This window comes from Erwinia sp. PPS120 (genome assembly GCF_047918655.1).
Classification (GTDB): Bacteria; Pseudomonadota; Gammaproteobacteria; order Enterobacterales; family Enterobacteriaceae; genus Erwinia; species Erwinia tasmaniensis_A.
Window position 1 is genome coordinate 57081 of the sequence record NZ_JBLREF010000004.1, and the last position, 56647, is coordinate 113727.

Consider the following 56647-nt stretch of genomic DNA (forward strand, 5'->3'; position numbering starts at 1 on the left):
CCATCTTCATGCCGATGGCCGCTACGGCCAGCTGTTAACGCTGAGCAACCAGGATCGTGAGCATCAGGAACAGCCTTCCTACGTTACGATGGCGGGTAACGAAGTGTTCAAGGTGGCGGTTACCGAACTGGCGCATATTGTTGAAGAGACGCTCCAGGCCAACAATCTGGAACGGGAAGCCATTGACTGGCTGGTCCCCCATCAGGCAAATCTGCGTATTATCAATGCCACTGCCCGCAAGCTGGGCATGGGGATGGAAAAAGTGGTGGTGACGCTGGATCGTCACGGTAACACCTCTGCGGCCTCGGTCCCGACGGCGCTCGACGAAGCGGTGCGCGATGGTCGTATTCAGCGCGGCCAGCTGATCCTGCTGGAAGCCTTCGGCGGTGGATTCACCTGGGGCTCGGCGCTGGTTCGTTTTTGATTAACAGGAAATAACAATGACGCAATTTGCAATGGTTTTCCCCGGTCAGGGCTCACAGACCCCTGGCATGCTGGCTGAACTGGCGGCGGAAAATCCAATAGTTGAAAAAACTTTTGGCGAAGCTTCTGCGGCGCTGGGCTATGACCTGTGGGCGCTGGTGCAGAATGGGCCTGCTGAAGAACTGAACAAAACCTGGCAAACGCAGCCCGCGCTGCTGGCTGCATCTGTTGCTATTTTCCGCGTTTGGCAGGAAAAAGGCGGCAAGATGCCAGCAATGCTGGCGGGACACAGCCTGGGCGAGTATAGTGCGCTGGTTTGTGCGGGTGTGCTTGAGTTTACTGATGCTATCAGCCTGGTAGAACTGCGTGGAAAACTGATGCAGGAAGCGGTGCCGGAAGGCACGGGTGCCATGCAGGCCATTATTGGTCTGGACGATGCGTCCATCGCTAAAGCCTGCGAAGATTCTGCTCAGGGCCAGGTTGTTTCACCGGTTAATTACAACTCGCCAGGTCAGGTTGTGATCGCCGGGAATAAAGAAGCCGTTGAGCGTGCGGGTATCGCCTGCAAGGCCGCAGGCGCTAAACGCGCGCTGCCGCTGCCGGTCAGCGTACCTTCCCACTGTGCGCTAATGAAGCCCGCAGCGGACAAGCTGGCGACGGCGCTGGAAAAATTGACCTTCAACGCCCCGGTTATACCGGTCGTGAATAACGTTGATGTCAAATGCGAAACCTCGGCTGAGGCTATCCGCAGTGCGCTGGTTCGTCAGCTGTACAGCCCGGTTCGCTGGACCGGCTGTGTGGAATTTATAGCATCTCAGGGCGTGACGTCGCTGCTGGAAGTTGGACCGGGTAAGGTACTGACCGGCCTGACCAAGCGTATCGTTGATACCCTGACGGCGGCCCCGGTAAACGATCCGGTCAGCCTGTCCGCTGCGCTTTAACAGTTATACGAGGAAGATGATGAGCTTTGAAGGAAAAATTGCGCTGGTAACGGGCGCAAGTCGCGGAATTGGGCGCGCTATTGCTGAAACGCTGGCCGCACGGGGTGCAAAAGTGATCGGCACCGCCACCAGCCAGAGCGGCGCAGACGCAATCAGTGCTTATCTCGGCAGCAAGGGTAAAGGCCTGCAGCTGAACGTGACTGATACGGCTTCTATTGAGCAGGTGCTTGAAAATATTCGCGCCGAGTTTGGTGAAGTGGACATTTTAGTCAATAATGCAGGCATCACGCGCGACAATCTTCTGATGCGGATGAAGGATGATGAGTGGCAGGATATCGTGGAAACGAATCTGACTTCCGTTTTCCGCCTGTCAAAAGCGGTAATGCGCGCTATGATGAAGAAGCGCGCAGGCCGAATTATTACCATCGGTTCCGTTGTCGGAACGATGGGTAATGCGGGTCAGGCAAACTATGCAGCAGCAAAAGCAGGTTTGATTGGCTTTAGCAAATCACTGGCGCGTGAAATCGCGTCACGTGGTATTACCGTTAACGTTGTGGCTCCTGGTTTCATTGAAACCGACATGACGCGTACGTTGACCGAAGATCAGCGTACGGGCATTCTGGCGGAAGTGCCTGCGGGGCGCCTTGGCGACCCACAGGAAATCGCCAATGCCGTTGCATTTTTAGCCTCCGACGAGGCGGCGTACATCACTGGTGAAACGCTTCACGTCAACGGCGGAATGTATATGGTCTGATAATCACGAAATTATTTGCGTTATTTGCGGCGAATCCCGCAAAATAACGTAAAATCGTGGTTAGACCAGCCGGGATTTAGTTGCATCTTTTTCAACATTTTATACACTACGAAAACCATCGCGAAAGCGAGTTTTGATAGGAAATTTAATAGTATGAGCACTATCGAAGAACGCGTTAAGAAAATCATTGGCGAACAGCTTGGCGTTAAGCAGGAAGAAGTTGTAAATACTGCCTCTTTTGTAGAAGATCTGGGCGCTGATTCTCTTGATACCGTTGAGCTGGTTATGGCTCTGGAAGAAGAGTTTGATACCGAGATCCCGGATGAAGAAGCTGAGAAAATCACAACTGTTCAGGCTGCTATTGATTACATCAATGGTCACCAGGCTTAAGTGAGCATCTCCAGGCGGTCACTCGACCGCCTGAGTTTTATCTGAACGTCCCACATAGTGTCATTTTTTCCCTCCCTGGAGGACGAACGTGTCTAAGCGTCGTGTAGTTGTGACTGGTCTTGGCATGTTGTCTCCTGTCGGCAATACCGTAGAGTCTACCTGGAATGCTCTTGTTGCCGGTCAGAGTGGCATCAGCCCGATCGACCATTTTGATACTAGTGCCTACGCAACGCGTTTTGCTGGCTTAGTAAAGGATTTTAACTGTGAAGAGTTTATCTCGCGTAAGGACCAGCGCAAGATGGACGCCTTTATTCAATATGGAGTTGTCGCTGGCATTCAGGCCATGCAGGATTCTGGCCTGGTCATCACCGATGAAAACGCCGACCGTATTGGTGCCGCTATCGGCTCCGGTATTGGTGGTCTGGGTCTGATCGAAGAGAACCACACGTCTCTGGTCAACGGCGGTCCGCGTAAGATTAGCCCTTTCTTTGTCCCTTCTACGATTGTAAACATGATAGCCGGTCATCTGACTATTATGTATGGCATGAAAGGCCCCAGCATTGCGATTTCTACCGCCTGTACGACCGGTGTGCATAACATCGGGCAGGCAGCGCGTATCATTGCTTACAACGATGCCGATGTCATGCTGGCTGGCGGCGCAGAGAAGGGCAGCACCCCACTGGGGATTGGCGGCTTTGGCGCTGCCCGTGCGCTATCTACCCGTAATGAGGATCCTCAGGCGGCCAGCCGTCCGTGGGACAAAGATCGCGACGGCTTCGTGCTGGGCGATGGTGCGGGTATCGTGATGCTGGAAGAGTATGAGCATGCGAAAAAACGCGGCGCGAAAATTTATGCTGAGCTGGTGGGTTTTGGCATGAGTAGCGATGCTTATCATATGACTTCTCCACCTGAAAACGGTGCGGGCGCAGCACTGGCAATGGTCAATGCACTGAAAGACGCGCAGCTGACGCCAGAACAGATTGGCTATATCAATGCGCATGGCACGTCGACGCCGGCCGGTGATAAAGCAGAAACGCAGGCGGTTAAGAGCGTATTTGGCGCAGCAGCATCTACCGTGATGGTCAGCTCAACGAAATCGATGACCGGACATCTGTTAGGGGCAGCCGGTGCGGTTGAGTCAATCTACTCAATACTGGCGCTACGCGATCAGGTTATTCCACCCACCATTAACCTGGATAACCCGGATGAAGGCTGTGACCTTGACTTTGTGCCGCATATCGCACGTCAGGTGAGCGGACTGGAATACGCATTGTGCAACTCCTTCGGCTTTGGCGGAACGAACGGTTCGCTGATCTTCCGCCGGATCTAATCCCGCAATGTGGTACCTGAAGCCCCGCCCCAGCGGGGCTTTTTCATTTCTGACTGCCAGCGCATGCGAATTTTTTTATCTTTATACAATTTAGTCCTGGCGATTGGGTGAATCCAATCAGGCTTACAGGTAATCTTTACCGCTAAGTTATCGTCACAGGGGGGATGAATGGTCTGGATAAACGGCGAATCGCAAAACAGTCTTGCAGCAGCAGATCGAGCCGTGCATTTCGGCGATGGATGTTTTACGACGGCGCGTATCGTAGAGGGGCAGATCCTTGCGCTGGATGCCCATTTGCAGCGGCTCGCTGCAGGCTGTGAACGTCTGCGTATCGCGGCAGTTGACTGGGGGGCACTGCGCGCTGAAATGACCTACGCGGCATCGCAACGCAGCGAGGGCGTGCTGAAAACCATAATTTCACGCGGCTCAGGTGGGCGCGGCTACAGTGCTGCGGGCTGTGACAGCCCGACGCGGATCCTCTATCTGTCACCCTATCCTCAGCATTACGCCCGGCTGCGTGAAACAGGTGCCAGGCTGACGCTAAGTTCAGTACGTCTGGGACAAAATCCCCTGTTGGCTGGAATTAAACATCTGAATCGCCTGGAGCAGGTACTCATCCGTACAGAGCTTGAGCAGACCGAAGCCGACGAAGCCCTGGTGCTTGACACCGAAGGGCTGCTGGTGGAATGCTGTGCGGCAAATTTATTCTGGCGCAGGGGAGAGCAGGTTTACACGCCCGATCTGCGCGCGTCTGGCGTAGAGGGTATTCAACGTCAGTGGGTTATCCGTCAGCTAAAAGAGCAGGGGATTGCGCTGCATGAGGTCAGAATGCCGCCCGATACGCTTGCCGATGCGGATGAGGTGTTTATCACTAATGCGCTGATGCCCGTGGTGCCGGTCCGTCAGATCGACAGGTGGCACTACGCTTCCCGCCAGCTGTTCAATTTGATTACTGGCAGAAACGTTTAACATGGATATTTCATGACACCTACGCGAAAAATTATTACCGCACTGGCGCTGGCCGCTGTGGCTGCTGTGGCCGTTGGTTACTGGCAGGTACGTCACTACGCGGATTCCACGCTGCCTGTTCACAATGAAACGATATTCACCCTCCCGGCAGGCTCGGGCAGAGTGGTGCTGGAAGCCGAACTGAATAAACAGCACGTGATGGCCAGTACCTGGCGGTTTGGCTGGTTACTGAAGCTGGAGCCGGAGCTGGCAAAATTTAAGGCAGGTACCTATCGCTTCACGCCGGGGATGACCGTCCGCCAGATGCTGGCGCTGCTGGCCAGCGGCAAAGAAGCCCAGTTCCCGATACGTTTTGTTGAGGGGACGCGGATGCAGGAGTGGCTGGCCGCGCTACGTGCTGCGCCCTATATTAAGCATACGCTGGCCACTGACAGTCTGGCGGCGGTCGCCGCTGCCCTGGATCTTAAGGAGCAGGATGTTGAAGGCTGGTTCTATCCTGATACCTACTCTTATACCGCTAACACCACCGATGTTGCGCTGCTAAAGCGCGCCCATGAGCGGATGGATCGTCTGGTTGACCAACTGTGGCAGGATAAAGCAGACGGCCTGCCCTATAAGGATAAGAACGATCTGGTGACCATGGCCTCTATTGTTGAAAAAGAGACGGCGATAGGGCCGGAGCGCAGCCAGGTGGCATCGGTATTTATTAACCGTCTTCGGCTGGGAATGCGTCTGCAAACTGACCCGACGGTGATTTATGGTATGGGGGATCGCTATAAAGGCAGCCTGACGCGTAAAGATCTCGAAACGCCCAGCGACTGGAACACCTATATTATCCCCGGCATGCCGCCAGGGCCGATTGCGATGCCGGGCAAGCCCTCGCTGGAAGCGGCGGCGCATCCGCTGAAAACAGACTTCCTCTATTTTGTGGCGGATGGTAAAGGAGGGCATACCTTTACCACTAATCTCGCCAGTCATAATCGGGCGGTTCAGGCATGGCGTCTGGCCGTTAAGGAACAAAAATGAGCGGTAAGTTTATCGTTATTGAAGGGCTGGAGGGTGCAGGGAAAACCACCGCCCGGGATGTAGTGGTGGCCGGGCTAAGGCAGCAGGGCATCGCTGAGATTGTTTTTACCCGCGAACCGGGCGGAACGCCGCTGGCTGAAAAACTGCGCGATTTAATAAAGCTTGGCGTCGAAAATGAACGGATCACAGACCGGGCAGAGTTATTAATGCTCTATGCCGCCAGGGTTCAGCTGGTGGAGAATGTTATTAAACCCGCCCTTGCCCGTGGCGCATGGGTGGTGGGCGACCGGCACGATCTCTCCTCGCAGGCCTATCAGGGCGGCGGGCGCGGCATGGACAGCCAACTGATGGCGCAGTTGAAGAGCAGCGTGCTCGGTGATTTTGCCCCCGATTTGACGCTTTATCTGGACGTCACGCCTGAAATTGGCCTGCAACGCGCCCGGGCCAGGGGCGAGCTGGACCGTATTGAGCAGGAGTCACTCAACTTCTTTAGCCGCGTGCGAGAACGCTACCAGGCGCTGGCGGCCAGGGATGGGCGCATTACCACTATTGATGCCACGCAGCCGCTGGAGCAGGTTACCCAGGCCATACGCGCAGCGGTCGCGGGCTGGCTTAAGGCGCAGTTTTGATCTGGTATCCATGGCTGAATCAACCCTACCGGCAGCTGGTGAGTCAGCACCAGGCGGGCAGGGGGCATCACGCCCTGCTATTGCAGTCGCTTCCCGGTATGGGCGATGCCTCGCTGGTGTGGGGACTGAGCCGCTGGCTGATGTGCCAGCGGCGTGATGGGTTCAAAAGCTGTGGCGCCTGTCATGCCTGCCAGCTTATGCTGGCGCATACGCATCCCGACTGGTATCAGCTTACGCCTGAGAAAGGCAAGCAGTCGCTGGGTATTGATGCCATTCGTAGCGTGACGGAAAAACTTTATCATCATGCCCAGCAGGGAGGCGCGAAGGTGGTGTGGCTGCCCGATGCCTCGCAGCTGACCGAAGCGGCGGCGAATGCACTGTTAAAAACGCTGGAAGAGCCGCCCAAAAATACCTGGTTTCTGTTAAGCAGCCACCAGCCTGCGGATCTGCTGGCCACGCTGCGCAGCCGCTGCCAGAACTTCCATCTGGCCCCGCCGCCGGAGGAGCCCAGCCTGAGCTGGCTGCAAAAACAGGTTGCGGCGCCTCAGGAGGCCTGTATCACCGCCCTGCGCCTGAGCGGAGGTGCGCCGGGCGCGGCCCTGGCGCTGCTGGAGGAAAAGTGCTGGACAGCGCGTGAGGCGTTATGTCACGCACTGCCGGAGGCATTGCAGTCCGACGTGTTGCGGCTGCTGCCGGTGCTCAACCATGATGATGCGGCCAGGCGAATTGGCTGGCTGTGTGCGCTGCTGCTGGATGCCCTGAAGTGGCAGCAGGGCGGTGGGGCTTTTATTACCAATGCAGACCGCCAGCCGCTGGTTGCCGGTATGGCGTCACAGCTTCCCGGCAGCGCGCTGGATCTCAGCCTGCGGGAATGGATTATCTGTCGCGATCGGTTGCTGCATGTTTCAGCCGTTAATCGTGAACTGTTATTAACCGATCGGCTGTTGGGCTGGGAGCAGATGCTGCACACCCCTACGGTCGGGTAAACGACCCCAGAGAGTATGTATGTTTTTAGTTGATTCGCACTGCCACCTTGATGGCCTGGATTATGAAAAACTTCATCAGGATGTCTCCGATGTGCTGGCTAAGGCCGCCGCCCGTGACGTGAAGTTTATGCTGGCCGTTGCCACCACGCTGCCCGGCTATACGTCTATGAGGCAGCTGATTGGCAACCGCCCAAATGTGGCATTCTCCTGCGGGGTACACCCGCTTAACCAGGATGAAGCATGGGATTTTGCCGATCTTCGCAGGCTGGCCGCCGATCCTCGCGTGGTGGCGATGGGAGAAACCGGGCTGGACTACCACTACCAGCAGGAGACTAAGGCGCAGCAGCAGGCCTCTTTCCGCGAGCACATCCGCATTGGCCGCGATCTGAATAAGCCCGTGATCGTCCATACGCGCGCCGCGCGCGAGGATACCCTTTCCATCCTGAAAGAGGAGCAGGCAGAGACCTGCGGCGGCGTCCTGCACTGCTTTACAGAGGATCGTGAAACGGCAGAGAAGCTGCTGGATATGGGCTTTTATATCTCTTTCTCCGGCATTGTCACCTTCCGCAACGCTGAATCGATCCGTGAGGCGGCGCGCTATGTGCCTCTTGACAGAATGCTGGTAGAGACGGATTCACCCTACCTGGCACCGGTTCCCTACCGTGGGAAGGAAAACCAGCCGGCCTGGACGCGCGATGTGGCAGAATATATGGCCGTGCTAAAAGGAGTAAGCATTGAGGAAATGGCTGAAGCGACCACGCAAAATTTCTCCACGCTGTTCCACGTCCCGCTGGCCGAACTGACCGACAGCTAAATAATTTTACTGCTCGTAATAATTCCCGGCTAATCGTAAAGTGCATCGCCCCTGCCGGGCGGTGCTGTTTTTTATGGGCAAAAATTGGCGCTTATCAGGAAAATGCGCTACGTATGCAGCGAATGTTAGATGAAACGTGACAATCATCAAACAAATCATGACCGATTTATTTTACAGTTCGTAATAAATATTGAGAGCGTAACAACGCTCCAGCGACGATGGGACCTCCCCCCATGGTCACGCGCACCGCGCGGATAAAAGCACTCATACTCAGGAGTTTGACACTATGTTTAAAAATGCATTTGCAAACCTGCAAAAGGTCGGTAAATCGCTGATGCTGCCGGTATCGGTACTGCCGATTGCCGGTATCCTGCTGGGCGTCGGTTCGGCCAACTTCAGCTGGCTCCCTGCCGTGGTTTCTCACGTCATGGCTGATGCCGGTGGTTCCGTGTTTGCCAATATGCCGCTGATTTTTGCCATCGGCGTGGCGCTGGGCTTTACCAACAATGACGGCGTTTCGGCGCTGGCAGCGGTAGTCGCCTACGGAATTATGGTCAAAACCATGGCTGTGGTTGCGCCGCTGGTGCTGCATATTTCAGCCGCAGAAATCGATGCCAAACATCTGGCCGATACTGGTGTACTGGGGGGGATCATCGCCGGTTCCATCGCCGCCTATATGTTTAACCGCTTTTATCGCATTAAGCTGCCTGAGTATCTGGGCTTTTTTGCCGGTAAGCGCTTTGTCCCGATCATTTCCGGGCTGGCGGCTATTTTCCTGGGCGTCGTGCTCTCATTTATCTGGCCACCGGTGGGTACCGCCATTCAGGAATTCTCGCAGTGGGCCGCCTATCAGAATCCGGTCGTGGCGTTCGGAATTTACGGTCTGATTGAGCGCGCACTGGTGCCATTCGGTCTGCACCATATCTGGAACGTTCCTTTCCAGATGCAGATCGGCGAATTTACTAACGCGGCCGGACAGGTGTTTCACGGCGACATTCCACGCTATATGGCGGGCGATCCAACCGCCGGTAAACTGTCAGGCGGCTTCCTGTTTAAAATGTACGGCCTGCCAGCCGCCGCGATTGCTATCTGGCACTCCGCGAAGCCCGAAAACCGCGCGAAAGTGGGCGGCATTATGATCTCCGCCGCGCTGACGGCTTTCCTGACCGGGATCACCGAGCCGATTGAATTCTCATTTATGTTCGTAGCGCCGATCCTTTATGTGATCCACGCCATTCTTGCCGGACTGGCTTTCCCGATCTGTATCCTGTTGGGAATGCGCGATGGCACCAGCTTCTCTCACGGGCTGATTGACTTTGTGGTGCTCAGCGGTAACAGCAGCAAGATCTGGCTGTTCCCGATTGTTGGCGTCATTTACGGTCTGGTTTACTACACTATCTTTCGGGTGGTGATTGCTAAGTTCAATCTGAAAACCCCGGGCCGTGAAGACGCAACCCGCGATCGGGCGACCGGTAACGCCAGCGAGATGGCGGCTAATCTGGTGGCGGCCTTTGGCGGCAAGGAAAATATCACTAATCTGGATGCCTGCATCACCCGTCTGCGCGTCAGTGTGGCCGACGTGTCTAAGGTCGATCAGACCGGCCTGAGAACGCTGGGGGCCGCAGGCGTGGTCGTAGCGGGTTCGGGCGTTCAGGCTATTTTTGGTACTAAATCCGATAACCTGAAAACCGATATGGACGACTACATGCGTAAGCTGTAGCAGTCAGTCGGTATCAACGAGGGCGCGAAAGCGCCCTTTTTTTATCCCGGCGAGGCAGAAATGCTGCAAAGGCGCGCATTCAGGGAAAGAAAAGTGACGGTAAGGTTGAATGAAATCGAATTTCTCGCTCATACTGCGATAAATCAATCTGCCGCTCAAGGATATGCACTATGGCCGAAGAAACCCTGTTCAGTAAAATCATTCGCCGCGAAATCCCGGCTGACATCCTTTACCAGGATGAGCTGGTTACCGCGTTCCGGGATATCTCTCCCCAGGCGCCCACCCATATTCTGGTGGTGCCAAATATCCTGATCCCTACCGTGAATGATGCGGTCGCAGGCCACGAGGCAGCACTGGGACGAATGATCACCGTGGCGGCTAAAATTGCAAAACAGGAGGGTATTGCGGAAGATGGCTACCGGTTGATCATGAACTGCAATCAGCACGGCGGGCAGGAGGTGTATCATATCCATCTCCACCTGGTTGGGGGTCGTCGTTTAGGGCCAATGCTGGCAAAGTGAATGCACGATTAACGCGGATACCCACTCTATGATGCGCGCTCTTGCAACGGGCATAACGCTGATTGCACTCCTCAGCGGATGCAGCAGTGACACCACCACCATTAACACCTCACAGTCGCTGGTGATGGAATCATCGGTGCTCTCAGCCGGGATAACCACCGATGAGCCGACCCTGTCGGAGCATGAGGGGCAGCAGCGCGCCTCTTCGGTGCTGTACAATCAGCAGGAGAGGGCAGTTACGCTCCACTACCGATTCTACTGGTATGACGATAAGGGGCTGGAGATACTGCCCTTTGAGCGTCCGCGTACCGTCACCGTCGCGCCACACGACAAAATTGAAATATCATCGCAAACCGGTAATCTGACCGCCAGTAAGGTCAGGCTCTATTTGTATCTGTAAGAGGTCATTGCGTGGAAAGGAAAATAACTAAACGTTCGGGCGTGCTGTTACTGGCACTGATCCTCAGCGGCTGTATCAGCCACCAGCAGCAGCAAACGCAGCCCCCTGCGCCGGTAGAACCGGCCCAGCCAGCCCAGCCCGTACCGCCGCCAGCCCAGCCGGGGCCTACCGAGACGGTGCCGGTGCCGCCTAAAATGCAGTCTGTCAACTGGGACGCCAGCGTGAGTCCGCTGGTGGCGCAGATGCTGAAAGCAGATGGCGTCACCGCCGGCAGCGTTTTACTGGTAGATAACGTCAAAAACAGTACCAATGGCAGCCTGCAATCCTCAAAGGCGACGGGTGCGCTGCAAAACGCCCTGGCGAGCAATACGCAGTTTACCCTGGTCACCCCGCAGCAGCTGGCAACGGCTAAGCAGACGCTCGGCCTTTCTGCCGAAGACAGCCTGGTCTCTCGCAGCAAAGCGGTCGGCCTGGCGCGCTATGTCGGTGCGCAGTATGTGCTTTACAGCAACGCAGAGGGGGACGTGAAGTCACCCACGCTGCAAATGCAGCTGATGCTGGTGCAGACCGGAGAAATTATCTGGTCGGGTAGCGGTGTCGTTCAGCATTGATCCGTCGTTAAGCCAGCTCATTGCTCACCTGTTTCCGGCGGTCAAATCCGCCGGTTCTTTTTATCCACTGCCGGGCCTGACCGGCCTGAGCGGAAAATTGCAGGTGGGTGATATGACGCTGCTGGCCAGACAGCAGCAGGAAAGCACGCCGATGCCGGGTATTGACCGTCGGCGTGAGTATCATATTCTGCGTCGGCTTCGCGGCAGCGGCCTTGCGCCTGTTATGCAGGGTTATAACCGACGCTGGCTGCTGCTGCAGTGGCAGACGGGAAGGACGCTTACCCCGAATGAGTTTGCGCAGCGTCTGCCCGACATTACGGCGCAGATGGTGGCGCTGCATCAGCAACCGCTGAGCGGCTTCCGTCTGCTGCTGCTGCCGCTGCTGGAGCAGTACTGGCTGCTCAGTCACGCTTCACGCCGACATACTCGCTGGCTGAGCGCGCTGCGCCGCTGCCAGCGGCAGGGAGAACCCAGGCCGCTGCGGCTGGCGCTGCTGCATATGGATATTCATCCTGGAAACATTGTGACGCAGACCGGGGACGATCTGCATCTGATTGACTGGGAATATGCCAGCGACGGTGATGTCGCACTGGAGCTGGCTGCGACGATCGCGGGTAACGATCTCTCCATGCAACAGCAGGCAAGCCTGATCGCAGACTACGCGGCGCAGCAGCAGCTTGACCCGGCGGCGCTGCGCCTGCAGATCTGCCGCTGGCAGCCGTGGCTGAGGCTACTGATCGCCTGCTGGTATGAACGACGCTGGCAGCAGAGCGGTGACAAATTGTATGACGGGCTGGCGGCAGAAGCCTGGCAGCAGATCTAATCGAAGAAGAGGTGTGAAGTGGGACCGGTAATGTTAGACGTGCTCGGCTACGAGCTGGACGCGGAAGAACGCGAAATTTTACAACATCCGCTGACGGGTGGTCTGATCCTGTTTAGCCGGAACTACCATGATCCGGCACAGCTGCGGGAGCTGGTAAGACAGATTCGACAGGCTTCCCGTCACCGGCTGATCGTGGCCGTCGATCAGGAAGGCGGACGCGTTCAGCGCTTCCGCGAGGGCTTTACCCGCCTGCCAGCGATGCAGTCATTCGCGGCCCTTCATCCACAGGCGGAGGCGGTAAAGCTGGCGGAACAGGCGGGCTGGCTGATGGCGTCGGAAATGATTGCCATGGACATCGACATTAGCTTTGCGCCGGTGTTGGATATCGGCCACGGTAGCGCGGCCATCGGCGAACGCAGCTTTCATCAGGATCCGGCCATCGCGCTAACGCTGGCACGCCATTTTATCAGCGGTATGCGCAGCGCCGGCATGAAGACTACCGGTAAGCATTTTCCGGGCCACGGTGCGGTCAGCGCGGACTCCCATCTGGAGACGCCGCGCGACACTCGCAGCGAAGCGGAAATTCGTCAGCATGATATGCAGATTTTCCGCCAGCTGATCGACGAACAGGCGCTGGATGCGGTGATGCCCGCTCATGTGATCTATACCCAGGTGGACAGTCGACCCGCCAGCGGCTCGCCACACTGGTTGAAAACGGTGTTGCGCGACGAGCTGCGCTTTAAGGGGGTGATCTTCTCCGACGATTTGTCGATGGAAGGCGCGGCGATTATGGGGAGCTATGCGGAACGAGGCGAAGCCTCGCTGGCTGCGGGCTGCGATATGATCCTGGTCTGCAACAATCGCGACGGCGCGGTAAGCGTGCTCGATAATCTGTCCCCGATCAACGCTGAACGCGTTACGTCCCTTTATCATCAGGGGACTTATACCCGCGAGCAGCTGATGGACTCTGCCCGCTGGAAAGAAGCTCATCAGGCCCTGAGCGCACTTCAGTCGCGCTGGCTGGCGCATAAGGGCAGTTGACCGGTTAATACCACACAGAGGATGGCAGACGATGATAATTTACTTGCACGGTTTTGACTCCACCAGTCCGGGTAATCATGAAAAAGTCCTGCAACTGCAGTTTATTGATGCGGATGTGCGCCTGCTGAGCTACAGCACGCTTCATCCTAAGCACGATATGCAGTTTCTGCTGAACGAGACGGACAAGCTGCTGCAAAGCAGCGGTGACGACAGGCCGCTGATATGCGGCGTCGGTCTTGGCGGGTTCTGGGCGGAACGCATTGGCTTTCTGAACGATATCCGCCAGGTGATGTTCAATCCCAATCTGTGGCCCGAAGAAAACATGGTTGGCAAAATCAACCGCCCTGAGGAGTATGTTGATATCGCCAGCAAATGCGTGAACAACTTCCGTGAAAAGAATCGCGATCGCTGCCTGGTGGTACTTTCCCGTCAGGATGACGCGCTGGACAGCCCGCGCTCGGCGGCAGCGCTGCAAAGTTTTTACGAGATTATCTGGGACGAAACAGAGGGCCACAAATTTAAGAACATCGCTCCCCATCTTCAGCGTATCAAAGCGTTTAAAACGCTGGGTTAGCCGTTCAGGCAGCGTGGGCATTGCTCTGCTGCCTGAAATTCAGCTTCGCCTCTTAGTACTATTCTGAGTTCACCAGACAGGAATTGACCTGCATCAATTTTTTCACCCTCACTGATTTTCCCCGTGCTATTCTGCCAGCAGATAGCGAATTAAACTCGCCAACCCTATGTTAATTAAGGATATTGATTTAACCTTTAGTTAACGATTGGTTCACATTTTAAGGGGGTCATTTGACTACACCAATGAAGAAGATCGTTATTGTCGGCGGAGGTGCTGGTGGTCTGGAGCTGGCCACGCAGCTTGGGCAAAAACTGGGACGGAAAAACAGAGCGGAAATCACGCTGGTCGATCGCAATCACAGCCACCTGTGGAAGCCGCTGCTGCATGAGGTGGCGACCGGATCGCTGGATGAGGGCATCGACGGACTCAGCTATCTGGCCCATGCCCGCAATCATCACTTCCACTTTCAGCTGGGAACCCTAACCGCTATCGATCGTGAAAACAAACGACTGCATCTGGCGGAGATCCGCGATTCGCACGGCGAGCTGCTGGTGCCGGAGCGTGAGGTCGCGTGGGATACGCTGGTTATGGCGCTTGGCAGTACCTCTAATGACTTTGGCACGCCGGGCGTTAAGGAGAACTGCATATTCCTGGATAATCCCCACCAGGCGCGTCGATTCCATAATGAAATGCTTAACCTGTTTCTGAAATTCTCCGCCAGCGAAGGGGCAAAAGAGAAGGTAAATATCGCCATCGTCGGCGGTGGTGCCACGGGTGTGGAGCTTTCAGCCGAGCTGCATAACGCGGTTAAACAGCTTCACAGCTATGGTTACAAGGGGCTGGATAATAAGGCGCTGAACGTAACGCTGGTCGAGGCGGGTGAGCGCATTCTACCCGCGCTGCCGCCGCGTATTTCTACAGCGGCTACCCATGAATTAACCAAGCTGGGCGTGCGCGTACTGACCCAGACGATGGTGACCAGCGCGGATAAGCAGGGACTTCATACCAAATCGGGTGAAGTGATCGAAGCCGATTTAATGGTCTGGGCGGCGGGCATTAAGGCCCCGGACTTTATGAAAGAGATAGGCGGGCTGGAGACAAACCGTATCAATCAGCTGGTGGTTGAACCGACGCTTCAGACCACCCGCGATGAAAATATCTATGCCATCGGCGACTGCGCCTCCTGCGCACTGCCGGAAGGGGGAGTTGTCCCCCCACGCGCGCAGTCAGCTCACCAGATGGCATCGCGGGTGCTGGATAACATCCTTGCAGAGATGAAAGGCAAGAGCCAGAAAGCCTACGTCTATAAGGATCACGGTTCGCTGGTTTCGCTTTCACGTTTTAGTACCGTGGGTAGCCTGATGGGAAATCTGATGCGTGGCTCGATGATGGTGGAAGGGCGCATCGCGCGGTTCGTCTATATTTCACTGTATCGTATGCATCAGGTGGCGCTGCATGGTTATTTTAAAACCGGCCTGATGATGCTGGTGGGCAGTATTAACCGCGTTATCCGTCCCCGCCTGAAGCTGCACTAAGCCCAGTAGCGGTCCTGTTGCTGAACGCCATATCGTAATATTCAGGGTGGCGCGTCCACCCTGAGCCTTTCAGATCATCCATTCCGCGTCCCTGCCAGTCAGAACACTCTTAAAAGCTTTTACTTATGTCAAACCGTTACTTTTCGTCCGGTATTCTTATTGTCACTTCTGGTCCTGATGCGCACAATTCAATGCAATACCACGGCGCGTCGCGCACGCCGAGTACAAACTCCTGCAACGAGATTGTGCAGAAGGAAAGAATGCGCGGTAACAATTTCAGGAGGGTGTCCTGTGAATAAATCAATGTTGGCGGGTATCGGGATTGGCGTGGCGGCTGCACTGGGTGTGGCAGCGGTAGCGAGTATGAACGTATTTGACCGTGGTCCTCAGTACGCACAGGTGCTTTCTGCCACCCCCATTAAAGAGACGTCTAAAAACCCACGTCAGGAGTGTCGGAATATTACGCTGACGCACCGTCGTGCGGTTCAGGATGAAAACCGTATCGCCGGTTCCGTTCTTGGTGCCGTGGCCGGTGGCGTGTTGGGTCATCAGTTTGGCGGCGGTCGTGGCCGCAGCGTGGCAACCGTTGCCGGCGCACTGGCCGGAGGCTATGGCGGGAATCAGGCGCAGGGCGCGCTGCAGGATCGTGATACCTATACCACTACCGAACAGCGCTGCAAGACGGTTTACGATAAGCAGGAAAAGATGATGGGTTATGACGTGACCTATAAGATCGGTAGCCAGCAGGGCAAAGTCCGTATGGATAACGATCCCGGTACGCGTATCCCACTGGACAGTAATGGTCAGCTTATCCTGAACGATAAAGCGTAATAACGGTGTAGATTAAAACAGGCTGTGCAGGCTGGGATACCTGCTGAGTGGGTGGGTAGGCCCGGCGTTTGCAGGCTGGTTATGTAAGCTTCGATGTCTTCGGTGTCGGTGGATAATCCCAGCCATTGTCGGGCGTCCTCACGCCACGCTACGCGTGGTGCCTTTGGCTCCGACTTCAGGCCTGACGGCCCGGTCGCGAGCGGGCATCCCTGCCCGCCGCTCCCTGAGGGCAGCGTCCCTGCTGCCCTCGCCTGGCCTTCCATCTGCGCTGCAGCGCTGCGGAATGCACGGCAATGGCTGGGCATATCCACCTCTCGGGCTTTAGAGCCGCCTTTATAAATAAAACAATAAACAAAACTCAATAAATAGAACGATAAAAAAACTATATAACGATAAGCAAAACTATTTTTATGTTTAGCCCCAACGCAGCTTTTAGCTAAAATGTCACCCTTTCCTGAGGGCAGCATTTTGCGGGTTTGTGAGAGGGTTTCCGTTAAATCACTTTAATCGACAGTTTCTCAGGCTCCTGCCCGCTAATACTTCTCCTGTTACTGTCCTCCGATTGGGCCGCTGCTATCCTCATCCATTTTGATTATTCAGGCAGGTATTCTGACTGAAGATGTTAACCACAGTCAGCATTGTGCATGAGCGTGTAGGAAGGACGGCGCTTTCAGACATATTCGACTGGCTGGCTTATAAGTAACAGCAAAGTGGGTAGTGATGGAATATATCGCCCAGATTGAAAGCAAAGTAATCATGCAAACCAGATGAAAAAAGTATGACTGAGAGTCCTCTGGCTTTCGCCGGGGTAAGTCATGGACAATTAAAGCGACTCAGAAGCCTGCGTATTAACAGGTTTGGCTGATGTAGCGCAGGTGCATGGTAAGGGCCGGGATTCTATTGAAAGCGACTCTGTAGCCTGAAAGGTGGGCAACCACAGGGCTTACCCACCGGCAAAGCAGAAATTGCAGCCTGCACAACTAGCCGGGGCATCAGCTCCAGTCAGGCTGCATTCGCCAGAATCTGACCCATAAACTCCCGCACCCACTTCATCCGTGCCTTACGCTCGCCGAGATCGCGGATAAACTTCAGCTTCGCCGGGCCATCCAGCTGCCAGTGTTGTGGCTCCTTCTGCAACAGCCCAATAAGCCAGCCCGGATCGGCCCGGTTTTTCTCGGCAAACTCGACAAAACCGCCTTTCTCGCTCGCCTCAATGCGGCGGATGCCCAGCTGCTTAGCCACCATACGTAACGCCGCAATATCCAGCAAATTACGGGCAGCATCCGGTAGCTGACCGAAGCGGTCGATCAGCTCTACCTTTAAATCTTCCAGGTCACCTTCTTCCCCGGCGCTGGCAATACGCTTATAGAATGACAGACGGGTACTGACGTCGGGAATAAAATCATCCGGCAGCAGAGACGGCATACGCAATTCGACCTCCGTCTGGCCGCTGGTTAAATCTTCCAGCGAAGGCTCACGGCCCTCTTTCAACGAATCCACGGCGTTCTCCAGCAGCTCCATATACAGCGAAAAGCCGATGGTTTCCATCTGGCCGCTCTGGTCCTCGCCAAGCAGCTCACCCGCGCCGCGGATCTCTAAATCGTGGGTAGCCAGCGCAAAGCCCGCCCCAAGATCCTCCAGCGAGGCGATGGCTTCCAGCCGCTTCTGAGCATCGCCGCTCATCGCTTTTGGATGCGGCGTAAGCAGCCAGGCATAGGCCTGATGGTGTGAACGACCCACGCGCCCGCGCAGCTGGTGAAGCTGGGCAAGACCGAAGCGGTCGGCGCGCTCGATAATAATGGTATTGGCAGTTGGAATATCAATCCCGGTCTCAATGATGGTCGTACAGACCAGTACGTTAAAACGCTGATGGTGGAAATCATTCATGACGCGTTCCAGGTCCCGCTCGCGCATCTGGCCGTGACCAATGGCAACGCGGGCTTCAGGCACCAGCTCCGACAGACGGTGCGCCGCTTTCTCGATATTCTCAACGTCGTTATACAGGTAGTACACCTGACCGCCGCGCAGCACCTCACGCAGAATCGCCTCGCGCACGGCTAAGTCCTCGTACTGGCGAACGAAGGTTTTGACCGCCAGACGACGCGCCGGAGGGGTGGCAATAATCGAGAGGTCACGCATGCCGCTCATCGCCATATTCAGCGTACGCGGGATAGGCGTGGCCGTCAGCGTCAGAATATCAACATCGGCCCGCATCGCTTTAATGCGTTCCTTATGGCGCACGCCAAAACGGTGCTCCTCATCGACAATCAGCAGTCCTAAATCCCGCCACTTCAGATCGCTGGCCAGTAGCTTGTGGGTGCCGATAAGGATATCGACTTTGCCTTCCCGCGCCTCTTCCAGAATCTGCGTCTGCTCTTTAGCGGTGCGGAATCGGGACAGCATCTCTATGCGCACCGGCCAGTTGGCGAAGCGATCGCGGAAGTTATCATAGTGCTGCTGCGCGAGCAGGGTAGTGGGAACCAGTACCGCAACCTGCTTGTGGTTCTCGACGGAGAGGAAGGCCGCACGCATAGCGACTTCCGTCTTCCCAAAGCCCACGTCGCCGCACACCAGCCGATCCATTGCCAGCGGCTGACACATATCACTCAGCACGGCATTGATCGCCTGGGCCTGATCGGGCGTGGTTTCAAACGGAAAGCTTTCACAGAACAGCTGATACTGTTCACGGTCATGTTTGAAGGCAAAGCCCGCTTTCGCAGCGCGCAACGCGTAAATGTCCAGCAGCTCTGCCGCCACGTCGCGGACTTTCTCAGCGGCCTTTTGTCGGGCGCGTGACCAGGCATCGCTGCCCAGCTTATGCAGGGGCGCATTTTCATCGGCCCCGCCCGCATAGCGACTGATCAGATGCAGCGAGTTAACCGGTACATAAAGTTTGGCGTCACCGGCATAGGTCAGAATCAGATATTCAGCGGTGATCCCGCCCGTTTCCAGCGTCGTCAGTCCCATATAGCGCCCAACGCCGTGTTCCAGATGCACCACTGGCTGCCCGGGGTGGAGCTCGGCCAGGTTGCGGATGAGCACGTCCGGGTTGATGGTGCGGCGGCTGTCCTGACGACGGCGACTGACCCGTGCGCCGAGCAGATCGCTTTCGCAAATCACCGCCCGCTGGCGCAGGTCGTCAATAAAACCGTGTTCGCTGGCCCCGATCATCAGATAGTGCCCGCTCGTCCCGATTTCACTCAGCGCAGCGATCGCGCGCGGAGAGATTTTGATCCGGGCCAGCAGTTCCTGAAGTGCTTCACGACGTCCTTCGCTCTCTACGGAGAAAATAACCGGGCCGCTAAATGACTCCAAAAACTGGCGCAGCGCATCGAGCGGCGCTTTAGCCTGAGCCTGCACCGCAATGTCGGGCAGCGTCTGATAGTTCAGGTTAGTATTGGCGGCTTTTTCCGGCAGCGCTTCGCTTTTGAACTGCACGCGCGGCCATTTTTTAAGCTCGCTGAACAGCTCATCGGTGCGCATCCACAGCGACTCGGGCGGCAGCAGGGGGCGCATCGGGTCTACGCGGCGGTTTTCAAACCGTGCCGTTACCTCATGCCAGAAACGGTCCGCACTGCCTTCCAGGTCACCGGTATTGATCAGCAGCGTCCCGGCGGGGAGATAGCTGAACAATGGCGGTAGCGGCTGCTCGAAAAACAGCGGCTGCCAGTATTCGATCCCGGCGGGAAGCGTACCTTTGCTGACCTGTTGATAGATATGCTCGGCTTCACGCCTGACCTCAAAATGCTCGCGCCACTGGCTGCGGAACCGTTCGATGGCCGCCTTATCCGTCGGAAATTCATGCGCAGGCAGCAGATTAATCGCTGCGACCTCTTCCAGCGTGCGCTGGCTGTCGACGTCGAACAGACGCAGGCTGTCGATCTCATCATCAAAAAAGTCAATGCGGTACGGCTGTTCGCTGCCCATCGGATAGAGGTCAAGCAGTGCGCCACGGATGGCATATTCACCGTGCTCCATCACCTGATCAACATGGCGATAGCCCGCCTGGTCCAGCTGACTGCGCAGCGTATCGCGTGAAAGCTGCTGACCTTTCTGCATCACCAGCGCGTGTCCATGCAGAAAGCTGTGCGGGCACACGCGCTGCATCAGCGTATTGATCGGCAGGATCAGAACGCCATGGGTCATAGCAGGCAGATGATAGAGGGTGGAGAGCCGCGAGGAGATAATATCCTGATGCGGAGAGAAGCTGTCGAAGGGCAGCGTCTCCCAGTCTGCCAGACTGATAACCGGCTGGTCGGTGAACTGTTTGACTTCATCAAGCAGGCGCAGGGCATTCTGCATATCGGGTGCGATCAGCACCACAGGGCCAGCATGACGTTCAATAATTTCTGCGCATTCTACTGCGCAGGCGGCGCCGGTCAGTTGACCCAGCTGACGCTGGTCACCGGCTTTCGTGGGCAGGGTATATCGACTCTGTTCAGGCATAATCTCTCAGGCAGTCTCTTCGCAGTAGGGAGAGCGGGACACAGGCAGTGTTCCCGATTCAGCTCACCGCAGTATACCTCTATTTTGGGGATTGTTGGGTGTAGTGCATTCTGGGTCGGTCAATATTTGCCCATATCAGTTCATTTTCAGCATGATAGCTGTGATTCCCATCGTCCCATTTAACGTAATAGCCTGCCGGAGCGGCATCCTGTTCAAAGACGTTAACCACCAGTCCCTTAATCTCTCCGGTTTTATGTCTGACGATGCTGCCTTTAGAATATTTTGACATCGTTACCCCCTCACCATTGCGCGCTCTGACTTATTAACTTCTTGCCTCAAACCCTCTCTTTCAGAGTGGTTATACGAGTTTACTATGGTTATTGCTGGTTAATCGCACAAATAGCGCATAATTTTTGTTCGCCTGAGGCCCTGCCGGCATGTCTGTTGTTTTTGCTGACAAAACAAAGCGCACACTCAGCGGCTTAGAGGTTCCATAACGCCTGCCTAACCTTTATTATCTTCGATCACTTTTCGCCATCGATTCGCTAAAAGACGGAATACATGTATCAACCTGTCGCGTTATTTATTGGCCTGCGCTACATGCGCGGACGAGCTTCAGACCGCTTTGGGAGGTTTGTCTCATGGCTTTCTGCTATCGGCATCACGCTGGGCGTACTGGCGCTGGTCACCGTGCTGTCGGTGATGAACGGATTTGAGCACGAGCTGGAAAAAAGCACCCTGAACCTGATGCCGCAGGCGCTTATTGCGGCAGACACGGGCTCGATCAACCCCCGGCAAACGCCCGCCAGTGAGCTTAAGCTACAGGGCGTGAGTCGCATTGCGCCGCTGACCACGGGTGACGTGGTCCTGCAAAGCGCCCGCAGCGTCGGTGTAGGGGTGATGCTCGGCATCAATCCCGATGAGCCAGATCCGCTGACGCCCTCGCTGGTTAACGTCAGCCAGAATGTGCTCCAGCCGGGTCAGTACAACGTCATTATGGGTGAGCAGCTGGCGAACCAGCTCGGCGTCAGGCGCGGTGAACAGATCCGCCTGATGGTGCCTTCGGCCAGTCAGTTCACGCCAATGGGCCGGCTGCCCAGCCAGCGACTGTTTACGCTCGCCGGGACTTATGCGGCAAACAGCGAGGTCGATGGCTACCAGATTCTGGTCAACCAGCAGGATGCATCGCGTCTGATGCGCTATCCGGTAGGGAATATCACCGGCTGGCGTCTGTGGCTGGATAAACCACTGCAGGTGGATACGCTCAGTCAGCAAACGCTGCCAAAAGGTCTGGTATGGAAAGACTGGCGCGAGCGCAAAGGCGAGCTGTTCCAGGCCGTGCGGATGGAAAAAAACATGATGGGGCTGCTGCTCAGCCTGATTGTCGCCGTGGCCGCCTTTAACATTATCACCTCGCTGGGCCTGCTAATTATGGAGAAGCAGGGGGAAGTGGCGATCCTACAGACCCAGGGACTGACCCGTAGCCAGATTGTGACGGTGTTTATGGTGCAGGGCGCAACGGCAGGCATCGTAGGCTCGGTACTGGGTGCGCTGCTTGGCGTGCTGCTGGCCAGCCAGCTGAATAATCTGATGCCGCTGATTGGCGCGTTCCTCGACGGTGCAGCACTGCCGGTGGAGATCTCTGTTCCGCAGGTGGTGACCATTGTGATTTCCGCGATGGTGGTTGCCTTGCTTTCAACGCTTTATCCTTCCTGGCGCGCGGCCGCCGTTCAACCCGCAGAGGCTTTACGTTATGAGTAACCCGATGTTGTTGCAGTGCAAAAACCTGTGCAAACGCTACCAGGAAGGAACGGTTCAGACAGATGTACTGCGTAACGTTTCTTTCACTATGGCACCCGGCGAGCTGATGGCGATTGTCGGCAGCTCCGGCTCCGGTAAAAGTACGCTGATGCACCTGCTGGGGGGGCTGGATACGCCCACCTCGGGAGAGGTGATATTCAATGACCGCTCGCTGAACCAGCTGTCATCTGCGGCAAAGGCGGAATTGCGCAATCGCGAACTGGGCTTTATCTACCAGTTCCACCACCTGCTGCCGGACTTCAGCGCGCTGGAAAATGTCGCCATGCCGCTGCTGATTGGCAAAGCCAGCAAGGGTGAGGCCGAGGGTAAAGCGCGCGAGATGCTGGCGGCCGTTGGTCTGGAAAAACGTGCGGCGCATCGCCCCTCTGAGCTCTCCGGCGGCGAACGTCAGCGGGTAGCGATTGCCCGCGCGCTGGTTAATAACCCGCGGCTGGTACTGGCAGACGAACCGACGGGTAACCTGGACGCGCGCAATGCCGATGCCATTTTCGATCTTTTGGGTGAACTGAATGTACGTCAGGGGACCGCATTCCTGGTGGTGACGCACGATCTTAATCTGGCGAAACGCCTGACCCGGCAAATGGAAATGCGCGACGGTGAGCTCAGCGAGCATGTCACGCTGGCAGGAACGCGCTGATGGGATCGCTCTCACTTCTTCTTGGACTGCGCTTTAGCCGTGGTCGCCGCCGTGGCGGAATGGTTTCGCTGATATCGGTTATTTCCACGGTGGGCATTGCGCTGGGCGTCGCGGTACTGATTGTCGGGCTGAGCGCGATGAACGGTTTTGAGCGGGAACTTAACAACCGCATTCTGGCGGTGGTGCCCCACGGTGAGATCGAGCCGGTAAATCAGCCCTTTACCGGCTGGCAGAGCCTGTTGCCGAAAATCGCTGAGGTGAACGGCATTGCCGCCGCAGCGCCCTATATTAATTTTACCGGTCTGATTGAAAGCGGTGCAAAGCTACAGGCGGTGCAGGTTAAAGGCGTCGACCCGCAGCAGGAGAGCAGGTTAAGCGCGCTGCCTTCCTATGTACAAAACAACGCATGGAGCCGCTTCGCGGCGGGTAAGCAGCAAATTATTCTCGGTCAGGGCGTGGCTAAAAGCCTGAAGGTCAAACAGGGTGACTGGCTCTCAATTATGATCCCCAACAGCGATCCGGGTCACAAGCTGTTGCAGCCTAAACGCGTGCGTTTACAGGTCAGCGGTATACTGGCACTTAGCGGTGCGCTCGACCATAGCCTTGCGCTGGTGCCGCTGGCGGATGCGCAACAGTATCTGGGCATGGGTGACAACGTCACGGGTATTGCACTTAAAATGGGTAACCCTTTCAATGCGCAGAAGCTGGTGCGCGACGCGGGAGAAGTCACCCATTCGTATGTCTATATCCGCAGCTGGATTGGGACCTATGGCTACATGTACCGCGATATTCAGATGATCCGCGCTATTATGTATCTGGCGATGGTGCTGGTGATTGGCGTGGCCTGTTTTAATATCGTCTCCACGCTGGTGATGGCGGTGAAGGACAAGAGCGGGGATATCGCCGTGCTGCGCACCCTGGGGGCAAAGGATGGTCTGATTCGGGCAATATTTGTCTGGTACGGTCTGATGGCCGGACTGGTGGGCAGCGTAAGCGGCGTGGTGGTCGGCGTATTGGCCGCATTGAATCTCACGCCGATTATTCGCGGGCTTGAAACCTTAACCGGCTATCACTTTCTGTCGGGCGATATCTATTTTATCGACTTCCTGCCCTCCGAGGTGCACTGGCTGGATGTGTTTATTGTGCTGGTCACCTCGCTGGTACTCAGCCTGATTGCCAGCTGGTATCCGGCCCGACGCGCCAGCCGTATCGACCCCGCCCGCGTGCTAAGCGGCCAATAAACGGGAATCAGGCATCAGGCGTGCGCGGTCGCGCGTACGTCTGCACGTTAAGGATTAAGAAATTATGATGCGAACACCCCGACGCCGGCTAAGGCTGGCACGTTACAAGAAAACCCGACGTCAGGTGCACCAGCGCTTTCGCCAGCGCATCTTTGAACGCGATCGCACGCTGGAAATCGCCCGTCATCCTCTGCCTCGCGTGGTGGTTCTGACCGGCGCCGGGATCTCCGCTGAATCCGGTATCCGCACCTTTCGCGCTGCCGATGGCCTGTGGGAGGACCACAAGGTGGAAGATGTGGCCACGCCGGAGGGCTTCGCCCGCGATGCGCAGCAGGTGCAGAATTTCTACAACGCCCGTCGTCGCCAGCTTCAGCAGCCTGAGATCCAGCCCAATGCCGCCCATCTGGCGCTGGCCGAGCTGGAGGCTGCGCTGGGGGACAACTTCCTGCTGGTCACGCAGAATATTGATAACCTGCATGAGCGGGCGGGCAACCGCAATATCATTCATATGCATGGCGAGCTTCTTAAAGTGCGCTGCGTCAGCAGCGGCCAGCTTCTGCACTGGGCGGAAGACGTCAAACCTGATGATCGCTGCCACTGCTGTCAGTTTCCTGCCGTGCTGCGTCCGCACGTAGTGTGGTTTGGTGAGATGCCGCTGCAGATGGACGAAATTTACGACGCGCTGGGTAAGGCCGACTATTTTATCGCCATAGGCACCTCCGGTCATGTCTACCCGGCCGCGGGATTTGTACACGAGGCGAAGCTACAGGGTGCGCACACCGTAGAGTTGAATCTTGAGCCAAGCCAGGTGGGAAGTGAATTTCAGGACAAAGAGTACGGTATGGCCGGTGAGGTCGTACCGGCTTTTGTTCGTAGCCTGCTGAACAGGATCGGTAAGTAATTCGCTTTATTATACGCAGCGGGCTGGGTTTCCGATGGATGAAGCCAGCCCGCTGTGCTGCCGCCTGAGCACCTACGGGCAGGTTACTGGGTGCGTTAAGGCCCGAGCCGGGATGTCAGAAGGGGGCATTACGGCCTGCCTGCGCTGTGTGTGAGGCCACCGGATAATGCAGGGAACCTTAGCGATCGGGAATACTTATTATCAGCCCGGCTTTATCGGTAGAAGGTTTTGTAACCCAGCGTTTATTCTTATAGTCATACTCTGTCGTGTTATATTCGCGTTTGGCATAGGGCTCAACGGTAATATCTGAAGATGAACGCATGGCTTGGTGAGAGAGTAAGTAACAGTTTTCCGAACTGATTTTGTCTCCCCGCTTTTCAATCTCTTCCGTTATCCTCAGTACCTCAGATCCGGTATTATTTCTTTCGCCCAGGGCGATGCATAAATCACTATCCGAGAGTTCGGAGAGCTTTTCCGTTGATACGCTATAGTGGGAACAGCCCGAAAGACAGAGGATTATAAAAGGGAGAAGGGCGGAGGTTTGTTTATTCTTCATCGTAATGATCCTTATTATGATGTTTGGGAATAAATGTTAATTAACAGTTCACTACAGGGGATTTGATTAATCTGCCGTACAGGGTTAATGACCTCTCAGCTCGATCGCTTAAAGCGGAACAGGGCTTATCCATACGGAGTGTAAGCGTAAATTTTTCGTTGTTATGATGCAAAAAAATGCGGCCCTGTGTTTAGCGTGCATATACTTTTCCCCCGCAAGCGAAAGGCAGTCCAGTGTGCCGCACGCAGGCTTTAGCATGAATTCAGCATTACATTGCCACCTATTTACTAAGGATATATTGCTATAAGTCATACGCTTTCGTTGTTAGACAGGAACGGAAGCGACTCTTATCTTTCGTCATTATTTGTCATTTCAACAGGCAATTATTTGATGAGGGAACAGTTTTGAATGGGTTACTTACCAGTTTAAAAATAAAACCTGCGGGCTTATCTTCAGCCATGCATATCGCGCTGTTCAGCGGCATGATGGCGTTATCTTCCTTTGCAAACGCCGATGAGATCCTCAGGGAGGGAGTAACGCCTGCAACGGATGCCAGCCAGATCCCGGCAGCGGCAGAGCAGCGTAAAGATACCGTTGTCGCCGGTATCTCCGAGCCACAGGGGATCTTTAATCCCTACTTTTTTGTTAACGGCTGGGACGAGAACGTCACCAACGTAATTTTCTCCCGTCTGATTGACTGGGACAGCCAGGGTAAGTTGGTGCCTGGACTGGCAGCAAGCTGGACCGTCAGTCCTGACAATAAAGTCTATACCATTAAACTGCGACCGAACCTGACCTTCAGCGATGGCTCTCCGCTCACCGCTGCCGACGTCGCCTTTACCCTCACCGTACTACAGGATCCTCAGTATGATGGGGAAACCGATATCACCCTCGCGAATATTGCCGGTGGCGCCGAGTATAAAGCCGGAAAGGCCGACAGCGTCAGTGGCCTGAAAGTGATCGACCCGCTAACGTTACAGGTCACCACCACCCAGCCAGGTGCTACCACGCTCGCCAAAATCGGCGGGCCGGTGCTGTCCAAAGCCTGGTACGGCAAAGGTTATCAGCGCGGTAACCTGGATTATCTGCGGACTCTGCACGGCAAACCGCTGGGCAACGGGCCTTACGTCTACGATAAATACCTTCCGGGTCAGGAGATCCGCTTTCACGCCAATAGCCATTTTTATCGCGGCACGCCACCCACGCCGCGCTTTATCTATCGTGTTACGAATCCCTCTACCAACTTTCAGCTGTTTCAGACTGGCGAAACCGACTACGACGCATTCACATCGCGTCCGGATGATATTGAGCAGCTGAAGCTGCTGGGCTTTGCCAATATTAATCTGTACGGCTCAAGTGATTACAGCAAGGTGGAATTCAACGTTCGACGTCCGGCGCTGCAGGATGTGAAAGTGCGTCAGGCGCTGATCTATGGGCTGGACCGTCAGAAGCTGATCGATGTGGTGTATCAGGGCTACGGCCGGGTAGCTAATGAACCCATTGCGCCTATCTCCTGGGCTTATAATACTCAGGGGGTAAATCCCTATAAATACGACCCGGCGCAGGCCAGCAGGCTGCTGGATGAGGCTGGCTGGAAGCCGGGACCGGACGGTATCCGCGTTAAAGCGGGTAAGCGGCTGGAACTGACGCTGCTGGTGAGCAAGAAAGTGCTTAATGATGCGCTGATCCCCATTGCTAAAGAGAACTGGCGACAGATTGGCGTGTTGCTGAAGCCGCAGGTGGTGGATTTCAATGCGCTGATGGCGCAGCGCAAAGCGGGTAACTATGACCTGGCCTCTTTCAGTACCAGTACGCTGAATGATCCCCATGACGGCGTCTGGGACTTCTACAGTACCGAGGCGAAAGAGTCCGGGTATAACAATCCGCAGGTCGACAAGCTTATTGGCGAGGGGAATGCGGTGCTGGACATTGAAAAACGTAAACCCATCTATCATCAGCTATACCAGGTGCTGGCAGACGATCCGCCGGCGATCCTGCTGGGCTACCGGCAGATCCTCTCGGCAAGCAGCGCCAGGGTCAGCGGTTTTAAACCCGATATCTATAACGGACTCACCGGCAGCCTGCCGGATGTGAAAATCACCCGATAACCCTTCCCTGTTATGGCCGCCGGGCGTTCCGGCGGCTGTTGGAAAACGTGATGAGAAATTTTATTCTGCGGCGACTGCTGCAAACGCTGCCGATGCTACTGCTCGCCTCATTTATCATCTTTATGCTGTTTGCGAAAACCCCCGGCGACTTTATTGATGGCAATATCACGCTTACCGCCGCCCGCGCCGCAGAGCTGAAAGCCATTTATGGTCTCGACCAGCCGCTGTTCACCCGCTATCTGCACTGGCTTGCTCAGCTGGTACGCGGGGATTTGGGCTTCTCGCTGCAATATCAGGTCCCGGTTACTCAGCTGCTCAATCAGTACATCTGGAACTCTTTCCTGCTGGCGATCATTGCGCTGATACTTTACTGGGGCATCGGGCTTACGGTCGGCGTTGCCTCGGCGATGAAACCCAATTCGCTGTTCGACCACCTGGTCAGCATTCTGGTGTTCGCCGCCATGTCGTTCCCCACCTTTTTCCTCTGCCTGCTGCTTATTAAATGGTTTGCCGTCGATCTGCACTGGCTGCCGGTGGGGGGCATGACGAATACCGGCAGCGACGCGACCGGCTGGGCATGGGTCATGCAGGTGGCGGCACACCTGGCGCTGCCGGTGGTGGCGCTGGTGATGCTTCAGGCGGGCAGCCTGACGCGCTATTTTCGCGCCAGCATGCTGGACGTGGTGAAGATGGATTTTATCCGCACCGCCCGTGCCAAAGGACTTCGCGAACGCACGGTGATCTTCCGTCACGCGCTGCGCAATGCGCTACTGCCGGTGATTACGCTGCTCGGGTTTGAACTGCCCGGACTCTTCTCCGGCGCCATTATTACGGAAAAGGTCTTTAACTGGCCCGGTGCCGGGCATATCCATATCGACTCGCTGGCCGCCCGGGATTACCCGGTGCTGATGGGCTTCACCCTGTTTCTGGCGGTATTAACCCTTCTCGGCAACCTGATTGCCGACGTGCTTTACGCGTGGGCTGACCCGCGCATTCGGGTGAGGTCGTAATGTTCACTTCGTTATTTTCAACCGGTCGTCGCCTGCGTAAAGCGGAAATACCTATGCTGGCACAGGTGACGCCCTCCCCATGGCATCAGGCCTGGCGCGCGCTGCGCCGGAACCCGCTGGCGATGCTGTGCCTGTTGTTACTGGCAGTGACGGCCGTCTGGTGCGTACTCGGCCCGCTCTGGTCACCGTGGCAGGATGATGCCACCGATGCGCTGATGATCAATAAGCCGCCCGGCGCCGCTCACTGGCTTGGGACGGATTTTCTGGGTCGTGACGTGTATACCCGTCTGCTGATGGCCGGCCGCATCTCGCTGATTATCGGCCTGCTAACCATGCTGCTCTCCGTGACGCTTGGTTATCTGATCGGCGCGGTATCAGGCTATGCGGGCGGTCTGACCGATAAGATCATTATGGGGCTGGCAGACCTGGTGATGACCATTCCCGGGCTGGCGCTGCTGATTGTGGCCGGTGCAATGCTTTCGGAACTCGATTTCTCACCGGATTCCCGTATCTATATGGTCGTCGTGATGTTAAGCCTGCTGGAGTGGCCAAAGCTGGCGCGGCTGGTGCGCGGACAGATCCTCTCACTGCGCGAGCGCGATTTTATGCTGGCGACCCACATCCTTGGCCTCTCATCGGGCCGCCGTCTGTTTGGGCATCTGCTGCCCAACACTGTTCCGATTCTGGTGGTCATGGCGACCATGGCAGTCGCCAATGCCATTCTGAGCGAATCTGCGCTGAGCTATCTGGGGCTTGGCGTCGTGCCGCCGATGCCCTCCTGGGGGAATATGATGGATGCGGCCAACAGCCTGATTGATTTTCAGCGCCGCCCGTGGCTGTGGATGCCGCCGGGTATCGCCATTTTTATCACCGTCATCGCCATTAATGTCCTGGGCGATGGCCTGCGCGACGCGCTGGATCCGAAGATGAAAAGGTGTCTGAAGTGAACGCGCCGCTGATCGCGTTTGACCGGTTATCCGTCTCCTTTGCCGCCGGGGAGGGCCGCGTTCGGGCGGTGCAGGAGGTCTCCTTTTCGCTCAATGCCGGGCAGACTCTTGGCATTGTGGGTGAGTCGGGCTGCGGTAAGAGCGTCACCGCGATGTCACTTATGGGTCTGCTGCCGCCTCATGCGGCGCGCATTGACGGCGGCGAGATTCGCTTCCAGGGCAGCGATCTGCTGCGGCTCAAATCGACAAAGATGGGCGATCTGCGTGGCAACGAGCTGGCGATGATTTTTCAGGAGCCGATGAGCGCCCTGAATCCGGTGCTGACGATTGGCGAGCAGCTGTGCGAGCCATTAATCCGCCACCGTGCAGCGTCACCCAAAGCCGCCTGGCAGCAGGCGACGCGGCTGATCGCTGAGGTGGGGCTGGCGGGGGCGGAGAAGCTGATGCGCGGCTATCCACACCAGCTATCCGGCGGTATGCTCCAGCGCATAATGATCGCCATGGCGCTGAGCTGTAAGCCGAAGCTGCTGATTGCCGATGAGCCGACCACCGCGCTGGATGTAACCGTGCAGGCGCAGATCCTGCAGCTGCTGCGAGACCAGGCGCGGGCACACCGGATGGCGCTGATGCTGATCACCCATGACTTAGGTGTGATCGCGCAGATGGCGGAGCAGGTCGTGGTGATGTATGCCGGACGTATCGTCGAGCAGGGGCCCACCGCTGAGGTACTGCGTAACCCGCTGCATCCCTATACCCGGGGGCTTATCGCCTCGCGTCCGGTGCCGGGAGAACGGCGGCGGCGGCTCTACTCTATCCCCGGGCAGGTACCGGACCTGTCCGCACTGCCGCCTTACTGCGCCTTCGTGGAACGCTGCGACCGGGCAACCGTGCGCTGTCGTCGCGGCATTCCGTCGTTGGTCGGCCAGGTACGGCAGTCAGTCGTGCAGGCGCAACCGCCGGTCGGCCATGTGCGGCAGTCGGCCTGTTTCCACAGCGCGATAGCGGAGCCAGCAGAATGAACGCAAAATATGTTATTGAAGTGGAAGAGCTGAAAAAGCACTTCCCGCTGCGCGACGGACTGTTTGGTCGGGAAACCGGACAGCTACGCGCGGTAGATGGTGTCAGTTTCCGTATCCGCCAGGGGACGATTTTTGGGCTGGTGGGGGAGTCAGGAAGCGGTAAAACTACGGTTGGCCGCACGCTGCTGGGGCTGTATGACAAAACGGCGGGCAGCGTGAAATATCGCGGGCAGGAGACAGATACGCTGTCGCAGGCGGAGCTGCGCGCGCTGCGGCCAAAGATACAGCTGGTGTTTCAGGATCCCTACAGTTCGCTGAACCCGCGCCTTCGCGTCGGCGACGCCATTGGTGAAGCGATGCTGGAGCACAAGCTCTGCACCCGTGCGGCACTGTATGACCGGGTGATTGCTGTCATGAAAGTTTGCGGCCTCGCCCCCGAACATTACGACCGTTTTCCGCATGAGTTTTCCGGTGGTCAGCGTCAACGCATCGGCATTGCCCGCGCACTGATCCTCAATCCAGATTTTATTGTTGCCGATGAACCCATTTCGGCGCTGGACGTTTCGATTCAGGCGCAGATTATCAATCTGTTTTCCGATCTGCGCGATGAGCGCGGCGTAACCTTTCTGTTTATCTCCCACGATCTTGGTGTGGTCGAGCATCTGTGCGATGACGTTGCGGTAATGTATCTCGGTCAGCTGGTGGAGACCGCCAGCCGTGACGCACTGTTCAGTCAGCCGCTGCACCCCTATACGCAGGCGCTGCTGGCGGCGGTACCCACGCTGGATCCGGGGAGTGAACCAACAGCGATAGTCCAGGGTGAGATCCCCGATCCTTCACGTCCTCCCTCCGGGTGTCGCTTCTCTGCCCGCTGCCCACTGGCAACCGCTCTCTGCCGTCGGGAACCTCCCGTGCTGCGGCAGGTTGCGCGGGAGCATTTTGTCGCGTGTCATTGGGTGGAGTAGCTCCTCACCGTATTTATAGGGTATAACGCAATGATGGCGGTAAACTCCCTGTAATAATCGTACCTGTACGGTGAACTGATGCGGAGTAAACAGAATGGCTTTCTATCGGCAAAGTGAATTTGAGGTGCGTCTGGAGTGGGGGTTACCGGCCGTGGAGTATCTGGCCCGCGAAGTGGACTGTGCTGTTATTGTGGATGTAATGTCATTTTCCACCTGCGTCAGCCTGGCAACGGATAACGGAGCGCGAATTTACCCCTATCCCTGGAAAGATGATTCGGCGGTGAAGTATGGGCTCCAGGTCTGTGCACATACGGCCAGCCCCGACCGGCGACCAGATGACGAGGGCTACAGCCTGTCACCGGCGTCGATTCGCACTATAGGCCGCGGGGGAAGGCTGGTGCTGCCTTCACCTAATGGTTCGGCCCTTTCATTCCGCGCGCGGGCGTGCGGTAATGCCGTTTTCAGCGGCTGCTTTCGTAATATGTCTGCTACGGCTGAGGCGTGCAGGGCGTTTTCGCGTATTCTTTTGATCCCCTGCGGAGAGCGCTGGCCTGACGGCACCTTTCGCCCGGCCGTAGAGGATTACGTCGCGGCAGGGGGAATTATCGCCGCCCTTGGGCGACAATCAGCCTCGCCGGAGGCCCAGGCAGCCGTTGCCGCCTGGGAGTACCACCAGCATCACCAGCTGGATCTGTTAAGGGCATGTTCATCGGCGCTTGAACTGCGGGAAAGGGGATTTGAACGGGACGTGACCCTTTGTCTTGAGCATGACAGCGGGTTAACTGCCTGTCGTTTGCAGGGAGATTTTTATGACGCAGCCGAAAGCGCTGGCGCTGCTGGAAAGCCTGGGCAGTGAATGGCTGGACTAACTCTGCCGTTTCCTGAGGCCGGGGAGGGAGAAGATCAGATGGCACAGTACGCCGCCGACCAGCCCCCAGAAAGCCGCGCCTGTTCCCAGCATCGTCAGACCGGAGGCAGCGATCAGAAAGGTAATCACCGCCGCTTCACGCTGTTTCTCATTCGCCATGGCACGCTGCAGGCTGCCTGCCAGGGTGCCCAGCAGCGCCAGCCCGGCAATGGTATGAATCAACGCGGGCGGCAGCGCGCTGAACAGCTGTCCGATGGTCGCGCCAAATAGCCCGGCCAGCAGATAGAAGAAGCCCGCGCAGGCGGCAGCCCAGTAGCGGCGCTGCGGATCGGGGTGCACATCCGGGCCCATACAGATTGCCGCGGTAATGGCGGCGATGCAGACGGTAAAGCCGCCAAACGGGGCCAGAAGCAGCGCGGTCAGTCCGGTCCAGCTCATCAGCGATGAGACGGGAGCCGGGTAGCCCGCAGTCTGTAGGGTTGCGATACCGGGCGCATTTTGCGAGGCCATGGTGACCAGGAAAAAAGGGATCCCGATGCCGAGCAGCGTCGATAGCGTAAAGTGCGGCGCGATAAACTGCGGCAGGGTTAAGCGAACCGGCTGCGATGGGAAATGGATCTCGCCGCTCACCGCCGCGATCGCCAATCCCGCCAGCAGGGTTATCACTATCGCATAGCGGGGCAGGTAGCGGCGTGACAGCAGCCAGACAAAGCACATGCTGGCGGTCAGCGTAAAGTTCAGCTTCAGCGCCCCCACGGCGTCCAGCCCAAATCGCAGCAGAATCCCCGCCAGCATGGCCGCTGAAATAGCCTGGGGTATATGATTGATCAGCCGGGCAAACAGACCGGTGACGCCGCAGAGGAAAATCAATCCGGCAGCAAACACAAATACCCCAACGGCCTGGTCGAGTGGCGTTCCCGGCAAACTGGTGACCAGCAGGGCGGCCCCCGGCGTCGACCAGGCGGTAAGGATCGGGGCGCGATACCAGAGTGAAAGCCCCAGCGACGTTACCCCCATTGCCAGCCCCAGCATGGTCAGCCAGCCGCCGATCTGAAGTACGCTGGCGCCCGCCGCGCCTGCGGCCTGGAAAATAATCGCGGCGGAACTGGTATACCCCACCAGCACGGCGACAAATCCGGCACTTATCGCCGGTATTGTCAGGTGGCGAAGCGACAGCGCTGGGCGCATGGTGACCTCTGATCAGAACAGGGATGGAACACACGCTATCACTGTGCGTTATAACGCACAAGATCAACGCGAGAGATTAAAGAAAGAGATTAAAAAAAGAGATTAAAAAAAGAGGTCATCGCTCATTCGGGTTATGGCGGCGCTGCGCCTCCCCCGAATAAATTTTAGAGCTGCGTTAAAATCATTTCCTTCAGACAGGCATCAACTTTAGTCTCAGGTGAAACAGAGAGGTCGTAACCGCTTAACCGTGCGAGCGATGCCGCTAAACCGGGACGGCGACGTGCGTTATCGCCAGCAAGCCGTTATGCTTTTTGCCTGATGTGGAGGAGATATGGACAAGGGCTACCCTGAACCCGGGCAGAGGTTAAAATCTCTGCGCGCCGAACGTGCATGGAGTCTTAGCGAAGCCGCGCTGCGCACCGGCGTCAGTAAGGCCATGCTGGGCCAGATTGAGCGGGGCGAATCCAGCCCCACGGTGGCGACCCTGTGGAAAATTGCTACCGGCTTCAACGCGCCCTTTTCGCTGTTTATTTCAGGTGGCATGCCCTGTGCAACACCTGCGACGGTGGTACGCAGTGAGAAATTACCTCTGTGGCAGCAGCGCAGCGCCACCATGCAGGCCGCCTCACTGTTTACTTACGACAAAACCCTGGGATTAGACATGCTGACCGTTGAGCTGGCACCGGGTGGGATCAGTGAATCGGCGGCTCACGAAAGGGGAGTTATTGAGCATGTGGTAGTGACAGAAGGGACGCTGATGCTTCACGTTGATAACAAAGGGTATCCGCTATTGGCCGGAGAAGCGCTGCGCTTTGAAGCCGACCGACCCCACAGTTATCATAATCAGACGCAGGCCAGGGTGCGCTTTTACAGCCTGATACACTATCCGCTGCGTTAGATAGCCCGGAATAAGATGAGGTCTATCCTTAACCGGCAGCGGTGTTGCTGAGGCGTGAAAGAAGAAGGAACAAATTTCCACCTGACTGACCTGACGCAATACTTTACAAAATAAGTTTCCGATAATACGTACTGGCATTCAGAGGGACGGCAGATGAACAGATTACTCGATCGCTTTTTAAATTATGTATCCTACGACACACAGTCAAAGAGCCATGTGCGGCAGGTTCCCAGCACGGAAGGACAGTGGACGCTGGCGCGGGTATTGAAGGAGGAGCTGGAGGCACTGGGCCTGAGCAATGTCTCCCTGAGCGAGCAGGGTATTATCATGGCCACTTTGCCTTCAACCGTTTCCTGGCCCGTTCCAGCCATTGGCTTTATCGCGCATATGGATACTTCTCCGGACTTCACGGCAAAGAACGTCAATCCACAGATCGTTGAGAACTATCGCGGGGGCGACATTGCGCTGGGCAATGGCGAAGAGTCGCTTTCGCCGGTGATGTTCCCCGTGCTGCACAGCCTGACCGGACATACGTTAATCACCACCGACGGTAAAACGCTGCTCGGTGCTGATGATAAGGCCGGCGTGGCGGAAATTATGACCGCGCTGGCACGCTTACAGGGTGAGAATATTCCTCATGGCGATATTTGCGTGGCCTTTACCCCGGATGAAGAGATCGGTAAAGGCACACGCTGTTTCGACGTGAATGCCTTTGGTGCGCGATGGGCCTATACGGTTGACGGCAGCGGTATTGGCGAATTTGAATATGAGAATTTTAATGCCGCTTCTGCCACGGTCAAAATCACCGGTAACAACGTCCATCCCGGCACGGCTAAGGGTGTGATGGTGAATGCCCTGGATTTAGCGATGCGTTTTCATGCCGCCATGCCGGAGAAAGAGGTTCCCGAGCATACCTCCGGCTATGAAGGGTTTTACCATCTCCACGGCATAAAAGGTGGCGTGGATAAAGCCGAAATGAACTACATCATCAGGGATTTCAGTCGCGATAATTTTAAGGCGCGAAAAGCGGTGATGGAGGACATTGCGGACAGATTAACGCAAACGCTGCATCAGCCCTGTCATATTGAAGTGTCATTTGACGACAGTTATTACAATATGCGGGAAAAAGTGGAGGCGCATCATCATATTATTGATATCGCGCTGCAGGCGATACGTGACTGTGATATCGAGCCCGATGTTAAACCTGTTCGCGGAGGAACCGACGGGGCCGCCCTGTCTTTTATGGGCTTACCCTGCCCGAATTTGTTCACTGGCGGCTATAACTATCACGGCAAACATGAGTTTGCCTCGCTGAATAATATGGAGAAAGCGGTAACGGTCATCACGCGCATTGCCGCGCTGACCGCTGAAAAATATGCCGGGCAGTAGCGCCCGACCTGTTTTACGCTTCCGGTTTGCCGACGGTGCTGTGTTGCGCCGTCGGTAAACCGGCCCGATACGCTGAGAGCGCCGTTATGGCCGGGATAATAATCCTGGGCGGCGGGTACCCAGACCGCCGTTATCGCCGGAAAGCGTGATATCAACGCGGCGGGTACCCCAAAATGCCATTACTCTTCTTCACCAAAGTACCAGTAGCCGCAGTTGACCAGTGCGGCAAGCTGGGCCAGGAACGAAGGATCGTCGAGTGCGGCACCGAGCGCGTCGGCGCTAAGGGTATGCTGACTGGCCAGAACCTTCAGCGCCTCACGGTGCGGCGATTCAACCTTTTCACCGTTTACAAAGACCGCATGCCCAATCTGCACTACGCGCAGACCCCCGAGACGTGAAAGGGGATCGCCCTGCTGCAGCGCATCATAAATTTCATCAGGCTGATAGGGCGGTTCCGGCGGGGCGACATCCAGCTCGTGGCGCGACTGAGAGATAAACTCGCCAAACCACTGATTGAACTGTTCCGGCTGATTCACCACGTCCAGCATCATTTTACGGATGCCGTCGATCTCTTCCGGCAGGATCTCTGCCTGATTATCACGCGCCGGGACGTCAGGATCGGTAAAGCGATAGCTGCCAAGCTCGTTAGATAATACATAGTCCGCGAAACCGCTGATCAGCTCGCGACCACTGGGGGCGCGAAAGCCAACGGAGTAGTTGATAGCATTTTCCAGTGAGTAGCCTTCATGCGGGAAACCCGGCGGGATGTAAAGGATATCACCTGGCTCCATCTCCTCATCAATAATGGCGTCAAAAGGCTCGACCTGGAGCAGATCGGGATGCGGGCAGTGCTGCTTCATCGCCACCTTCTCGCCCACGCGCCAGCGACGGCGGCCGGTACCCTGAATAATAAATACATCGTACTGGTCAAGATGGGGGCCCACACCGCCGCCGGGAACGGAGAACGAGATCATCAGATCGTCGATGCGCCAGTCGGGCAGAAAGCGAAACGGGCGCATCAGGGCAGCAGATGGCTCATGCCAGTGGTCGACGGCCTGTACCAGGAGCGACCAGTTGTTTTCACCCAGATGATCGTAACTTTCGAAGGGGCCGTGACCCACCTGCCATTTCCCGTCCTGATGACTGACCAGACGGCTGTCAACGTCACCCTCCATCGCGAGGCCTGCCAGTTCGTCCGGTTCGATCGGGTCGACAAAATTTTTGAAGCCGCGCTTAAGCACAACCGGCCGTTTCTGCCAGTAGCGCGCAATAAAATCGGGCCAGTTAAGGTCGAGCTGATACGTCATAATGACATTTCCTGAAAGGCTGAATTTGTTCGATTATAACAGCCCCGGGCAGGGGCGGGGAAACGCATTTGCCGTCGCGCGGAGAGAGCCGCAACTATTTGTCATCATGGATCACTTCCTGCCGCTTAAAGATCACTTCCATCCGTGCGCCGCCCAGTTCACTGGTCGTCGCAATGATGTCTCCGGCATACTGCTCCAGTATATCCCGGGCGACGGAGAGGCCCAGTCCCTGGCCAGGGCGCAGCGTATCTGCCCGCTGCCCACGAATAAAGATTAGCGAACGCTTACTCTCGGGGATCCCGGGTCCGTCATCGTCGACAATCAGATGCAACTGGTCTTCGGATTGCATCACGCTGATTTCCACAAATTCCAGACAGTATTTGCAGGCGTTATCAAGGATATTACCCATGACTTCCATAAAGTCATTTTGTTCGCCAACGAATGTGACCTCGGGGGAGATATCCAGCGTCAGCGACACGCCCTTGCGCTGATAAACTTTATTTAACGCAGAGCAGAGGCTGTCCAGCAGGGCGGGCACCGAGTGCAGTTCACGCTTCAGCACATTGTGATCGGCCTGCATGCTGGCGCGATGCAGGTAGTAACCAATCTGCTGGGAAATACGGCTGATTTGCTCCAGCATAATGGGCTCGGCCTGCTCAATCGTCAGGTTGCCGCGCAGCGAACGCAGCGTGGTTTGCAGCACCGCCAGCGGTGTTTTGAGGCTGTGCGTCAGGTCGCTTAGCGTGGTGCGATAGCGCGTGTAGCGCTGATGCTCATTGTCCAGCAGCAGGTTCAGGTTTCTGACCAGACTTTTAAGCTCCTGCGGCGGTAGCGGTTCCAGCGTATCCCGGTTGCCGCTCTCCAGCTCCCGAACCTGACTGGCGAGCGTGCCAATAGGGCGCAGGCTCCAGTGTGCCGCCAGCCACAGCAGGGGGATAACCAGCAACAGGTTAACCAGCAGCACATAGCTGAACCAGGACCAGACGACGTCGGAATGCTGAAGCTCCTGGGGAATCGAGTCCACCACCACGATGGTCAGCGCGGGCAGGGTCGGCGTCGCCTCATAGCGGTTAACCGCCACGGAGTGGGTAAAGGTGTCATTATTATCGTCATCATAGGCGGTCAGTTTGTTCTGCGCTTCCTGGTTATCGCCTAATGCCTGACGGCTGGTGCTGTTATCGGTATCAATTTCATAAAAGTCCGCGCGCTTGAGCCATTCGCGTTTGATTTTATCGCGAATTTCGGGCACGTCGCGCAGCTGCCAGAGCAGCTTGCCCTTCTCATTGTAGATAAATACCAGGGTGGGGAAATTAAGCGAGAGCGGCTCCGGCTTGGCGATGGTCAGTTTGTTATCGTGCCACTGCGCCAGAGTGAAAAAGAGATTACTTTCACCGCGCATCACCCTGTAGGTATTTTTATCGAAGCTTACCACATAGCCAAATACCGCCACCATTCCGTAGGAGAGCGAAAGGATCAGCACCACCGCTGCGGTGGCCATCAGAAAGCGCGCGCGCAGTGAAAAAGGTTTTTTAGGACGAAAGCGGGTCACAGGCTTAAAGATCGAACCGGTAGCCCTGGCCCCGGACGGTAGTTATCACGTCGGTCGGGTGCTCAGCCTGCATCTTCTTGCGCAATCTTCCCATCAGAACGTCGATTGTATGGCTTTCACGCAGCTCGGCATCAGGATAGAGCTGAAGCATCAGCGAGTCTTTGCTGACGACCTTACCTGCATTTCGGATCAGCGTTTCGATAATGGTATATTCAAAGGCGGTCAGCTTAATATACCGATCGTTAATGGTAAGTTCACGACGGGACAGGTCAACCTGGAAAGGGGCGATGGTGATAATCTGCGACGCCAGCCCGCTGTTGCGACGCATCAGCGCCTGCATACGTGCGACAACCTCTTCAATATGGAAGGGTTTGGTCACATAGTCATCGGCACCCGCTTCCAGCGCTTCAACCTTGGCCTGCCAGCCCTCACGTGCGGTCAGAACCAGAATCGGCTGCTTCACCTCTTCCCCACGCCAGCGGCGGATCAGCGTCATGCCGTCTTCGTCGGGCAGCCCTAAATCCACCAGCGTGATATCCGGCGTGTGTTCGCTGAGGAAATAGTCCGCCTCTTTGGCATCTTCTGCCGCATCAACCTGATGGCCTAACTCCCGCAGCTGGACGGCAAGATGATGACGGAGCAAAGGGTTATCTTCCACGACCAGTACGCGCATAACGGGTATCCTTTTTATATAATGTGAGCGGCCCCAGAGCCTTATTTTATTCTTAGAAGAGTATAGGTGAAAGTGAATAAACAGCAGGTTAACGTGGGCCGCCCTGAGACGGCCCGAAGAGCAGGCTTAGTTTAGATCATCGACCATCTGGATGGCACGGCCAAGGTAGTTGGCTGGCGTCATGGCTTTGAGGCGGGTTTTCTCCTCTTCCGGCAGCGCCAGGCTGTCGATAAAGGTTTTCATGCCTTCGGCATCAACGCGCTTGCCCCGCGTCAGCTCTTTGAGCTTTTCATAAGGTTTTTCAATGCCATAACGGCGCATCACGGTCTGAATGGGCTCGGCCAGCACTTCCCAGTTATGGTCCAGCTCGTCCAGCAGGCGGTCGCGGTTGACTTCAAGCTTGGAGATGCCTTTCAGGGTCGACTGATAGGCGATCAGCGCATAGCCCACGCCCACGCCCAGATTGCGCAAAACGGTAGAGTCGGTCAGATCGCGCTGCCAGCGGGAAAGCGGCAGTTTGCTGGCCAGGTGCTGCATCACCGCGTTGGCCAGCCCCAGATTGCCTTCGGAGTTCTCAAAATCAATAGGGTTAACCTTATGCGGCATGGTGGATGAGCCAATTTCACCCGCAATGGTTTTCTGCTTGAAGTGGTTCAGCGCGATATAGCCCCAGACGTCACGATCGAAATCGATCAGGATGGTATTAAATCGCGCTATACAGTCGAAAAGCTCAGCAATATAGTCGTGCGGTTCGATCTGCGTGGTGTAGGGGTTCCAGGTGATGCCCAGTGAGGTCACAAAGCTTTCGCTGAGCTGGTGCCAGTCCACTTCCGGGTAGGCGGCAATATGGGCGTTGTAGTTGCCGACCGCGCCGTTGATTTTACCCAGTATCTCAATGCGTTCCAGCTGGCGCAGCTGACGTTCGAAGCGATAAGCGACGTTGGCCATCTCTTTGCCCAGCGTTGACGGCGTGGCAGGCTGACCGTGAGTACGTGAGAGCAGGGGGATATCACGGTACTCGACGGCGAGCGCCTTCACGGCGGTGATGATCTGCTGCCAGTAAGGCAGGATCACCTCGCGGCGCGCGGTTTCAAGCATCAGCGCATGGGAGAGATTATTAATATCTTCGGAGGTACAGGCGAAGTGAATAAATTCGGATACCGCATGCAGGGCGGGCTGAGAGGCCACTTTTTCTTTCAGAAAGTATTCAACCGCTTTGACATCATGATTGGTGGTGCGCTCGATGGTTTTGATTCGTGCGGCATCCTCTTCACTGAAACTGGCAACAATTTCATCAAGGAAAGCGTTTGCGTCAGCGTCAAATGCAGGAACTTCTCCTATTTCTGCACAGGCGGCCAGCTTTTGCAGCCAGCGAACTTCAACCTCTACGCGAAATTTCAGCAGGCCGAATTCGCTGAAAATGCCGCGCAGCGGGCTGACTTTGTCGCCATAGCGGCCATCCACGGGTGAAACGGCAGTCAGAGAGGATAATTCCATCAGTGCAACTCCTGAAAAGGTTAACAAAAAATTTAGAGTGAGGACTCGTCCATTCGGGACAGCATGCGCTTTGCCTCACTGGCAAGGCGATTGCGTGAAAACATCAGCTGCAGCCTGCCGCCGCCGACCTGATGCCACAATACGGCAGCACGGATACCGGCCAGCAGCGCGGCACGTACTTTACTCTGGATCTGGCTGTTTTGCAGAACAGCCGGGGAGCCGGTGACCTGAATACGCGGGCCAAGCGGGCTTATTACGTCGACGTATATTGCCGCCATCGCACTGAGCAGCGTATCAGAGGTTAACTCGTAGTGCGCCAGCTGGCGGTCCAGCTGTGCGATACGCGAAGCCAGCTCGTCGAGTGCATTTTTGTTGGTGCTCAGCTTACGCTCAAGCACCATCAGGCTGAGCAGGTAGCGGGTCAGCTCCGCGCCTGCGCCCTTGCGGCTGCTGCTGTTGAGTACCGCCAGCAGCGTCTCTATACCAAAGCGCAGATTGGATTCATCATTGCCGAATACCGCCAGCGTGGAGCCCGGATTCATATCCACCACGCTTCGCAGAGACGTATCCAGCGCCTCAGCCGGACAGTTTCCCTGATGCGCCAGCTGCTGCACCAGGTGAGCCGACTGGCAGATACCTGCCAGCGCCAGCGTAATATCGTAATAGTTTTTCACCAGGGTCACTCCTGTTTGTACCCGGCTGCCCGGTCAACGCCTTGGGCAGCATATTGTTGCCGCAAAGCCGTTAAAGCAGCGGCAGACGCGCTTCGATAATACCGCCGCCCAGGCAAATTTCATCAAGATAAAATACCGCTGACTGGCCTGGCGTCACCGCGGCAACCGGCTGGTCGAAGCGAACCTCCAGCCGATCGTCACCCAGCGGGGTGACCGTACAGGCGATATCGGCCTGACGATAACGCGTTTTCACCGTGCAGCGCAGCGGCGTGCGTAACGTCTCGCGGTCAACCCAGTGAAGCTGCTGTGCGACAAGCCCCAGAGACATCAGGCGGGGATGCTCATGGCCCTGCGCAACCACCAGCAGGTTATTCGCCACGTCTTTGTCCACCACATACCAGGGATCTTCGCTGCCTTCGCGGGTGCCGCCAATCCCCAGGCCTTTACGCTGACCGAGGGTATGATACATCAGCCCCTGATGCTCGCCGACCGTTTCGCCTTCGGTGGTGACAATGGCGCCCGGCTGTGCGGGGAGATAGCGGCCAAGGAAATCGCGGAATTTACGCTCCCCGATAAAGCAGATGCCGGTAGAGTCCTTTTTGGCTGCGGTTACCAGCTCCAGCTGTTCCGCCAGCCGGCGCACCTCCGGCTTGGAGAGTTCGCCTACCGGGAACAGGCTCTGCGCAATCTGCTGGTGGCTGAGCGTGTAGAGGAAGTAGCTTTGATCTTTATTGTCGTCCAGCCCCCGCAGCAGGCGGCTTTTACCATCAACGTCCTGACGCCGCACGTAGTGACCGGTGGCGATGTAGTCCGCACCCAAATCTTCTGCGGCATGCTCGAGAAAGGCTTTGAATTTAATCTCTTTATTACAGAGAATGTCGGGATTCGGCGTACGGCCGGCCTTATACTCCTCCAGGAAGAGTTCAAAAACGTTGTCCCAGTACTCGGCGGCAAAGTTCACGGTGTGCAGCACCATGCCCAGTTTGTCACAGACCGCCTGTGCATCAGCCAGATCCTCAGCGGCGGTGCAGTATTCCTCACCGTCGTCCTCCTCCCAGTTTTTCATAAACAGGCCTTCGACCTGGTAGCCCTGCTGTTGCAGTAACCAGGCAGAAACGGAGGAGTCGACGCCGCCGGACATGCCGACGATCACTTTTTTCTGGCTATGAGACATGAGAAATACCTGACGTTAGTGGCGATGGAAAAGCGCCCCGTAAAATTGCGGCGTAGTTTACCACGCGTCCGGGGCGGGCGCATCCTCGCTAAACGGCCACTGAAAGGCGCTCAGCACTTCAAGCGGATAGCGCGTACCCTGCTGATAAATAACAATGCTTTCTGCAACCAGTGGAGAACGCAGCTTTTTCGCGCTCAGAATTTCCTCGGGAGGCAGCCACCAGCAGCGCTCAATATCGCGATCCTGCGGATAGGTGGGCAGCACTTTCGGTAAATCCAGCGCGAATAAAAAACGTAAAAACGGCGTGTTATCGGGCGCTATCCACTGATGCAAACGGAGAAAAGCCTGAGGAACGCCCTCAATGCCCGTTTCCTCATACAATTCGCGCGCGGCGGCCTGAAGCAGCGTCTCGTTCGCTTCGAGATGGCCTGCCGGCTGGTTCCAGGTGGCGCGACCGCGCACCATCTCTTCCACCACCAGATACTGACCTTCAGCCTGCACCACGGTGGCCACGGTAACGTGCGGTTTAAACATGCCTGCCTCCTTGAAAAGAGTGATAACTCACAGCGAGCACGCGTCGGTGACATCGCGCCATTCGCCGGGAGCAAGGTTCTGCAACTGTAGCGGCCCCATGGCAAAACGTATCAGACGCAGCGTCGGGAAGCCAATATGTGCCGTCATTCTCCGTACCTGACGATTGCGCCCTTCAAAAAGGGTGATTTTAAGCCAGCGGGTGGGGATCGCCTGGCGCTCGCGAATGGGCGGGGTGCGCGGCCACAGCCACTCAGGCTCCTGCACCCGCGCCACCTGAGCAGGCAGCGTGGGGCCATCTTTCAGCGTTACGCCCGTTCGCAGCGGCTGGAGATCGTCGTCGCTGGGTTCGCCTTCGACCTGAACAAAATAAATTTTACCGGTCCGTTTCCCCGGCTGCGTTAGCCTGGCCTGAAGCGGCCCGTCGTTAGTCAGCACCATCAGGCCCTCGCTGTCACGATCCAGGCGACCTGCCGCGTAAACGCCAGGCACCGGAATAAAATCATTCAGCGTGGTGCGGCCCGCTTCATCGGTAAACTGAGGCAGCACGTCAAAGGGTTTGTTAAAAATTATGATACGTCGGGGCCCTTTCGCGGCAGCGGGCGCGGATTGGCGTTTAACGCGGTGATTCATAAGGGAAGATTTACGCATAGTCTTTGCACTGAGTGATAATGAGCGCATTATACCGCAAACCCGAGATGATTGGCGCGACGTCAATATTCAAGTAGTATTGACGCGCATCTTACAAATCATTAACAAAAAAGCGTTCGAAGGAGAGGTTAATGGAAAGCAAAGTAGTTGTTCCGGCGGAAGGTCAGAAAATCACCCTGGATCAGGGAAAACTGAACGTACCAAACAACCCAATCATCCCGTTTATTGAAGGTGATGGTATTGGCGTTGATGTTTCACCCGTAATGATCAAAGTGGTCGATGCCGCTGTACAGAAAGCTTATAACGGTGAACGTAAAATCTCCTGGATGGAAATTTACACCGGCGAAAAATCGGTCGCGCTCTATGGTCAGGATGTCTGGCTGCCGGAAGAGACGCTGAACCTGATTAAAGAGTATCGCGTGGCGATCAAAGGCCCTCTGACCACCCCGGTCGGCGGCGGTATTCGCTCACTGAACGTGGCACTGCGCCAGCAGCTTGATCTCTACATCTGCCTGCGTCCGGTGCGCTATTACACCGGTACGCCAAGCCCGGTTAAACGCCCGGAAGACACGGATATGGTGATTTTCCGCGAGAACGCTGAAGATATTTATGCCGGTATCGAGTGGAAGGCGGGTTCTGCCGAAGCGAATAAAGTGATCAAGTTCCTGCGCGACGAAATGGGCGTTAACAAAATTCGCTTCCCTGAACAGTGTGGTATCGGCGTGAAGCCATGTTCAGAAGAGGGGACAAAGCGCCTGGTGCGTGCGGCGATCGAGTACGCGATCACTAATGACCGTGACTCTGTGACGCTGGTGCACAAGGGCAACATTATGAAGTTCACCGAAGGCGCTTTCAAAGACTGGGGTTACCAGCTGGCGAAAGAAGCGTTCGGCGGCGAGCTGATTGACGGTGGTCCGTGGATGAAAATCAAGAATCCAAATACCGGTAAAGAGATTGTTGTTAAAGACGTGATCGCCGATGCGTTCCTGCAGCAGATCCTGTTACGTCCGGCCGAGTACGATGTGATTGCCTGTATGAACCTGAACGGCGACTACATTTCTGATGCCCTGGCGGCGCAGGTTGGCGGCATCGGTATCGCGCCTGGTGCGAACATTGGCGACGAATGCGCGCTGTTTGAAGCGACCCATGGCACGGCACCTAAGTATGCCGGTCAGGATAAAGTGAACCCAGGCTCCGTTATTCTGTCAGCGGAAATGATGCTGCGTCATATGGGCTGGACCGAAGCCGCAGACCTGATTATCAAAGGTATGGAAGGGGCGATTGCCGCCAAAACCGTCACCTACGATTTTGAGCGTCTGATGGACGGCGCTAAGCTTCTGAAATCGTCAGAGTTTGGCGATGCTATGGTTAAGCACATGTAAGTTACACCATTGTAGCGAATGTTAACGGGGGCGAGATGTCCCCGTACTTTTTCCGACCTGAAAAATTTCTTGTGCCACCGTTTTCAGTGCTCAATGCCCGCACGGGCTGGTGGCAGGAACCAAAGCGAAGCTGGATCTCCCCTGGCATACAGTCAGAATCGGGTCGTGATAGCGAACTGCTGTTCAATAAATCTTCACAAAGCGGCGCGGTTTACGATAGGAAAAATACGGATGAGGCAAAAATTGGCACAACGATACTGCTGTGCCGGATAATAGCGATGAATGTCAGGCACAGATTGAAACCCTGAAAGCCCTGATTGAAGAACGTGACGCGACCATACGCAGTCTGACTTCACAGATGGACGAGCAAAAAGCGCAAGCTGAAGCGCTGAATTAGCAGATAGGGGAACTGCTTGCCGGAGCCCGATACCCCGATGCTCAAATACAGTTTCTCCTGAACCTGGCTGATGTGCTGCTCAGTGAGAAGATCACGGGTAAGGATCTGTTTCCTTACTTTGTTGAGCTTTTTGTCGCGCACGACATGGTGCTGTGGGGGCCTGACAGCAGAGCGATAGCTACTGGCGGTTCCGGGGGCGCATCTGGCGGCATCCAGTTATGAAAAGCGGCGTCACGATGAGAGTTGACAAGGCGCAATCTGTTTTAGATGCACTAAAGACTATCGGTAACAGGGATGTGTTGGTTGGCATCCCTGCTGAAGACTCCGCGCGGGATGATGCGCCTTTCGGCAATGCTGGCATTGGTTATATCAATGAATTCGGCTCTCCTGCGCAATATATTCCGGCCAGGCGGCAAAATTTTACTGGGTGGAAGGTGAAAACTAACTACAAGTCAAAACGAACGCGGTTTTCATTTGCAGGGTTATGGGTCGATTGCAAGTAATTTTCTATTCTGCGGGCGGCATTTCTTGTAATCTTTTTATTTTTATCATGCTCAGCTAATCCTGGTTCTGGTAGCATTTTTTTACCTGTGGCTTTACTAAAGCAGATGTTGCCAACATTTCTTACTGAGCTAATTTTTCCCGCCAAAGGTATTGTGTGAACCTTATTAGTAAAGCTACTACGATAGCCAATAATTGAAGCCATACCTGCAAAACTAAATTCAACCTTCATAAACCCTCCTTTTTTTTAAAATAGCAATTTTTTATTTAATTAAATATAAAAGATCGCTTTTTTTCAGGTTTTTTTCAGGACCAAAATTATGCCACAGAACAGGATAAGAAAATGTTCGCTGATCGTTGCCGATGAAAAAGGCGAAGGGCTGGCACATTAGATTGTGGCGCGGCCAGTGGTTTCTGGATACTGAAGAAGGGACGCCCTGGAAACAGGATGTTCTGGCGAAAGCACGCGTTAAGAATGAACGCGTCTGGGAGTGAAAGACAACCTGCACGTATGCACAGCGAAGGGGGAGTGGCAGGCGCAATCATCAAGCAGATGAGTCGATGCCCGTTCTTCGCACTTAAATCCGCTTGCGCTGAGTTCTCAGGCTGTACTTCCCTGAGGCGCGGTGAGCGGATTTGAACTACATTCTGCTCTCTTTAGACATGCCGCTAATGCTAGCTATCCGTTAACTTGTCGTTTGAAGCGTGTTATAGCACAGGGGCACCCTGACACTTATATCGTTCAGTTAGAAATTAGTCCCTTAAGCTGCACTGTAATACTCCAGGCAGCATTGGTTCTCATTTCTTAAAAGAGTCTCAAAAAAACCAGTACTCTCCAAAAATCATTGTCGTCATTACCCGAGCTACTTACTGAGCGATGGATTGCTTATGGGTTTAATCAGTTTCCACACTCACCTTGAAATGATATAAGTCACGCGGTTGACTATATCACTAATATATCTCAGACCACCTTGAAATAGAGTGAAGGCCAGGAGTTAAGGTGAAAATTCAGCAGGTCATTTATTCCTGTTTTGCAGGATATCATAATGTTAATAGAATAAGCTCACCGCATTAAACAGCATATTAAGCTGATAAACTTCATTTTTCCGGGATTTTATCGTCTTGTTGCTCAAATTGAGAACGAATAAGGATTGCTAACTCGGGGTGTAGTATATAGTCTACAGGTTCTCCCGTGATGGGGTGAACGTGATTATATGTTTAGTAAAAAAGGGTCCGCCACTAAAAAAATAAACCTTAATGATAAGGTCCATGTTTATCATCTGTATACTGCATAATAAATTAACGAGTAAATATAGTACCACGTATTATTAATTCCTTTATAAGGAAATTCTCAAATAACATCTTAAGTCGTCTGGGGGCTGAAATGGAAAAAATGCAGTTTTTCTCACTTTTGTCACGCTGGCCTTTGGTTGAATTCAACCATATTAAGGTTGTTGAATATTATGAAGAAGAGAGCGTTTTACCCAAAAAAGATTTGTATATTCATCACTTAACTAAGCATGATGCGCAACTCTTTCTTTGCCGTGTCCCGCCGCACAGGGATGTTGATGATTTGCTGGCCGTCTACACGGATTGGCTAAAAGATTATGGTAAAGTCAGGCGGGTAAGTACCGATCCGGGCAAGCCATATCACTATCATACTGTGCAAGCCGAATCAGATGAGCGGGTTTCAGAGAAGCGGTTCAGTAATATTCTTGAGGGGTAATTTTCTTTCTGACGCCCTGTGGGTAATCGTGACCCATTATCATATTGATTCAACTTGCTGTAATAGCGATTTGATTGATTAAAGATTCTCGTACTTAATCAGGTTTTGCCTTAAATATTCTTAGTGATTGTTAAATTTGGAAAACCCTATGTACAAATCTCTGCTGCTGAGAGTGGGCGTGACAATACGTCAGCTCAGGCGACGAAAAGGGCTGAGTCAGCTGGACCTCAGCCACCTGGCACATATGGACAGAAGCTATCTGAGTGAGGTTGAGAACGGCAAGCGTAATATCAGCCTTTCGAGCCTGGTGCGCATCGCGCAGGCGCTGGACGTCTCTGCGGAAATCCTGATTGATAAAGGCTAGTGGAAAAATAAAGTTTCTAAATCATTTTCACAAAAAAACATACTGTTCAGGTATAGAAAATTTTGGCCTGAACCTAAACGCGATGAATGGCTTATTAGGTTGTCAATTAACGTCTGGCATTCTGTCTTTATGCATTTCCTTAACACGATTATCGTGGGAAGTTTAGCTGCTGGATCTTTACCCTTCCGGCAGTTTTTTTATTACCCTTTTCTCCTTTCTTCACATCCTTCCTTTCCTGGTTGAGTCCGTACAACAAGGTTAACGTAGCCCGCCTCAGGCCTTTCCCCTTCAAAAAGGGGGATAGCTGCGTCAGCTACTCATTCCACCTGGCCCGCACAGCAGCAGGCATCGGGCTGAATTGCAGTCCAGAATAGAAATACCACGGCTGTTTGACTGTATACCTCCAGGCCATGTCTTGCGTGCTTCACTGGCGTGAAGAGGGTCTGGCTGCGACGTTTCTACCCAGGTGTTAAGCCGCAGGCCGTGCCCAGGCATTGCGGATAATAATGCAATCGTCGTGGTGACGTGGGCGCGATCGCTCAGGCTGCAGGCCGTTGCGACGTAAACCTCAATTACCGGTCCGTGGTGATAAACAGGGCAGCGAATACAGGTTCCTGAAATGATTTTCCTGACACGATAGCCGTACGTCCTGCGTGTTGATTGCGCCGCTGATGTTAACTCTTTTATGGAGACGGTAAGCAAATGACAACACTTTATGAGCTGTATAAATCATCTGACCCGCATGGTCTGAAATCCAGTGCGGTCCCAACCTGGCTGGTGCCGATTGCCGAACTCTATGCTGAGCCGGGTTACAACATTCGTGACATTGACTGGGATCAGATTCAGGTTTTACGCGACGCTTTTATCGCCGGGGAACCTGTACCGCCATTGTCCGTACAGGCTACTGCAAAGGGGGTGAAGATCGTTGATGGGCATCATCGCTATTATGGGGCAGTGATGGCCATAGAGGCGGGTTTCAATATAACGCATCTTGCCTGTGAGGATCTGAGCGGGACTGAAGCAGATCGCCTGGTCCTGATGCTGTCCCGCCTCCAGAGTAAACCGCTGAGCGCACTGGAGCGGGCGGTCGCTTACCTGCGGCTGCATAATCTTGGTCTGAGCAACACGGTAATAGCCAGGCGCGTAAACCGCTCCAGAAGCGATATCAGTCGGCATCTCACGCTTTTAGCCTGTGATGAAGAGTTGTTAGCTATGGTACGAACGGGCGATATCGCCGCAACAACCGCCCTGGCGCTTTCGCATGAGTACGGCGGCCTGGCAGTAAGCATTGTCAGGGCGCGACTCAAAGCGGTAAAAGCGATGGGTAAAAAAAAGCTTACCCGTAATGATTCCATTCTCAGCTTTAACGCAATTCGGGCCGGACGGTTGATGGAGCTGATTGCTGAGGCTGAGGTTAAGCAAATCCCCGGCGGCTTCGGGACGCTGGTGGTTTCTGAGGAAAAACTCAGGGAGATTCTGAGCATCGTCAGGCAGTACCGGATAGCTGCCGGAAAGGGCAGCACGTCAGGGGCGCACGCTGTACAGTTTTCTCCGCCCGATGCATTCCCTTTAGCGAAGGTCGATATAATCAGAAGCAGCGGCATTAAGGTATGGGCCTGCGCCGCAGCGGCTTTTGGCGATAAGGCTGAATATACCCTGCTGGAGTCGAAGTATGCCCATCTGTGGGCTGCGGATGACGTGGAACAGCCGGAGGTTGTGGTGGTACTTCCGCCTAAGTGGGCCAGAGTCGTGCAGAGAAAAGCCAGCGGTGATTCAAAATCGCTGCGGCGATGGCTGGATGGCTGGTTTGGTGATGCGGACGTTAAGGAAGAGATGTTTGAGCGTTTTAGTACCGTGGCGGCCGAAACCCGTGAGGAGCGGGGGCTAAGCATGGATGAGTTTTTAGCTGTCGCCGGACGCACACGAAGTGAAAGCTGGGCAAATATCAGGCTGCTGCGCACTGAGATTCGGGAGGTATTAACGCTTGATGATAAGGGTAAGCAGGAATAACGTTGCCGTGATTGATCAAGTGCAACGACGGATATCCGTAACGATTGAGTACGGATATCCGCTATTACGCCTGTCAGCGCTGTATCATCACCACTCAGCTTTTATCTGACTACCAGAACCATGAGGACATAGCAAAGCAGTAGACCAGCGTAAGGGTGAGCAGAGCGAACTCGATGGGTTTGATGAAATACACGGCATCATGTCAGCATTAAGAATAAGTAGAATCTACATCGGTTTGATTTACGGAAACTTTAATCTAAATTTTTATCCTGCTGCTAACGCCTCACTCCGTCAGGTCGCACGCCATCTCCACGCTGCTCAATTCGCCTGCCGTTGGAGAGTGATAGATACCTTCACGCACCACGCGAAACCCATGCCGCTGATAAAAAGTACAGGCATTCGGCGTTGCATCGAGCGTCAGCCTGCGTATTCCCCTTTTCAGGGCTTCATCTTTGATCGCCTGCAAAATGCGCCCGGCCAGCCCCCGGCCCATAAAGTCCGGCAGCGTAAAAATCGCTTCCACGCTCTGTTGTTTCAGATCCAAAAAGCCGGTCGCAACCGGATTGCGTCCCCCGGGGGCATCAATGACATAGAAGGGATTGTCTGCAACGGTGCGTGGGAAACCGGCGGGCATGGCATCGGGCGTCCAGGCACCGATCGTTGACGCGGCGTAAACGTCTTTGCATCCATAACGGATGGCAAGGTTACGAATGCGCCAGAGCGCATTTGCCTCATCGGGTGAGGCCAGTCTTATTTCCATTTCCCCTCCTTATTTTCTCAGTCCGTAAGTTTCATCATTCAGATTTTGGATATACCCGCCCCGCAGGGTGGGGCAGGGGGATCGGTTGTTGACTCATCCGCTCTCAATCGCCGGATGCGGCATCAAAATGATTTCCACCCTGAGTTTCAGGGCATTATTTCAAGCGGGAACAACGCGTTAAAATTATCAGCCTGTCACGCTCACGCGTACGCAATTATCGATCTACATTAAAAGCATGCTAATTAAGACGGCGCAGGCCACGCACCTGCTGCTTACTTTATATACCACATCGTTCCTTATTACACATTTCTTAACCATTCGTCGAACTAATAAATCTGACATAGCGTGACGTTCCTGTCCCGTAAGCGTTTTGTCAGCATGACAGCCTTAAGTCATTACCATGATGACGCCGAACTGAGTATTTATCTCTGGCATCCAGGGCATTGAAGTAACAAGGGGGGCAGTATGATCGGGCATGTTATAGCAGTAGGTACTGGCGCGGCTGCGGTCGCGGGAACGGGTTTGGAAAGTCATCCGGGATTGGTGAACTATAGCGTGCTGTTTGGCGCTTTTGCGGGCGCGGTTTTTTACGTTGCCAGCGCATCCGATATGCGACTTCTGGTGCGTGCCGCCTACTTTTTAGTTTCAATGATCGTAGGGGTGTTTGGGTCAGGGCTGGCGGGCGCAAAGCTGGCACAGATTCTGGGTTACAGCGACCGTCCGCTGGATGGGCTGGGTGCCATTCTGCTCTCGGCACTGGCGATTAAAACCCTGACCTTTATTAATCAACAAAATCCAGTTATCTGGCTGGCTCGCTGGCGAGGAGGATACCATGGTAATAAGTGATCCGTTGGTCATTGCCAATGTGGTGATCTGTATGGCGATTGTGCTGCGGCTAATGTCCTTTCGCAGAGAGGGGGCCTCACACCAGCAATGGGCCTCCTGGCTCGCTTATCTGATGATTCTGGCCTACGCGTCGGTGCCTTTCCGATTCTTCTTCGATCACTATGAACATACGTCATGGGCAATCATCATCATTAATTTGCTGCTCTGCGCTGCGGTATATCGCGCCAGCGGTAACGTTGCGGTGGTATTTGCCGTATTCAGGCATCACAAATAAACGCAATCAGAACCTGTCCGGTCGCCCATATGCTGCGGGCGACCGGATTTTTTATTTTTCCGGGGGCGGCAGAGTCAGGGCTTTATAAACCCGGGGCGAGCATCCGGCTAGCGCCTGCGTCATTTTTCTGTCGAGCCGTTTACATTTTTCTTTGTAGCGCAGTGCGCGTCGTTGGCGTGAGTTCATTGGCAAGCTCTCTTGTTGAGTAAGGTAAGATAAGCCTGGAAGCTGAAATGATATGCGTCAAGCGCATATTTGAGGGCGGTAAGCAGAGGCCCGTTTACCGGGACCTCTTAAGGGTGTTAACCATGGCGCCGGAACTGCTGTGACTGACTCAGCAATACGCGACCCGCTACGTTCAACATCGCCATTTCGTGATGAGATATAGTCCACTCTTTATAACGGGGGTTGTCGGATATGACATAAAGTTCCGTTTTAACTTTCTGTAAACGCTTAACAAAAGTGTCTCCGTTGAAGTCGAAAACGTAGATGCCATCCCCGTCAAAGGATGACACGCTGACATCAACAAAAATCAGATCGCCTGGCTCAATAGTGCCTTCCATACTGTCGCCGCGAACATTGATTAATTTAACGTACGCTTCCGGTTTATTGCCAAAAATTACGCTTGCCTCATTTCTGACATATTCAATAGATTTAATGACTTCTACCACTTCTCTGGCGGGTGGATCCACGCCTTCATTGGCGGCAAAATCAAGAACATCAACACGATACACATCACCTCTCCTCACGCTGGTTAACGAATCAACACTGGATAAAACCCCAGTATTGTTTAGTTCTCCTGATGAGAATAGCTCAGAAACGGGTACGGTGAGGGCATCGGCAATTTTTTGTAGCAACGCATCACTATAACCCTGACGGCCACGCTCAAGGCGGGACAGGTTACCCACGTCGCTTTCAACCCGCAGGGCAAGCTCATGCAGGGTCATGTTATTAGCTTTACGAAGCTGTCTGATTCTTTCTCCGGGTTTCATCGGGTTATTACACCTTTTTTATGCGTATCACGCAAAGCGCCTTGCGCATTTTTAATGGGCATCCTAATATGCGTATAACGCATTATTTTCCTCGTCTGCAGAATGATGCGCCGTATTATCCCGCTCTTTAACAGCCTGAACGCGCCGATACAGGTGCCTGCAAAACCTACCGATTATCTTGCACGCTAAAGAGGAGGTTCATCATGAGCCAGATTGTCCCCATTTTGAAGTATGAAGAGGGCTACCGGGACGAACCCTTTATTGATTCGTTAGGCTACCCGACCGTAGGTTGTGGCATCAAAATCGGCCCGAAAGGCGCTTCTCTGACCAGCTATATCTTTAAGGTTCCCCGACAGGTCGGCGAACTGTGGATGCAAACGCTGGTTGAGGGGAAGATTTTTGCGATGCAGCAACGTCCTCTGCTGATCAGTGCGCTGAATCAGTGTAACGACGCGCGTTCAGACATTCTTTACAGTATGGCTTATCAGATGGGAGTAGAGGGCCTGAGCGGCTTCAGTAATACACTTGCCGCCATTGCCCGAGGGGACTTTACGTCCGCGGCTGATGGCATGTTAAACAGCCTGTGGGCCCGACAGACGCCCGCCAGAGCGAAGCGACACGCGGATGTGATGCGTAGCGGCAGTTATGAAAGCTATCGGGGGCTGATATGAAATTTTCCCTTTACCTGAGCGGAGTCGTGATAGCGCTACTGCTGCTGCTGGTTGTTCGTCGCTACAGCTCAGTGGAGTTCGTACTGCATGCCCGGCTGCTCTTTAAGACCTGGTCGGTATGGCTGGCATCACTTGGCTCCGCGATAAGCGCCTGGGTTCACTCTTTTCCTGATTCTGCCATGCAGGCGTGGCAGATGCTGCCCGCTGACGTTAAAAGCGTGATCCCCCCCAATTATCTCGGCCTGATTGGCGCGTTTATGGTCGCCATGGCGGTGATGGCGCAGTTTGTTCGCCAGCGGACGCTGGCTGATGAGCGTCAAAAGCTCGACGGCCATCACTGATACTCCTCGTTTCACCGCGTTCCACCTGTTCCTGAAACCCACCCCCGTGGGCATCCCCGGCACTACTATCCCCTTTATCTGGAGGTCTTTATGATCGAAGTAAACTGCTTTGCCGATCTGCGCACTACTGCACCCACTAAAGCTGGCGACATTGCCGCGCTGAAACGCTATTACGACAAAGACTCGTCATTTCACGGCGGCGGCGACTTTGTCGGCTTTCTGGGCACCACCACGCTGACTGACGACGGCGGAACGGTGGCGAAGGGCAGTAGCTTTTACTGGAAGCGCATTATCAACGATCCCGCGCAGGTGAATCTCTATCACTTTGGCGCCCGCGGGGACGGTATAACCGATGACGCCGATGCTTTCAGGCGGATGTTTAGCTGGTCGCAGACTTATGATATCAATGCAAAAGATATTGGGGTGCGCTTTCCGCCGGGAAAATTCCTGATTTCACCCATCGACCTTTCGGCCAGCGAAATACCATATTTTGCCCTGTACGGAGATGACAGCCCGTACGGCGTGTCTCCGGGAACGGTAATTATTTCTGATAAGTCGATCAACACGGTATTTAAGGTCAATGCGCGGCGCACCGTAATTCGCGGTATCAGCTGGAACGGGCAGGCCAGCGCGGATATCACCGCCACCAGCGGGGCCATTACCGCCGATATGCTTTCCAACGTGCAGCCGTTTTTTGAAAACACCACTATCGAGGGTGAATTTGTGCATATTCGCTGTTTCCGCGTGCAGTATAACGGCGGTACCGTTATTAAACTGCTGGATACGCTGGATACCCGTTTCGATCAAATCTACAGCCAGAATACCTATGCGCGGGTCTTTGAGGTAGGCTGGTCTAATTCGCCGAACGGCGTCTGGGATCACGCAACGGCGATTGAGCTGAGTAATGCTAATTTCCAGACTGGTTATGGTGATGCCACCCTGTATATGCCGCGCATGACCCAGGGGATTATTCGTAACGTCTGGATTGAGCATACGCGGTTCCCCGGCGATCTCACTAACGGGCAGTGGATTGTTGATGCGTTAAGCGTTGAAGATTGCACTAATCCGCTTTTAATGAACAACAGCCGGGTGCAGTTTCGCCAGCTTAATTTGCAGGCGGGTGCAAAGGTCACGATGGATACCACCAGTGACCGCTGGCTGTCGGGCTACGAGTCTGGCTGGCGGCGGGAGGAGAACTTTGGCACCACGATGACCGGCTCCATGAAGGCCGGCTGGTACAGCGGCTACCGGCTGAATAATAACTCGGACAGTGATAAATGGTTCCGCATCGGCAAATTCGTCTTCCCGAAGGTCAATCAGCAGTGGACCCTGGAATTCATGGGTAAGCTGACCACTGCTAATCCGGCGGGTACGGCAGCCAGTCCGGTCCAGGCTGTCTCATCCGGGGTGACCTGGCTGAACCTCCAGCGATGCGTCAGTTCAGTCTGGGCAGATATGTTTCATCGCGGCTCGACGCCGGTGATCGATGTCAAATATAAGCGCAGCTATGAAAACATCGTTGAGGTATGGGTAAAACTGAAAGCCGGTAGCGGGGATACCATGTTTAATCTTCGTTCCACCGGCCCCACGCGATTTGATTCCGGCGAATGCTCCTTGTTTACCCCGGACCTGAGTGAGGTGACCGATCTCACTACGTTGGGTACCGTTACCCCCAGCGCCAGACTCAGCCTGCATAATGGTTTAGCGGGAATAGGGGCTAATGAAAATGGCGTAGTGACCTTAGCGACTGCGGATGCCGCGGTACCTGCCAGCATGGCACCGGGCGGATACATTACGCTCAATATCAACGGTACCGATCGCAAGTTTCCCTACTATAACTGAATATTTAAACCCGACCCCAACCGCCCACTTCGGGCGGTTTTTTTTTGCGTCAGATAAAGCCGCAGTGCGCAAAAAGTGTTGGCGATCATAGCGGAAGAGTGAAATAGTACGGAATCACCCTCCAGGAATAATCCGTTTTTAGTGAACGAAATTTCTGTTTCAGGGGGAAATTG

General features: G+C 55.1%; 57 protein-coding genes and 2 pseudogenes (1 of these 59 running past the window's edge). 44 read left to right on the plus strand and 15 right to left on the minus strand.

The genetic code is table 11. From position 1 onward, the window contains the following. The 19 genes from ACLRGG_RS02125 to ACLRGG_RS02215 all read left to right on the plus strand — a co-directional run. Positions 1-424: the 3' portion of a beta-ketoacyl-ACP synthase III gene (locus ACLRGG_RS02125; RefSeq protein WP_416248202.1), read on the plus strand. 530 nt of this gene lie to the left of the window's left edge; the window shows 424 of its 954 coding nt (coding positions 531-954); the start codon falls outside the window, past its left edge; its stop codon occupies positions 422-424. A 16-nt stretch (positions 425-440) separates the two neighbouring features. Beyond that, on the plus strand, positions 441-1364 hold the full coding sequence (gene fabD, locus ACLRGG_RS02130; RefSeq protein WP_416248203.1) for an ACP S-malonyltransferase: 924 nt from the start codon (positions 441-443) through the stop codon (positions 1362-1364). Between the two features lie 19 nt (positions 1365-1383). Continuing rightward, positions 1384-2118 carry a 3-oxoacyl-ACP reductase FabG gene (fabG, locus tag ACLRGG_RS02135; RefSeq protein WP_416248204.1) on the plus strand — a complete coding sequence of 245 codons (735 nt, stop codon included), beginning with the start codon at positions 1384-1386 and terminating at the stop codon, positions 2116-2118. Positions 2119-2271: 153 nt separating this feature from the next. Continuing rightward, positions 2272-2508, plus strand: coding sequence for an acyl carrier protein (acpP, locus tag ACLRGG_RS02140; RefSeq protein ID WP_004157115.1), 237 nt, complete (start codon positions 2272-2274; stop codon positions 2506-2508). Between the two features lie 88 nt (positions 2509-2596). Beyond that, complete coding sequence (gene fabF / locus ACLRGG_RS02145; protein ID WP_416248205.1) at positions 2597-3838, plus strand: beta-ketoacyl-ACP synthase II; 1242 nt, start codon at positions 2597-2599, stop codon at positions 3836-3838. Between the two features lie 168 nt (positions 3839-4006). After that, positions 4007-4807: an aminodeoxychorismate lyase gene (gene pabC / locus ACLRGG_RS02150; RefSeq protein ID WP_416248206.1), complete on the plus strand. Its 801-nt coding sequence runs from the start codon at positions 4007-4009 to the stop codon at positions 4805-4807. A gap of 12 nt (positions 4808-4819) precedes the next feature. Continuing rightward, positions 4820-5833 carry an endolytic transglycosylase MltG gene (mltG, locus tag ACLRGG_RS02155; RefSeq protein WP_416248207.1) on the plus strand — a complete coding sequence of 338 codons (1014 nt, stop codon included), beginning with the start codon at positions 4820-4822 and terminating at the stop codon, positions 5831-5833. Then, positions 5830-6462, plus strand: a complete 633-nt coding sequence (tmk, locus tag ACLRGG_RS02160) for a dTMP kinase (RefSeq protein WP_416248208.1) — start codon at positions 5830-5832, stop codon at positions 6460-6462. The genes mltG and tmk overlap by 4 nt, the downstream gene beginning before the upstream one ends. Then, positions 6459-7448, plus strand: a complete 990-nt coding sequence (gene holB, locus ACLRGG_RS02165) for a DNA polymerase III subunit delta' (RefSeq protein ID WP_416248209.1) — start codon at positions 6459-6461, stop codon at positions 7446-7448. The genes tmk and holB overlap by 4 nt, the downstream gene beginning before the upstream one ends. A gap of 19 nt (positions 7449-7467) precedes the next feature. Continuing rightward, complete coding sequence (locus tag ACLRGG_RS02170) at positions 7468-8262, plus strand: metal-dependent hydrolase (protein WP_416248210.1); 795 nt, start codon at positions 7468-7470, stop codon at positions 8260-8262. Between the two features lie 286 nt (positions 8263-8548). Then, positions 8549-9982, plus strand: a complete 1434-nt coding sequence (gene ptsG, locus ACLRGG_RS02175) for a PTS glucose transporter subunit IIBC (RefSeq protein WP_416248211.1) — start codon at positions 8549-8551, stop codon at positions 9980-9982. Positions 9983-10152: 170 nt separating this feature from the next. Further along, positions 10153-10503 carry a purine nucleoside phosphoramidase gene (gene hinT / locus ACLRGG_RS02180; RefSeq protein ID WP_416248212.1) on the plus strand — a complete coding sequence of 117 codons (351 nt, stop codon included), beginning with the start codon at positions 10153-10155 and terminating at the stop codon, positions 10501-10503. 31 nt (positions 10504-10534) lie between these two features. Further along, complete coding sequence (locus ACLRGG_RS02185; protein ID WP_416248264.1) at positions 10535-10903, plus strand: YcfL family putative periplasmic lipoprotein; 369 nt, start codon at positions 10535-10537, stop codon at positions 10901-10903. A gap of 23 nt (positions 10904-10926) precedes the next feature. After that, positions 10927-11514 (plus strand): penicillin-binding protein activator LpoB, encoded by a 588-nt coding sequence (gene lpoB, locus ACLRGG_RS02190; protein WP_416248265.1) that lies wholly within the window; start codon positions 10927-10929, stop codon positions 11512-11514. Next, on the plus strand, positions 11498-12337 hold the full coding sequence (gene thiK / locus ACLRGG_RS02195; protein ID WP_416248213.1) for a thiamine kinase: 840 nt from the start codon (positions 11498-11500) through the stop codon (positions 12335-12337). The genes lpoB and thiK overlap by 17 nt, the downstream gene beginning before the upstream one ends. 30 nt (positions 12338-12367) lie before the next feature. Then, positions 12368-13378 (plus strand): beta-N-acetylhexosaminidase, encoded by a 1011-nt coding sequence (nagZ, locus tag ACLRGG_RS02200; RefSeq protein WP_416248214.1) that lies wholly within the window; start codon positions 12368-12370, stop codon positions 13376-13378. Between the two features lie 31 nt (positions 13379-13409). After that, positions 13410-13952: an alpha/beta hydrolase YcfP gene (gene ycfP, locus ACLRGG_RS02205; RefSeq protein ID WP_416248215.1), complete on the plus strand. Its 543-nt coding sequence runs from the start codon at positions 13410-13412 to the stop codon at positions 13950-13952. A 230-nt stretch (positions 13953-14182) separates the two neighbouring features. Next, positions 14183-15487, plus strand: coding sequence for an NAD(P)/FAD-dependent oxidoreductase (locus ACLRGG_RS02210; RefSeq protein ID WP_416248216.1), 1305 nt, complete (start codon positions 14183-14185; stop codon positions 15485-15487). 291 nt (positions 15488-15778) lie between these two features. Beyond that, positions 15779-16318 carry a glycine zipper 2TM domain-containing protein gene (locus ACLRGG_RS02215; protein WP_067703231.1) on the plus strand — a complete coding sequence of 180 codons (540 nt, stop codon included), beginning with the start codon at positions 15779-15781 and terminating at the stop codon, positions 16316-16318. Positions 16319-17320: 1002 nt separating this feature from the next. Here the strand turns inward: ACLRGG_RS02215 and mfd are convergent. Both mfd and ACLRGG_RS02225 read right to left on the minus strand, forming a co-directional pair. Beyond that, complete coding sequence (mfd, locus tag ACLRGG_RS02220; protein ID WP_416248217.1) at positions 17321-20764, minus strand: transcription-repair coupling factor; 3444 nt, start codon at positions 20762-20764, stop codon at positions 17321-17323. A 79-nt stretch (positions 20765-20843) separates the two neighbouring features. After that, positions 20844-21053: a hypothetical protein gene (locus ACLRGG_RS02225; protein ID WP_416248218.1), complete on the minus strand. Its 210-nt coding sequence runs from the start codon at positions 21051-21053 to the stop codon at positions 20844-20846. Between the two features lie 272 nt (positions 21054-21325). On the opposite strand from ACLRGG_RS02225, the gene lolC reads away from it, so the two are divergent. The 4 genes from lolC (at position 21326) to cobB (ending at position 25364) form a co-directional block, all read left to right on the plus strand. Continuing rightward, positions 21326-22525, plus strand: a complete 1200-nt coding sequence (gene lolC / locus ACLRGG_RS02230; protein WP_416248219.1) for a lipoprotein-releasing ABC transporter permease subunit LolC — start codon at positions 21326-21328, stop codon at positions 22523-22525. Beyond that, positions 22518-23222, plus strand: coding sequence for a lipoprotein-releasing ABC transporter ATP-binding protein LolD (gene lolD / locus ACLRGG_RS02235; RefSeq protein ID WP_416248220.1), 705 nt, complete (start codon positions 22518-22520; stop codon positions 23220-23222). Before lolC ends, lolD begins: the two co-directional genes overlap by 8 nt. Then, positions 23222-24463 carry a lipoprotein-releasing ABC transporter permease subunit LolE gene (lolE, locus tag ACLRGG_RS02240; RefSeq protein ID WP_416248221.1) on the plus strand — a complete coding sequence of 414 codons (1242 nt, stop codon included), beginning with the start codon at positions 23222-23224 and terminating at the stop codon, positions 24461-24463. Before lolD ends, lolE begins: the two co-directional genes overlap by 1 nt. Positions 24464-24530: 67 nt before the next feature. Next, positions 24531-25364 carry a Sir2 family NAD+-dependent deacetylase gene (gene cobB / locus ACLRGG_RS02245; protein ID WP_416248266.1) on the plus strand — a complete coding sequence of 278 codons (834 nt, stop codon included), beginning with the start codon at positions 24531-24533 and terminating at the stop codon, positions 25362-25364. A gap of 178 nt (positions 25365-25542) precedes the next feature. Here the strand turns inward: cobB and ACLRGG_RS02250 are convergent, their stop codons facing one another. Then, entirely contained in the window at positions 25543-25920 is a 378-nt protein-coding gene (locus ACLRGG_RS02250; protein WP_416248222.1) for a hypothetical protein, read from the minus strand. Between the two features lie 458 nt (positions 25921-26378). On the opposite strand from ACLRGG_RS02250, the gene ACLRGG_RS02255 reads away from it, so the two are divergent. The 6 genes from ACLRGG_RS02255 (at position 26379) to ACLRGG_RS02280 (ending at position 32825) form a co-directional block, all read left to right on the plus strand. Beyond that, positions 26379-28028 carry an ABC transporter substrate-binding protein gene (locus ACLRGG_RS02255; protein WP_416248267.1) on the plus strand — a complete coding sequence of 550 codons (1650 nt, stop codon included), beginning with the start codon at positions 26379-26381 and terminating at the stop codon, positions 28026-28028. Positions 28029-28078: 50 nt separating this feature from the next. Continuing rightward, complete coding sequence (locus ACLRGG_RS02260) at positions 28079-29038, plus strand: ABC transporter permease (protein ID WP_416248223.1); 960 nt, start codon at positions 28079-28081, stop codon at positions 29036-29038. Next, positions 29038-29985: an ABC transporter permease gene (locus ACLRGG_RS02265; RefSeq protein ID WP_416248224.1), complete on the plus strand. Its 948-nt coding sequence runs from the start codon at positions 29038-29040 to the stop codon at positions 29983-29985. The genes ACLRGG_RS02260 and ACLRGG_RS02265 overlap by 1 nt, the downstream gene beginning before the upstream one ends. Next, positions 29982-31004 carry an ABC transporter ATP-binding protein gene (locus tag ACLRGG_RS02270; protein ID WP_416248268.1) on the plus strand — a complete coding sequence of 341 codons (1023 nt, stop codon included), beginning with the start codon at positions 29982-29984 and terminating at the stop codon, positions 31002-31004. Before ACLRGG_RS02265 ends, ACLRGG_RS02270 begins: the two co-directional genes overlap by 4 nt. Further along, positions 31001-31969, plus strand: coding sequence for an ABC transporter ATP-binding protein (locus ACLRGG_RS02275; protein ID WP_416248225.1), 969 nt, complete (start codon positions 31001-31003; stop codon positions 31967-31969). Before ACLRGG_RS02270 ends, ACLRGG_RS02275 begins: the two co-directional genes overlap by 4 nt. A 94-nt stretch (positions 31970-32063) precedes the next feature. Then, on the plus strand, positions 32064-32825 hold the full coding sequence (locus ACLRGG_RS02280) for a 2-phosphosulfolactate phosphatase (protein WP_416248226.1): 762 nt from the start codon (positions 32064-32066) through the stop codon (positions 32823-32825). Between the two features lie 9 nt (positions 32826-32834). Here the strand turns inward: ACLRGG_RS02280 and ACLRGG_RS02285 are convergent, their stop codons facing one another. Next, positions 32835-34025, minus strand: coding sequence for a benzoate/H(+) symporter BenE family transporter (locus tag ACLRGG_RS02285; protein WP_416248227.1), 1191 nt, complete (start codon positions 34023-34025; stop codon positions 32835-32837). Positions 34026-34356: 331 nt separating this feature from the next. Between ACLRGG_RS02285 and ACLRGG_RS02290 the strand changes: the two genes are divergently transcribed. Continuing rightward, positions 34357-34923, plus strand: a complete 567-nt coding sequence (locus ACLRGG_RS02290) for a helix-turn-helix domain-containing protein (RefSeq protein WP_416248228.1) — start codon at positions 34357-34359, stop codon at positions 34921-34923. 153 nt (positions 34924-35076) lie between these two features. Then, positions 35077-36312 carry a peptidase T gene (gene pepT, locus ACLRGG_RS02295; protein WP_416248229.1) on the plus strand — a complete coding sequence of 412 codons (1236 nt, stop codon included), beginning with the start codon at positions 35077-35079 and terminating at the stop codon, positions 36310-36312. 179 nt (positions 36313-36491) lie between these two features. Here pepT and ACLRGG_RS02300 read toward each other — a convergent pair whose 3' ends face one another. The 8 genes from ACLRGG_RS02300 to rluE all read right to left on the minus strand — a co-directional run bounded on the left by ACLRGG_RS02300 (position 36492) and on the right by rluE (position 44398). Beyond that, positions 36492-37619, minus strand: coding sequence for a ribosomal protein uL16 3-hydroxylase (locus ACLRGG_RS02300; RefSeq protein ID WP_416248230.1), 1128 nt, complete (start codon positions 37617-37619; stop codon positions 36492-36494). Between the two features lie 94 nt (positions 37620-37713). Further along, complete coding sequence (phoQ, locus tag ACLRGG_RS02305) at positions 37714-39168, minus strand: two-component system sensor histidine kinase PhoQ (protein WP_416248231.1); 1455 nt, start codon at positions 39166-39168, stop codon at positions 37714-37716. 4 nt (positions 39169-39172) lie between these two features. After that, positions 39173-39841, minus strand: a complete 669-nt coding sequence (gene phoP, locus ACLRGG_RS02310) for a two-component system response regulator PhoP (RefSeq protein ID WP_416248232.1) — start codon at positions 39839-39841, stop codon at positions 39173-39175. Between the two features lie 126 nt (positions 39842-39967). Next, on the minus strand, positions 39968-41338 hold the full coding sequence (gene purB, locus ACLRGG_RS02315; RefSeq protein ID WP_416248233.1) for an adenylosuccinate lyase: 1371 nt from the start codon (positions 41336-41338) through the stop codon (positions 39968-39970). Between the two features lie 32 nt (positions 41339-41370). Continuing rightward, positions 41371-42015 (minus strand): high frequency lysogenization protein HflD, encoded by a 645-nt coding sequence (gene hflD / locus ACLRGG_RS02320; RefSeq protein WP_416248269.1) that lies wholly within the window; start codon positions 42013-42015, stop codon positions 41371-41373. 67 nt (positions 42016-42082) lie between these two features. Continuing rightward, positions 42083-43186 carry a tRNA 2-thiouridine(34) synthase MnmA gene (gene mnmA, locus ACLRGG_RS02325; RefSeq protein WP_416248234.1) on the minus strand — a complete coding sequence of 368 codons (1104 nt, stop codon included), beginning with the start codon at positions 43184-43186 and terminating at the stop codon, positions 42083-42085. Positions 43187-43243: 57 nt separating this feature from the next. Then, positions 43244-43720 (minus strand): NUDIX domain-containing protein, encoded by a 477-nt coding sequence (locus ACLRGG_RS02330; protein WP_416248235.1) that lies wholly within the window; start codon positions 43718-43720, stop codon positions 43244-43246. A 27-nt stretch (positions 43721-43747) separates the two neighbouring features. Next, positions 43748-44398, minus strand: coding sequence for a 23S rRNA pseudouridine(2457) synthase RluE (rluE, locus tag ACLRGG_RS02335; protein WP_416248236.1), 651 nt, complete (start codon positions 44396-44398; stop codon positions 43748-43750). A 101-nt stretch (positions 44399-44499) separates the two neighbouring features. Here rluE and icd point away from each other — a divergent pair, with 101 nt between their 5' ends. From icd to ACLRGG_RS02355, 4 genes and pseudogenes are all read left to right on the plus strand, one after another. Continuing rightward, complete coding sequence (gene icd / locus ACLRGG_RS02340; RefSeq protein WP_416248237.1) at positions 44500-45750, plus strand: NADP-dependent isocitrate dehydrogenase; 1251 nt, start codon at positions 44500-44502, stop codon at positions 45748-45750. A gap of 262 nt (positions 45751-46012) precedes the next feature. Then, complete coding sequence (locus tag ACLRGG_RS02345; protein ID WP_416248238.1) at positions 46013-46147, plus strand: hypothetical protein; 135 nt, start codon at positions 46013-46015, stop codon at positions 46145-46147. Positions 46148-46171: 24 nt separating this feature from the next. Further along, positions 46172-46363, plus strand: a pseudogene (locus ACLRGG_RS02350) (DUF4054 domain-containing protein); the annotation flags it as partial. Between the two features lie 2 nt (positions 46364-46365). After that, positions 46366-46581 (plus strand): annotated as a pseudogene (locus ACLRGG_RS02355) (hypothetical protein); the annotation flags it as partial. Positions 46582-46592: 11 nt separating this feature from the next. Here the strand turns inward: ACLRGG_RS02355 and ACLRGG_RS02360 are convergent. Further along, positions 46593-46880 carry a hypothetical protein gene (locus ACLRGG_RS02360; RefSeq protein WP_416248239.1) on the minus strand — a complete coding sequence of 96 codons (288 nt, stop codon included), beginning with the start codon at positions 46878-46880 and terminating at the stop codon, positions 46593-46595. Positions 46881-47011: 131 nt separating this feature from the next. Between ACLRGG_RS02360 and ACLRGG_RS02365 the strand changes: the two genes are divergently transcribed. From ACLRGG_RS02365 to ACLRGG_RS02380, 4 genes are all read left to right on the plus strand, one after another. Then, positions 47012-47143: a hypothetical protein gene (locus ACLRGG_RS02365; protein WP_416248240.1), complete on the plus strand. Its 132-nt coding sequence runs from the start codon at positions 47012-47014 to the stop codon at positions 47141-47143. An 889-nt stretch (positions 47144-48032) separates the two neighbouring features. Then, complete coding sequence (locus ACLRGG_RS02370) at positions 48033-48374, plus strand: hypothetical protein (protein WP_416248241.1); 342 nt, start codon at positions 48033-48035, stop codon at positions 48372-48374. Positions 48375-48522: 148 nt separating this feature from the next. Continuing rightward, complete coding sequence (locus ACLRGG_RS02375; protein WP_345831354.1) at positions 48523-48738, plus strand: helix-turn-helix domain-containing protein; 216 nt, start codon at positions 48523-48525, stop codon at positions 48736-48738. A 702-nt stretch (positions 48739-49440) separates the two neighbouring features. After that, entirely contained in the window at positions 49441-50748 is a 1308-nt protein-coding gene (locus tag ACLRGG_RS02380) for a ParB/RepB/Spo0J family partition protein (protein WP_416248242.1), read from the plus strand. A 283-nt stretch (positions 50749-51031) separates the two neighbouring features. On the opposite strand, the gene ACLRGG_RS02385 is transcribed toward ACLRGG_RS02380, so the two are convergent. Then, complete coding sequence (locus ACLRGG_RS02385) at positions 51032-51508, minus strand: GNAT family N-acetyltransferase (protein WP_416248243.1); 477 nt, start codon at positions 51506-51508, stop codon at positions 51032-51034. A 465-nt stretch (positions 51509-51973) separates the two neighbouring features. On the opposite strand from ACLRGG_RS02385, the gene ACLRGG_RS02390 reads away from it, so the two are divergent. Both ACLRGG_RS02390 and ACLRGG_RS02395 read left to right on the plus strand, forming a co-directional pair. Further along, positions 51974-52354 carry a putative holin gene (locus tag ACLRGG_RS02390; protein WP_416248244.1) on the plus strand — a complete coding sequence of 127 codons (381 nt, stop codon included), beginning with the start codon at positions 51974-51976 and terminating at the stop codon, positions 52352-52354. Then, positions 52341-52628 carry a phage holin family protein gene (locus ACLRGG_RS02395; protein ID WP_416248245.1) on the plus strand — a complete coding sequence of 96 codons (288 nt, stop codon included), beginning with the start codon at positions 52341-52343 and terminating at the stop codon, positions 52626-52628. The genes ACLRGG_RS02390 and ACLRGG_RS02395 overlap by 14 nt, the downstream gene beginning before the upstream one ends. A gap of 302 nt (positions 52629-52930) precedes the next feature. On the opposite strand, the gene ACLRGG_RS02400 is transcribed toward ACLRGG_RS02395, so the two are convergent. Continuing rightward, entirely contained in the window at positions 52931-53620 is a 690-nt protein-coding gene (locus tag ACLRGG_RS02400; RefSeq protein WP_416248246.1) for an XRE family transcriptional regulator, read from the minus strand. 203 nt (positions 53621-53823) lie between these two features. Between ACLRGG_RS02400 and ACLRGG_RS02405 the strand changes: the two genes are divergently transcribed. From ACLRGG_RS02405 to ACLRGG_RS02415, 3 genes are all read left to right on the plus strand, one after another. Then, positions 53824-54291 carry a glycoside hydrolase family protein gene (locus ACLRGG_RS02405; protein WP_416248247.1) on the plus strand — a complete coding sequence of 156 codons (468 nt, stop codon included), beginning with the start codon at positions 53824-53826 and terminating at the stop codon, positions 54289-54291. Further along, the gene (locus ACLRGG_RS02410) at positions 54288-54632 is read left to right on the plus strand and encodes a DUF7940 domain-containing protein (RefSeq protein ID WP_416248248.1); all 345 of its coding nucleotides are present in this window, start codon (positions 54288-54290) and stop codon (positions 54630-54632) included. Before ACLRGG_RS02405 ends, ACLRGG_RS02410 begins: the two co-directional genes overlap by 4 nt. Positions 54633-54722: 90 nt before the next feature. Further along, positions 54723-56474 carry a putative phage tail protein gene (locus tag ACLRGG_RS02415; protein ID WP_416248249.1) on the plus strand — a complete coding sequence of 584 codons (1752 nt, stop codon included), beginning with the start codon at positions 54723-54725 and terminating at the stop codon, positions 56472-56474. Positions 56475-56647 lie beyond the last annotated feature (173 nt).

Coding starts and splice junctions, on each gene's coding strand:
- fabD (WP_416248203.1), top strand. CDS start 441: ATGACGCAATTTGCAATGGTTTTCCCCGGTCAGGGCTCACAGACCCCT.
- fabG (WP_416248204.1), top strand. CDS start 1,384: ATGAGCTTTGAAGGAAAAATTGCGCTGGTAACGGGCGCAAGTCGCGGA.
- acpP (WP_004157115.1), top strand. CDS start 2,272: ATGAGCACTATCGAAGAACGCGTTAAGAAAATCATTGGCGAACAGCTT.
- pabC (WP_416248206.1), top strand. CDS start 4,007: ATGGTCTGGATAAACGGCGAATCGCAAAACAGTCTTGCAGCAGCAGAT.
- mltG (WP_416248207.1), top strand. CDS start 4,820: ATGACACCTACGCGAAAAATTATTACCGCACTGGCGCTGGCCGCTGTG.
- tmk (WP_416248208.1), top strand. CDS start 5,830: ATGAGCGGTAAGTTTATCGTTATTGAAGGGCTGGAGGGTGCAGGGAAA.
- ACLRGG_RS02170 (WP_416248210.1), top strand. CDS start 7,468: ATGTTTTTAGTTGATTCGCACTGCCACCTTGATGGCCTGGATTATGAA.
- ptsG (WP_416248211.1), top strand. CDS start 8,549: ATGTTTAAAAATGCATTTGCAAACCTGCAAAAGGTCGGTAAATCGCTG.
- hinT (WP_416248212.1), top strand. CDS start 10,153: ATGGCCGAAGAAACCCTGTTCAGTAAAATCATTCGCCGCGAAATCCCG.
- ACLRGG_RS02185 (WP_416248264.1), top strand. CDS start 10,535: ATGCGCGCTCTTGCAACGGGCATAACGCTGATTGCACTCCTCAGCGGA.
- nagZ (WP_416248214.1), top strand. CDS start 12,368: ATGTTAGACGTGCTCGGCTACGAGCTGGACGCGGAAGAACGCGAAATT.
- ycfP (WP_416248215.1), top strand. CDS start 13,410: ATGATAATTTACTTGCACGGTTTTGACTCCACCAGTCCGGGTAATCAT.
- mfd (WP_416248217.1), bottom strand. CDS start 20,764: ATGCCTGAACAGAGTCGATATACCCTGCCCACGAAAGCCGGTGACCAG.
- ACLRGG_RS02225 (WP_416248218.1), bottom strand. CDS start 21,053: ATGTCAAAATATTCTAAAGGCAGCATCGTCAGACATAAAACCGGAGAG.
- lolC (WP_416248219.1), top strand. CDS start 21,326: ATGTATCAACCTGTCGCGTTATTTATTGGCCTGCGCTACATGCGCGGA.
- lolD (WP_416248220.1), top strand. CDS start 22,518: ATGAGTAACCCGATGTTGTTGCAGTGCAAAAACCTGTGCAAACGCTAC.
- lolE (WP_416248221.1), top strand. CDS start 23,222: ATGGGATCGCTCTCACTTCTTCTTGGACTGCGCTTTAGCCGTGGTCGC.
- cobB (WP_416248266.1), top strand. CDS start 24,531: ATGCGAACACCCCGACGCCGGCTAAGGCTGGCACGTTACAAGAAAACC.
- ACLRGG_RS02250 (WP_416248222.1), bottom strand. CDS start 25,920: ATGAAGAATAAACAAACCTCCGCCCTTCTCCCTTTTATAATCCTCTGT.
- ACLRGG_RS02255 (WP_416248267.1), top strand. CDS start 26,379: ATGCATATCGCGCTGTTCAGCGGCATGATGGCGTTATCTTCCTTTGCA.
- ACLRGG_RS02260 (WP_416248223.1), top strand. CDS start 28,079: ATGAGAAATTTTATTCTGCGGCGACTGCTGCAAACGCTGCCGATGCTA.
- ACLRGG_RS02265 (WP_416248224.1), top strand. CDS start 29,038: ATGTTCACTTCGTTATTTTCAACCGGTCGTCGCCTGCGTAAAGCGGAA.
- ACLRGG_RS02275 (WP_416248225.1), top strand. CDS start 31,001: ATGAACGCAAAATATGTTATTGAAGTGGAAGAGCTGAAAAAGCACTTC.
- ACLRGG_RS02280 (WP_416248226.1), top strand. CDS start 32,064: ATGGCTTTCTATCGGCAAAGTGAATTTGAGGTGCGTCTGGAGTGGGGG.
- ACLRGG_RS02285 (WP_416248227.1), bottom strand. CDS start 34,025: ATGCGCCCAGCGCTGTCGCTTCGCCACCTGACAATACCGGCGATAAGT.
- ACLRGG_RS02290 (WP_416248228.1), top strand. CDS start 34,357: ATGGACAAGGGCTACCCTGAACCCGGGCAGAGGTTAAAATCTCTGCGC.
- pepT (WP_416248229.1), top strand. CDS start 35,077: ATGAACAGATTACTCGATCGCTTTTTAAATTATGTATCCTACGACACA.
- ACLRGG_RS02300 (WP_416248230.1), bottom strand. CDS start 37,619: ATGACGTATCAGCTCGACCTTAACTGGCCCGATTTTATTGCGCGCTAC.
- phoP (WP_416248232.1), bottom strand. CDS start 39,841: ATGCGCGTACTGGTCGTGGAAGATAACCCTTTGCTCCGTCATCATCTT.
- purB (WP_416248233.1), bottom strand. CDS start 41,338: ATGGAATTATCCTCTCTGACTGCCGTTTCACCCGTGGATGGCCGCTAT.
- mnmA (WP_416248234.1), bottom strand. CDS start 43,186: ATGTCTCATAGCCAGAAAAAAGTGATCGTCGGCATGTCCGGCGGCGTC.
- ACLRGG_RS02330 (WP_416248235.1), bottom strand. CDS start 43,720: ATGTTTAAACCGCACGTTACCGTGGCCACCGTGGTGCAGGCTGAAGGT.
- rluE (WP_416248236.1), bottom strand. CDS start 44,398: ATGCGCTCATTATCACTCAGTGCAAAGACTATGCGTAAATCTTCCCTT.
- icd (WP_416248237.1), top strand. CDS start 44,500: ATGGAAAGCAAAGTAGTTGTTCCGGCGGAAGGTCAGAAAATCACCCTG.
- ACLRGG_RS02360 (WP_416248239.1), bottom strand. CDS start 46,880: ATGAAGGTTGAATTTAGTTTTGCAGGTATGGCTTCAATTATTGGCTAT.
- ACLRGG_RS02365 (WP_416248240.1), top strand. CDS start 47,012: ATGAAAAAGGCGAAGGGCTGGCACATTAGATTGTGGCGCGGCCAGTGG.
- ACLRGG_RS02370 (WP_416248241.1), top strand. CDS start 48,033: ATGGAAAAAATGCAGTTTTTCTCACTTTTGTCACGCTGGCCTTTGGTT.
- ACLRGG_RS02375 (WP_345831354.1), top strand. CDS start 48,523: ATGTACAAATCTCTGCTGCTGAGAGTGGGCGTGACAATACGTCAGCTC.
- ACLRGG_RS02380 (WP_416248242.1), top strand. CDS start 49,441: ATGACAACACTTTATGAGCTGTATAAATCATCTGACCCGCATGGTCTG.
- ACLRGG_RS02385 (WP_416248243.1), bottom strand. CDS start 51,508: ATGGAAATAAGACTGGCCTCACCCGATGAGGCAAATGCGCTCTGGCGC.
- ACLRGG_RS02390 (WP_416248244.1), top strand. CDS start 51,974: ATGATCGGGCATGTTATAGCAGTAGGTACTGGCGCGGCTGCGGTCGCG.
- ACLRGG_RS02395 (WP_416248245.1), top strand. CDS start 52,341: ATGGTAATAAGTGATCCGTTGGTCATTGCCAATGTGGTGATCTGTATG.
- ACLRGG_RS02400 (WP_416248246.1), bottom strand. CDS start 53,620: ATGAAACCCGGAGAAAGAATCAGACAGCTTCGTAAAGCTAATAACATG.
- ACLRGG_RS02405 (WP_416248247.1), top strand. CDS start 53,824: ATGAGCCAGATTGTCCCCATTTTGAAGTATGAAGAGGGCTACCGGGAC.
- ACLRGG_RS02410 (WP_416248248.1), top strand. CDS start 54,288: ATGAAATTTTCCCTTTACCTGAGCGGAGTCGTGATAGCGCTACTGCTG.
- ACLRGG_RS02415 (WP_416248249.1), top strand. CDS start 54,723: ATGATCGAAGTAAACTGCTTTGCCGATCTGCGCACTACTGCACCCACT.